Consider the following 57,671-nt stretch of genomic DNA (forward strand, 5'->3'; position numbering starts at 1 on the left):
AGTTCAAACATTCGTCCAGAAAGTTCAAACATTCGTCCAGAAAGTTCAAACATTCGTCCAGAAAGTTCAAACATTCGTCCAGAAAGTTCAAACATTCGTCCAGAAAGTTCAAACATTCATCCAAGAGCATAATTTACTAGATGCAAGAGTCTCATACCCGATTGGGCATAACCACAGTCAACAAAAAATATCTCTGTATTTAGTGCCCCATACCCCATGCCCAATTCCCAGTCTTTTGTATTTGCGATCGCAAACTGACTTAACTTAAATATATACCTTTAGTAGAGGTAAATTCAAAGGCTATATTCGATATTTAATTAAATAGTAAATATTAAGAACAACTAAACTCAGTTTTAACTCTACTTGCGATCGCCTTGTAAATTTGTCATTTGCTTATTCTTACAACAAATCTGGCTTTACAGGATTGATTGCAAATGTCCTAGAGTGAGTATCAAAAGTTCTCTGTTTTTACTTATATAAGCTCCTTTGCCTCATTTCAGCTATTAGAAATGAGGCATTTCCTATGTTGCTATACACCCACGCATAATTTTGTCAACGGGAATATAGGCCAATACGGTTCAGTTAAGCAAATTTATCTGTTAAGGCAGGGGGAGCAGGGGAGGCAGGGGAGGCAGGGGGAGAGAAAAAGCTTAACTGAACTGTATTGGAATATAGGCAAAGTGTTATAGGACTCATATTTGATTTTTGAAAAAAACTCAGTACACCTTTATTCCTTCTTCCCAGTCCCCAGTCCCTAGTCCCTACGATTAATTCAGAAATCAAATCGGATTGCTATAGTATTGCAAGGTATTTTGCTTAACCTAGTATATTGACTTATCTCTAAACTTGAATGTGGCATTGATACTACAAAAATCAAGGCTCTTAAGAAAGTGTTTAGTCTTTAATCTTATTCACTAATTACAGGACTCACGGACACGATTTTCTCAGCTTCATTTACTCTAATCTCCGCCAGCCCAAACTGTTCAATAACTGCTGCATTTGTTGTCAAATGCCTACTCACTTCAGCCACTCGATAGTGACTTTCTTGTGAAGCTAAAGCAGCCGGCAATAATAACTGATCTGCTAAATGTTCATCCACCGGTGCGCCGGTGTAATGAAACTCAAGCAGTTGCTGACAAGCAATCTCTGCAACTGTTTCCGCCGACAACCGCAAACGCCCAAATCCACCAAAGCCAGTTAAGCTATTCTGATACTCAGCAGTTAAAAAAATACCCGCCCCAGGTGCCACACCTCTTTCTCGTAAAGTCTGTACAGTAACCTTTAAATGAGCTTCCCGTAACAAATTTTCCGCACGATTCGCCATCCGTTGCGGAATATGGGAAGGCAATTCCGTCACCACTGCTAGTCCTCGCACCTGTTGTAAATCGCCCCGTTCCAGCAAGTCGATCCCACCGAGTTTACCACCGCCATCCACCTGTAACTCTACCTCTCCGCCACCTTGGGGATACCACCCCCAAGCGCCTAACTTGACTTGGGCCTCTACACCCATGCGTTGCAGTATGGGCAGATAAACTTGCTCAATATACGTCGCTGTCGGGCTAAAATTCACATGAGTTCCACCCTTTAGTGTCACCAAGGAATTGCCAGATGCTAGTGCCAAAGGTAAGAGAATTGTTTGAAGAACTAGAGCGATCGCACCCGCAGAACCACCTTGTTGTGCTTTACTAACATCAAAGGTATAAATTCCCGCTTGCACAGCACTACCTGGGATGAATTCTAGCAGCATTGAACCCAAAGCATCACCTCGTAGTTGGGCATTACAAATTCTCGCCGCCGCCCGAACTGCTGTTAAGTGTTGCGCTGCTAATCCTGGCTTTTTGCGTCCAGCGCGAATGCCTGTAATTCGTATGGGTTCGCCGGTAATGGCGGCTAGACTTAAGGAAGTGCGAAGAACTTGTCCGCCTCCCTCTCCGTAGGAACCGTCAATTTCAATCATGGGCGATTATTGGAATGTTGGATTTTGGGTTATCCCCACGGCTGTTAAAATCAAACCACAAATTATAAACGCCCAACAGCTAGCTTTTTAGAGAGAGGTTACACAAATATACAGAGAAATTTCTGATATGTGTTTCTGTAGTTTGCTAATTTTGAGTATGGAATTGAATAACCTTGCTTTTACCGGGGTTCATCAACCCATAAGGATCGACTATTTCTTTAAATTTTAACTGCTCAGGATCGATAAATTTTCTGCCGCCGTCTTCAATAATATACGTATGAGGATTGGCAATACTCACACCCTGTTCTTCGTGATAGCGGATAATTTCATTGAGGCGTTCTTCTGTGGTGTAACGCACAAGTTGCAATGCACCAGGAACTACGACACCATTCACCCGAAAAAATTCTAAATGCATCATTACCTCATCGCCGAAGTAATTATACATCTGCTCTACTAGTTGCAAATTGCCATCATTAGGAAAGAGACTTTGTAAGTATGTAATCCCAGTATCTACACTCCGGGCAAGTAAGGTAGTGTGGTTCCAGGAAAATTCCGCTAAATGTGTACCTTTAGCTGCTTCCTCAGCTGGTTTTTTATAGGTAATTTGTCCGCCGTATTGCTCCACCAAAGCCGGTAAGAATTCCAAACTCGGTTCAGAAATTATCAAGAATACTGAGTGACTTCCTTCAGGAATATACTCTTGTACTGCGTGAAAATATTGGGAAATTGAAGATGCAAAGACAGAAATTAACTTCTTAATCATGCCATCAGCATTACCAATTGCCTGACCAAACTTTGCTGCTGTCATAAAGTCATCAAAGGTGACAATGACTTCTGCCCAAGGATAAGCTGGCCCTAAAGGAATTTCGACTTCAGTGATGATGCCATTAATTCCCCAAGCATGATTTACCTTTTGGACATCATCGCCGCGTAATGCGATCGCACGGGGTTCATCTTCTACAGTTACCACTCGCAATGCTAAGATATTACCGCGATCGGCTAGTAACCCATATTGGATCGAGCCAATACCGCCACTTCCCCCAGCAATAAATCCGCCAATTGTCGCTGTGCGGTACGTAGAGGGTGCCATACGAATTTCCCAGCCGATTTCTCGTGTTTTTTTATCCAAAGCTGCCAACTTCACCCCAGCTTCTACCCGCGCCACCCCCGGTTTCACCCAAAGAATCTCTTGCAACCGCGTCATATCTAAAATTACGCCACCGTGCAAAGGTACACATTGCCCATAGTTCCCAGTTCCCGCACCTCGCACAGTTACAGGTATACGATGTTTTGCACACGCAGCTGCAACTTTTAAAACCTCTGCTTCATTCGCGGGACACACTACGAGATCCCCAACTTTTCCCTCTAGTTTCGACACTAACACAGGGCTAAAAGTGTGATAATCCTGGGATAATTTTGCGACTTGAGTAGAGTCAGTAATAGTTTCTATACCTTTTAGAGAATTAATCAGAGCATCTAATTTTGTCGTCATATATATCCTTTTTTAACGCAGAGGAACGCAAAGGTTTACGCAAAGGAACGCAAAGAATTCACTCCTCTGCGAACCTTTGCGCTTCCCTCAGCGCCCCTTTGCGTTTTAAAATCTTCTCATCTTTCACAAAACTTTCATGCCACTTACTCAAAAAGTCAGACGCACTCAAGCAGACAAAAATCAATACTTAGTTTCCTGTGTCTGTGCGTCAATAATTACACTCCAGTCATCGTTTTTCACAGCAGCTTCAAGTTGACGTTGACGTTCGGCTTCACTCGCATCTATTGTTTCTAACTCTTTAGAAAGGGTTGTATCAGCCATTGCTTTCCGCAGTTTTAGCTTTTTCTCCTCGTAGGCTTGAAGTTGGGCTTCTGACATTACCGCCTTAGTAGCTTCACCTACCGTACTAGCCCACATTCTGCAATCAGTTGCATTACCAGGTGGCGTACTTTCAAGTTCTGCTATCCACGCATCTCGCAAATCTTCCATTTCTTGACGTTTGGGAAACTTGAATGCTTGCACGCGTACAAAAGCACACTTTTGCTCGCCATTTTGGCGAAGATGGCTGTTTAGGGAAAGCAACACATTCCGAGAATAGCCAATGTACTGCGTGTGACGTTCTGCATCTAATACTGCGTAAACTCCGGCAATTTTAGCGTTTTGAGCAGCTACACTCCAAGCCTCAAAGCCAATGATTTCAGTACCATTGTTTGCCAGTTCAGGAGTTATACTCACCTCAATGGCGGCGTGTTCGTTGTCAGAACTATACAAAAAATCATGCAGTCCACGGTGGTTTATGGGGACATTTTGATGTTCAATTGGCGGATTGTGCTGAGTTTCCATTGCAGTCGATCTCCAAGTTATTAATTAGTGATGTCTACGACAAACTTCTCTACGAGAGGCTACGCCAATACTTACGCAAGCAAATATATGCCCTTAAAATATTGAAGCTTAAATCTACTCACATCTTCAAATTCTTGTTTTGACAAAGCAAAAACAACTATTAAACTTCTTATGAATCAATTGATACCTAAAAATTGGATGTTCATCAAACAACGGCTTACCCCTTATTTATTTTTATTACCCGCCTTAGTTCTTTTAGGCTTAACAGTCTTTTGGCCTGCACTGCAAGCGTTTTACCTCAGCTTTACCAGTTATGAAGACATTGCCCAGCCGCCACAATGGATAGGTTTAGCCAACTTTCTCAAGCTTTGGAAGGATGCAGTTTTTTGGAAAACTTTGGAAAACACTTTTTTATATCTTGTAGGTGTAGTACCAATTTTAGTAATCGCTCCCTTAGTACTGGCAATTTTGGTAAATCAGAAACTGCGGGGAATGAATTGGTTTAGAGCAGCGTACTACACTCCAGTAGTAATTTCAATGGTGGTTGCGGGAATAGCTTGGAAATGGCTATATGCAGAAAACGGATTACTGAATCAGTTATTTAAAGCTTTAGGTCTTTTTCCAGAAGGTATTCCTTGGCTAACTAGCCCAGCAAAAATTCTTGGCATTGTACCAATTTCTCTTGCCAGCGTCATGGCTGTCACCGTATGGAAAGGATTAGGCTATTACATGGTGATTTATTTAGCGGGGTTGCAATCAATTCCCGCTGATGTGTACGAAGCCGCAGCCATTGATGGCTCTGATGGTATTAGCAAACATTGGGATATTACCATACCTTTAATGAAGCCATATTTAGCCTTAGTGGCAGTAATTTCGGCTATTTCTGCGACCAAAGTGTTTGAAGAAGTCTACATTATGACTCAAGGAGGCCCACTCAGTAGCTCAAAAACGATTGTTTATTATTTATATGAGCAAGCCTTCAATAACTTGGAAATTAGCTATGCTTGCACAATTGGTTTAGTACTATTTTTGATAATTTTAGGATTATCAATTTTGCGATTAGCTATTAATCAGCAAGGTGATGATATCACAATTTAATAAATTTAGAAAAATCATCTTCTCTCAGCCCCGATAATCTGAAAATATTCAAATATCGAGAGTGCATGAAAACAGACACGATTTTTTACACCTTATTCCAAACTCTTCCAGGTGTATTATTTGAACTTTTGGAACAATCGCAAGCTTTAGCATTACACTACCAATTTACCTCAGTAGAAATCAAAGAACTAGCACGTCGTATCGATGGCTTATTCTTACCCAAACCTGACTACCCAGAAGACACAATCTATTTTGTTGAGGTACAGTTTCAGCGCGATGATGATATTTACTGGCGAATAATCACAGAAGCTTTCCTCTATATCAATCAATATAAACCTCAACGTCGCTGGCAAGCAGTATTACTTTTTGCTCAACGTAATCTCGATCCAGGTATACCATTCATTTATCAAACATCATTAGCTCCACAGCAAATTCGTATAATTTATTTAGACGAATTAGATAATGTACTATCATCTTCGATTGGGCTAGGCATAATTAAGTTAGTAGTTGCAGCCGAAGATCGAGCCGTACAGCAAGCGAAAAACTTGATAAAACAAGTACAACAAACGGATGAAGCTAACCGTAGCAATCTTTTAGAATTAGTAGAGAGAATGCTTATCTACAAATTTGTAAACAAAAGTCAACAGGAGTTAGAAGCAATGTTTGGATTAACCGATTGGAGACAAACTAAATTTTACCAGGAAGTAAAAGAAGAAACAAAGCAGGAAGTAAAAGAAGAGGTTCGCAAAGAAACAAAACTCAATACTATACCCCGTCTACTTAAGTTGGGTTTAAGTATAGAGCAAATTGCTGAAGCATTAGAATTGGATGTTAAACAGGTACGACAAGCTATTGAGAAGCAAGGAGAAGAGGGAACAGGAAGTAATTCGTAATTGAAGAGATTTATTTAAAACCGCTTTTGATATTCCACTACAGCACGACTGTCATCGGTTAAGTTAGTGGAGGCACGCACGCGAAATTCATTGTTTATCCGGTAATTAATACCCCATTGGAAGGGATCGTTTGTTGTCAAAATTTTAATACTGGAAACGGATATTTTGGAAGAAATGTCAACCCCAGCCTCCGCTGCTAATTCTAAAGTTGAATTGCTTCTTCCAGCTTCGGGATTCTCAGAAATAACGGTAGGAAATATCCGCAGTTCGCTTAAACCAAAGGTACTCCCAATCTGGTTAAAAGCTGACTGAAAATTGTTAAATACAGCCGAACCTGCGATGTTAATCAGACCTAAAGTACTGTCTGCACGCCCTTGGGTGTCTACAAATCCACCTCCTAAAAGAGCAACAATTTCAGTTTGACTACGTGACGGACTACTTGTTAATTCTAGATTTTCATTTAGTTTGCTAGCTAAACCGTTGATAGTAGCTTCAACTCGAACACTCTCTAACGCTGATAAACCTGTAGAATTTACTCGGCTGAAGTCATTACTTTGAGTTACATCTAGTACTTTGGCAAATAGCCGAATATCTAAGTTGGGGTCGCGGGGTTGAGAAGGACTAAAAGTTGCGGTGTGTTTATAGCCACGAGCAAGGTTAAATTGGGTAGTAAATAAATTTACCCCTCCTTTTTCTAACTGGATGGTACCATCGGGTATCGGCTGATTAATTAAGCCGTTAACTATGAGATTACCGCTGGCACGGAAGTTGAGAATAGGGTCACGGGTAATTTGGACGTTTTTACCTAGTTCCAAATCTAAATTATTAAATCTGGCGTTAGTATTTCCCGTGCTATTTCCAATTTCAGATTTGCTCTGCTTATTATCTTTTGTAGGTGATACGCCAATACTACCATTTTCAGATGTCGTAGCGTTGGTAGATTCTGCCAGCAATACTTTACCATCAAATAAATCTACTCTACCGCCAATTATGGGGTTAAGGGCAGAACCAGTAATCTGCAAATTGCCACTAGCGCCTCCTTGGTAAAGTCCCTTGAGATTCAACGCTAACTGATCGAGATTAACAGTCAGGGGATTTTTGATAGTTACGTTCTCATTGTTGAAAATGGGAATTTCACCAGCGGCTTTTACCGTCCCACGGCTAAATCTACCTTGAAGATTTTCTACTAAGATGCTGTCAAAATTAAACAGAACTCTACCTGTGACACCTCTCAGCTTACGTGGCAAAGCCTGGGCTGAAAAAGTAGCATCATTGACAGTAGCAATTCCCTGTACTTGGGGTTTTTGCAATGTTCCCCGCACTTTCAAGTCTACTTCTCCTTCACCTTTCTCAAATAACACTTGATTATTCAATGCGTTTAACAGCCCCAATCCCTCGTTTTCTAACTTCATATCCAAACTGATTTGATCGCTGTCTGGTGCGACGGAAGCAAAAGGCAATTTATAAGGAATGCTGCCAGTAATATCAACAGGTTTTGGGCCAGCAATTGCTACAGTACTACCAAAGTTTAAGCGTCCGTTGGCATAGCTGAAACTTGCTCTTGCTGATTCTATTTTGCTCTGATTTAATATTCCTTCGGTGATTTGCAATTCCCCTCTAGCTTGGGGATTAGCAATGCTACCTGCTAAAGCTGCTGTACCATTAAGATTACCTGTGATTCCAACTGGTAGTTTGACAACATTATTCAATAGTTGTACCGGAAAATTATTCACCCGCAACTGACCAGATTGTTCATCACCACCAACGTTACCCGTAAAGGCAATCAGTCTGTTTTTAGACTGGATTCGTAATGGTCGCAAACTCAAAACACCATTTTCAAAGTTACCTTCGGCAATCACTCGATCGGCAGTATAAAAACGATTTCGTTCTTCCTTTTTACCCCAGGCAAAGTCTTGTCCATTCAAATTAAAATCTACTGATAATCCATTAGCTGTAGCTGTATTTACAGCCACTTCCCCATTGAAAGTTCCTTTTAAGTCTGCCAAATCCGGTATTGGAGTGGAATTAAGTCGCTGTTCTTCCTGTTCTGCCAGCAAAGCTTCAATTTCAGAAAACCGTTGGATTTGGGTTAATAAGGGTTCATTTGGCGTTCCTTGGGGGTTGGTAGTCAGATCCGCTGCGGTGCCGTAAATTTCTGCCGAACCACCTGGCAAATTTTGTAAATCAAATACCTTGGCTACAGCTAGAACATCTTGGATCTCACCCTGCTTGACGTTCAATTTCCCTTGTAATTTAGGCCCTTTAGGGCTTTGAGCCACAGTCCCAACAAGGGCGTAGCTACTTTTTCCTTTGACAAATTCGCTACTAGTGAGTGTAGCTTTACCGTCACTGTAGCGGAATTGAGCAGCTATTCGATCGCCTTTAACCCGGCCAATTTGCGGATTAGCGATCGCTAAATTCCCCGTTGTTGCCAATGTCTGCTGATTAAACAGCAAATCCCCAGTTAACAACCCAGCTATCTTACCAGCACCCAATCGAGTAATCGGTGGCGGCGTCAAATTCAATATTTGTAAGGGGAAATTGGCAAGTTTCAGCGCCCAATCATTTCCTTGAACATTACCTGTGGCTGATGCTTGCTGCCACTTAACTAAGAAAGATTTCGGGCGATTATTGGCATCTAAATTGAAGTTCAAGCGATCGCTATTACCTGCCAAGTTTAAACTCAACCCACGTCCCTGCGCTGAATCGATGTTTCCAGTTAACAACGGCTCAAAAGCAATATCTTGAACAACCAAGTCTCGTAAGTTGATTTGCCCTACTACATTTGGTAAGGGCAGTTTACCTGTGATTTGACCATTAAAATCTACTCTCCCCCCCACAGCAACTTGATTGGGAAGATTGATTGGTAACTGTTTTAAGTTGTAATTCTGCGCTTGGACATTGAGATTTAGGGCAGTAATTTCCGGTATCCCTGCTGATTTTGCATTGGCTAATATATTACCAGTAACACTTAAACCGGGAGCAGTGGCTCGCTCAATAGTTAGCCTTTCACCACTCCAAGCGATCGCAGCCGTCAGAGGTCGCTCTAAACCAGGGATACCTTGAGATAATTGCACCTGTCCAGCTGCACGCACATCAGCTAATTTGGACGATCCAAGCGTACCAGCTAATTGCAATTGACCGCCAAACTGACCTCGTAATTGCTGATTGAGCCGATTTAATTCCACACCGGCAGCATCGACGACAGCTTGATAGCGACCATTAGCTACTTGGATATTAGAGGCTGCGATCGTTCCACCTGCAACATCCAGCCGTCCCTGACCGTTAGCTTGGATAGTTTGTGGTTGGAAAGAATCAACAGAACCCGCCACGTTTGCTTGACCAGTTAACGTCCCTCGAAACTGTGGTGGTACTGCTGCTAACTGCTGTAACGGTACATTAGTTGCCTCAACTTGCGCCTGGTATACACCATTACCCACTTGGATATTAGAGGCTGTAATAGTTCCATCTGCAACATTTATCCGCCCCTGACCGTTGGCTTGGATCGTTTGCGGTTGGAAGGATTCAACAGAACCCGCCACGTTTACTTGACCAGTTAACTTCCCTCCAAACTGCGGTGGTACTGCTGCCAACTGCCGCACAGGTACATTGGTTGCCTGAACTTGCGCCTGGTATACACCATTACCCACTTGGATATTAGAGGCTGTAATAGTTCCATCTGCAACATTTATCCGCGCCTGACCGTTGGCTTGGATCGTTTGCGGTTTAAAAGAATCAACAGAACCCGCTACATCGAACTTACCAGTTAACGCCCCTTGGAACTGCTTGGGTACTTTTGCCAACTTTTGCACAGGCACATTCTTAGCCTGAACTTGTGCCTGATATAAACCATTCGCTACTTGAATATTAGAGGCTGTAACCGTACCGCCACCAATAGCAAGGCGACCCTCACCACTGCCACGGAAGGTTTTCAGGCTGAAATCATCTCTGCTACCTGCGATTTGGAACGTTCCCACCAAAGGATTATCTAAAGCTGGGGGAGACTGTTTCAATATTTGTCCCAACCGCACGCCATTAGCTACCAGTTGAGCCGAGAAACTTTGGTTTTGCAGTTGGATATTAGAAACTGCAACTGTGCCGCCACCAATTTGAACTCCTGCACCATCACTGCGAATTGTGGCAATTTCAAATGGTGCTGTGCTGCCTGAGAGGATGAGACGACCATTGAATTGTGCCCCAGCCAAAGAGACATTTTGCAGTTGACTTTTGTCTACAAAGGGTTCTAATTTTACCCCAGAGGCAACAGCCAGAGCTTGCCAACGCTCATTGGCATAACTACCAGTTGCCCGAACTGTACCACCACTTATATTCAGAGCCACATTACGGAAAGAGACGGTGCGATTTGGAGCGATCGCAACTTCACCAGTTCCGGGGTAAGTTCCATTAGGAGCTTGGAACTGTACCACGGTTTGGACATTGGTAGGAGCGCCAGTTAGTTGAGCTGTAGCAGAGACATTGCCGATTTGAAAGGTAGGTGTTGTTTCGTAGACATTTGCGATCGCATCCCCTGGAACATTCTTGGCAGCGAAATTTAAATCCAGTCGCGGATTTTTACCAAGTCTAATTGTACCAGCGCCCGTGATTTCACCACCAACTTTGGCTTTACCTTGAATATCTTTTAAGGTAATTAAAGAGGAACTAGTAGCAAGCTCAAACTTACTACTGATGCTATTAAAATCAACTTTGTCAATTCTGGCAGTTCGGATTGTGGCAACTGAGCCGGAGAGTATTGGCTCTTTTGTCGATCCGGTAATTTGCAAAGAAGCTTGTACTTGTCCAGCGATCGCTACAGGTAATTTTACCTTGAGAGTCTCTTGGGCATTCGCCAAACTCACCGCATTTACACGCGCTGCCAACTTCAAGCCTGCTTTCGTGTCGACGATTCCCGTAGCCACTAAAGGAATTTTGCCGTAGTTGCTAGTCACATTATTTAACTGCAACTCTGTTCCTTGGAAGTGGAGGTTTCCTTGACTATTGCTCAACAGTTGCGGGACTTTGGGTATTTGCAGCGTTACCCCTTGCACAGTAGCGTTGCCAAACAATAGAGTTTGCTGTCCTGGTGTCAACCGAACTAACAAATCGCCATTGGCTCGACCCGCCTGTAAGTTAATTGGTAACTTAATCAACCGAGTAATATTCTCAGCCAAAAAATCTTGTGCTTGCACCTGGAAAGTCCCTGCTAGCACCTTAGAACGTGTCTCTCCCTGAATGGAAATATTACCACCACTGTCTGCTTGACCCCCGACTTCAAACCGGATCAACTGATTATTTGCTAAAAGTTGAGCAGAACCATTGAGTTGAGAAAATAGCACCGGCAATTGCTGAGTGTTGTTAGCGGTAGCAGGGCGTTTATCCAGTACTGAATTAGAATTTGGGTATTCTCCCTTGCCCCCCTGCCCCCCTGCTCGCTGGTCACTGAGCGTAGCCGAAGTGCTGCCCCCCTGCCCCCCTGCTCCCCGGTCACTGAGCGTAGCCGAAGTGCTGCCCCCCTGCTCCTCTACCCCCTCATCTCCCTCTACTCTCTCATCCGGCATCAAGGCCAGCTTGGCATTACGAAACCGCAGGTAGTCCAAATCGGTTTTAATTGCACTGCTTCCACCTGACGACGTAATGGTAGTGGAAACCCAACGCCCTTGGTCATCCTGGTCAATGTAAATATCTGGGTTGACTAAAGTTACATCTAGCTTTAGATGGCGATTAAAAATTAGTTGTAACAGATCGAAACCCACCTCTACAGATTCGACTGTGGCCCGATCTGCATCTGTGGGTGTGGCTGGGATAGCTGAAGCCCCAAACTGTACTCCTGTCAACGAAAATTGTGTGACTCTTCCCAGTTTTACCGGACGGTTGAGTGTAGTAGTCAAACTTTGTTGTGCCAACGGCGTTAACTCTGTTTGGACAAAAGTCCACAACCGCCAAATACCAACGAGAACTCCTAACAGCAAAAGTCCACTCAAGGCAATGCTACCCCGACTCAACACCAGCAACCACAAACGTTTGCGGATAGGGGAGGGGGAATGAATATCTTGATTGGTAGATTTAGTCATTTGCTTTCACTGTATTAATTGCCGGATCTCGCTGGCACACACAAGCATTAACTGGCACATTGGTTCAGTATGCCATTTCCAGGATACGCCAACTAAACCCAAGACCCCATTGGTTGAGTTACGGTATTTTCTCGATCCAATACTTATGCTTAATAATATTGGCGTTTTCAGGAAAATCTGAATAGAGTGAAAATTATTCCTGTGACTTTCCTTGAGGCACAATCTCGAACTTTAATATGAATAAACCTTAAAAAGGACAGATGATTACACCAAGGCGTCAAATGATACTCATAAGGTATTCTAGTATTTAAGCAGTTATTCAAAAACTGAAATAATAGAAATTACTATATAATTACTAGATGTACTCAAAACGTCCAAATACTAAGGGTTCTAGCCGATTAGCCGATGTAAACGTAGGAACTGACAAAGGTTCTCTCCGGCTTCAGTTCAGTACTAGGGTGAGTCAGGAGTTCTACGGCAAACGTCAAGCATATAAAGGATTAGGTAGAAGTGATACCCCAGAGAACAAGCAATGGGCTGATGGTATAGCTAGGCGGATACAAGCTGATATCGACCATCCAGACGGAGGATTATTCGATCCTACCCTAGCTAAGTATTTGGATATCAAGCCGATGTTAGCCACTGTTACTCAGTTACCGACTGCGAGAGCATTGCCTACATTGGGAGAGTTGTGGAGTAAATATATCGCTTGGAAACTGCAAACACAACAAATTGCTGAGTCAACACATAGGACACTATACCAAACTACTTACACTACATTGCTAACACCTTTTTTGGAACAAGAGTTTGGAGAAGAAACAGCAAGTTTAATTATTAATACATTGAATGCAAAAAAAACTGGTAAGCACTTAATAAAAACTTTGTACGGTGCTTTGTCTTCTCTTTCCTTATGGGCAATTAACAATAATTTAGGAATAAACCGAGATTATTTTAACGAGATTAAAGAATCTTATCGACTGCCTAAAAAATCACAACAGTTACAAGAGGAAGAAGATTATAAAGCTTATACACTGGAAGAGAGAGATATAATTATCAATGCATTTTATGAATCAAATAAAAAACACGAAATAGAAGTTGCGAATTTAATTGAATTTTTATTTCTTACTGGATGTAGACACGGAGAAGCATTCGCACTTAGATGGAAAGATATTAAATTTGATTCAGGATGGATAATTTTTGGTGAAAGTTATTCTTATTCATTGAAGAAAACTAAAACCACTAAAACAGAAGTAATTAGATGGTTTAAAATGAAAGGTATGAATAGATTAATTAATCTATTAAAAACTTTGAAAGAAAAAACAGAAAATGATGATGAATTAGTTTTTAGTAACAAAGGCAAATACTATGACTCACCTAAGATTAGAGTAGCTTGGAACCATAATAACCGTGTGAATGAGGACGGAAAGGCTTATAGTTATCCTGGGGTTGTTAGTAGACTCGCTACTCAAGGATTAATACACGGTTATCTTAAACCCTACTCTACTAGACATACTTTTATTAGTATTCAAGCTAATAACGGTGCTGACTTGGGTTTATTAGCTGACAGTTGCGGCAACAGTGTAGACACTCTTATTAAGCATTATCTACAACCGGATAAGGAAAGAGTACTGAAAGACATCTAAGTAAATAGAGAAGTGTAGTTGAAATTACTCCAAGTAGAGACTCCAAGTAAATTAAAAACCTCTAGGAATAAGCCTTATAGCTTTAACGTAAGGTAACGACGAAATCGGAATTAAAACGTACCAATCAAGCAACTTTCTGGCTTAGGCGTTTAACTAAAAAAAGCCAGAAAATCGCTGGCTTTTACCTCAAAAAACTACTCTGGATCTAAAAAAGATTATTTTGATTTATCGGTGATGGATATACAGAGGTTTTTAAAAGTCCTGTTTGAACAAGTTCATAAATTCCTTCATTTTATGCTATGTTATACTAGTTAACTTAATTTTGCATAAAAGGGTATGAAATATTTTAATTTTTGGTTGTTTTAATAAATTAGCAAATATTAAATCTGCTAATTGCATTTAGTTAAATAAATTAGCCATTTTTCAGAGTTAACCTAAATGAGGTAATGAGATGCAAACCTTTCAACTAATTGAAAGTTTTGAGTTTTTACAAAATTTGCTAGAAAAAGATGAGAATAAATTAGCATTTGAATTGCTGCTTTTTTTGGCAAATCCACGCGAAAATGACACTGCTGACGCTTTAGAATATCTTGGAGATATTCTTCAAAGAATAAACGCTATATCTTACGTCAGCATTGAAGCCTATCTATCAACTTTAATAAGTGAAATAAAATCACGTGTAAAACCTAAAGTTTTTTTTCTAAACCTTGAAAGACTACAAGAAGATTACATCTCATTTCTAAAAAAAACAAACCAAAATAGTGAAATAGAAAGTTATATTCGTTCTCAGTTTTCCCTATTGGAAGAGGCATATGAAGGGTTTCTTAATGGGTCTGATTATAGATCAACTATCCATTTAATTATTTGTGCAAAAACTTTTTTAAATACTTTATCTACTTTTACTCAAGTTAATAGTTTTATCATTAATAGTCTTCAACAAAATTATGATTTTGAACTTGATGAAACTTTAAGGTCTTTTTCTCTTTTTATAGATTCTGATTATACATTTAAAGAATTTATACAAAAACTAGAAGCGATTCAAGCGCTGTATTCAGAATTATGCTTTATTTCTGATATTCCTGAGGTTGATTTTCCTCTAAGAATAATTAAGATAGAATCTGGTAGTTTATGGCTTAAAATCTTTGGAGAAACTAAAGTTATAGAAACAATTATATCTTTAATAAAAGACGCTAAGGAATATGGCTATAGAAACTTAACTAAAGAGGGTAAGATTGAAGCAGAGCAGCAAAATTTTAAAGCTCTAGAATCAGCTTTAGAACTTAGAAAAAAGTTACAGGAAGCTAACATTGATGTTGAAGAATTTGATGAAAAAATAAAAAAAAGTTCTATTGTAATCATGAACAATCTTAATACTCTTTTGTCTGGTGAAAATAAAATAGAACTAAATGGTGAATTAATAGAATCAGATGACACAACTCAGAAACTTTTAAAAGGTAGTAATAAATATTTGCTTGAAGGTTCCAAAGATGCTACAGAGGATAATGAGTAGCTTAATTGAAAATAATCAGGTGTCCAAACGTCGTAGGCTGTGGATCACAGGGTCTACAATTAACAGTGAAAATCAATCAGCACAGATGGGCTAAGGTTCTCACGCAGTCATAGGTACAGCTATAAATTTAAGGCTAGAGTCAATTTCCTAACCCTAGCCTTAAATTTATTATTTATATGTATTGCTTTTCAACTATCTGTAGTTTAGACAGAATCTTAGAAATAAAGCTCTAATTACTGTTGCCTTCCTTTCTTTTCGTCCAGTGCTTTTTGAATGGCTTTTCTACAAAATTCAGGAGGATTGTCTTGCGCTTTGACCTCCTCTTCCATTGACTTAGTGACACGAATAGTAAGTTTCCCATCTAGAGGTTCTTCTCTGTCAGATTTAATTGGTTCAAAATTTTGAGGATTACCTTTAGGGTTAGGCATTGTTGAGAAATATAAATAACACTTGATTCGATGTCTACCGAAGAATAGAGTGTTTAATCGGTGGCAATACCAGTCTCGCAAACAGTTCACCACCGATACCACTTTTAGAAAATGGCTACTCTATGTTTACACGAACGGAACTCGAAATCAAAACTATCCAAGAGTTACGCGACTTGTGCCGTCGATACGGTCTTAAGCCTACTGGGAACGCTGGATATAAGACTAGCTACGTTACTTCACTTATAGCCTTCCCTGCGATCGCACTTAACCAGATGCAAGAAGGTAGAGGATTAAGACGGTTAAGTTTTGAAGCTTTCCAAAATATCGGCGCTGCACTCGATCAAATGAATTCTCCAACTGATGAACAAGCAGCGCTTATCAAAATCACGATGGAAAGACGTTCACTTCATCCGCCTCAATCATGGGAACAGCAAAAGCTTCTCAATCTCTACATAGCTAAACAAAAGCTAGAAGAGGTGATGTACTTATTGGGGGAATAGTTAACTCAAAAGCTTAGTTAATAGCAAGGACTCTAGATAGAGTCCTTTTTTTGTGCATATTTTGGAAATACTTAGAATACTACTTGGAGTTTTCAGGAGATAACAGACATATAGATATAAAAATAATATTTTTGTACTAGTTTCCTACTCATTCTCAATAGCAAGCGATAATGACTCTCACGATACTTTGATTAATGCCAGAAATGCCCTATAACCGGGTAGTGGTAAGGGAATGATGAAACCTATCAGCAAGCGAGAATAGAGGGCATAGCGTCAAAAATAGCTGTAATCCTTGTGTGGTAATGTGTGAGATAGACTCAGAGTACTAGTTAGAGAAATAAAGGAATAATAGGTATATGAATATTATTAAGAGAAAATTACTAGAGTAAAAATCATGTAAATAGTAGTTCAAATGTACTAAAAAGGTTAAATACTAGAAAATTAATAGAAGATAGTAAAATACAACCTGAAAGTATTGGTTTAACGTTATGATTACGCCTATGCGTGTTTTTGTGTTAATTTTTAATGCTCGAACGGAAAATGAGGGGATTCACACGATTCGGGAAGGCGATCGCAATAAAATTCTGATGTTCGAGTCAGAAGATGATGCCACGCGCTTTGCCCTGATGTTAGAAGCTCAGGATTTCCCCGCACCCACACCGGAGCCGATGGATGCTGAAGAAATCAAGGAATTTTGCGAAAGTGCTGGATATGAATGGGAAATCATCCCAGAAAACAGCAATTTAGTTGTAACTCCCCCAGAACTTAACGTCGAAAAAACTGACTGGCAAGAAGATGCCCAGAAGGAGGATACTGTTGAAGACACTTTCCCTCTCAATCAACAGCCGCTAGAAGAACCAGAATTGTCTGATTCTGAATTAGAGAAGATGCGTCGCAAATTGGAAGGGTTGTTGTAAGTAGTCATTAGTCATTAGTCATTAGTCATTAGTCATTGGTGATTAGCCATTGGTCGCTAACTGACTAATGACAACGGACATAGATAGATGCCCAAAGAAAGGGCGGCGTAGGCTAGAACAAAAGACAAATGACAAATGACAAAGGACAAATGACAAATGACAAATTTGCAAGAACGCGGGCATCTTTTAACTGAGCTGGTCAATCCTAATAGTCTGAACTTAGACCAGCTTAGTTCCCTAGAATTGGTGGAGTTGTTTAATGACGAAGACCAAAAGGCTGTCGCAGCAGTTGCAGCAGCGAGAATTCAGTTAGCAGAGGCAATTGAGCGCACCGCAGAGCGTTTGCGTCACGGAGGACGCCTATTTTATATTGGTGCAGGTACAAGTGGTAGGTTAGGGGTTTTAGATGCTGCTGAGTGTCCACCTACTTTTTGTACACCCCCAGAGTTGGTACAGGGGATTATTGCTGGTGGTGCTGGCGCACTAGTACGCAGTTCTGAAGATTTAGAAGACAGTATTGAAGATGGTGAAGCGGCGATCGCAGGGCGGCACGTTACCCAATTAGATGTCGTAGTTGGCATTACTGCTGGTGGGACAACGCCTTATGTCCACGGTGCGCTTCATGCTGCTCGTCAGCGAGGAGCTATAACTATTTTTATCGCCTGTGTTCCTGCTGAACAAGTTAGCTTTGATGCCGATATTGACATTCGTCTATTGACAGGCCCAGAAATAATCGCCGGCTCAACTCGCCTGAAAGCTGGTACAGCCACTAAACTAGCTTTAAATATTCTTTCTAGCGGTGTGATGGTTAAGCTAGGCAAAGTTTATGGCAATCGCATGGTGGATGTAGCAGTAACAAATCAAAAATTACGCGATCGCGCTTTGCGAATTTTGCAAGACCTCACAGGTTTAAGTCGGGAAGCTGCTGGTTTTTTACTAGAACGTAGTGGTAAATGGGTTAAGCTGGCGTTATTGATGCACTGGACTGGTTTGGAAAAAGACGAGGGCGATCGCCTTCTTTCAGAACACCAAAGTAATCTCCGGGCAGCTATTATCAGCTATCAAAACCACAAGCAACCTTGAATAAATTGTCTAAATAAATACTTTATAATCTGGCTGCTACTTGTTTTAGTAGCACGCCTTTTTTTAAGAATAATATTCCCTAGAAAAACTGAAATTAATTAGCATAATTAAGAATAGTAAATTTAAATAAATATTTAAACCTATGTTGTCAATGTGAATAACAAAAGTAAAACTCTTTAGAGACTGCTAGTATTTTTTAAACTAAAATTCAGAATTTATACGGATATGATTCAGTATGAAAATTCTTAAAATGATATATAAATACATCATAATCTCGACTATGGCAACCTACTTTAGTCATAAATATTAGCAGAAAAGTAAACTCTGCCAATAAAGACTCTATGCTAGATAAATTATTTACTAGCAATAGTTTTGTCATGTTAACATCTGTCTTGCTTTTAATAATCTTGATTTAGACTGCTATATACCAAATGCATTTGCACTTATTCACAGCTATATAGCTAGAAGACTGTGACGGAAGTGTTGCCTACCTTTGACAAGTGACTTAAGAAACTTGTCTGGTTAATTGACATGGTAGGTAGATTTACGCTGTGCTCTACTAGTATTGGTTTTTAATAGCTAGCTTTTTAATAAAAGGAACAAACTATGCCCCATCAAGAACTTATTTCAAATAACCTAGTAAATGAATTTAAAACTTGTACTCAGTTGCAATACAATGGCAAATTAAATATTAAGAGTTCCAAGGGCAGCCAATGGACTTTTTACTATCGACTGGGACGGATAGTTTGGGCAACAGGAGGAACTCATCCCTTCCGACGTTGGCGTAGACATATAGCCCAGAATTGTCCCCAGATTGATGTTGATAAGTTGCAGTTACCGATGCAAGACCTATCAATTGATTACTGGGACTATAAACTGATAGAAGTATTTTATAAAAAACAGAAAATTCAGAGAGAACAGATTCAATCTATTGCGGAAAATACAATAGCAGAACTATTGTTTGACCTAGCTTTGCAAGGAAACTTTGCTTCTCTAAGTTGCAATCGCAACCAAGAAGTTATCTTAGAAACCCCAATGAGCTTCACGAGTTCAGAAATGTCTGTAAAGCACATGCAAGACTCATGGAAAATTTGGTCAGAAGCAGGTTTAGCAAATTTTTCTCCTGACTTAGCACCAATTCTACGACGACCAGAACAACTTGAGCAGATGGTAAGTCCATCTGTCTACAAAAACTTTGTAAATTTAATCAATGGCAAATTCACTCTACGAGATTTAGCCATGAAAATGAAGCAAAGTGTATTGCCACTGACCCGTTCATTGCTTCCTTATATCCTTAAAGGAATCATCGAATTGATAGAAGTACCTGATTTGCCTTTAAGAATTACTGAAGTTAATAATAACTTTACTACCACCCAAGCAAAAAAGCGAATTGCTCCACTAGTAGCTTGCGTCGATGATAGCCCTCAAGTATGCAAAATGGTAGAGGATATTGTCACTTCCAATGGATTGAGATTTATCAAAATTCAAGATGCTGTACAAGCTCTACCAACCCTGATTCAGGATAAACCAGACCTGATTTTCTTGGATTTGATTATGCCAGTTGCTAGTGGTTACGAAATTTGTACTCAGCTACGACGAATATCTACCTTTTCTAACACACCAATAATTATATTAACAGGCAGTGATGGCCTTTTAGATAGAGTTCGTGCCAAAGTAGTTGGTTCTACAGATTTTCTCACTAAACCTGTAGTGGCTGATAAGGTAATGAGTATAATACGTAAATATTTACCTACACAAAGCGTATCCAGCGATAAGAGAAAGTCTAGTTTAGAGGTTTGTAATTAGAGAGACTTAGAAGTAATTTTTGGTTTTGAATTATTCCTCAAAATTTAGAGACTTTTATACCTCAGTAAGAATTAAATTATTGAGGTTAAAAAACTTTAGATGAAGTCTATTGTTCAAATTATTTATTTGTCGACTAGGTTGGAATTTTAGATATAAAATCACCTTTAATTTTTTCGTTATCAATCATGTTTCAAGTTTGAAAATTCAATCCAAGCTTGAAAGTTTAAATTAGTTTGTCAAACTATTTTATATTAAAAATTTTATCTAAAATAATATTTATTACGTACTTTTTCTGAGGTTGATAAATAAAGATTGAATCAAAATTAAACAAATACAATTTTTTGTATTTATAGCAGTCCTATTTGATTTGTGAAATATTGGTTAGGGCAAAGGGGTTAGGGCTAGTCTCTAGTCCCTTCCATGTCTTTTTGAGGAATCATTGAGGATTTGTATATTTTGTTTACACTTTGAGAAAAAGTTAACGAGTAATTGCCATGAATACTGTTTTAGTTGTTGAAGATGGCTTAACAGATATGGAAATAATCAGCCGTTACTTGCAACAGGCAGGTTATTCTGTGATTAGCGCCACTAGTAGTGAAGAGGCTCAAGACAAAATAGATAAAAATAAGCCAGATTTAATATTTCTCGATGTAATTTTACCAGGGAAAAGTGGCTTTGAAATTTGCCGAGAACTGAAAAATAATCCTGATACTAGCAAGATACCTGTGGTTTTTTGCTCTACAAAGAATAGTGATGTAGATAAAATTTGGGGTAATATGTTGGGCGCTGATGGTTATCTATCAAAACCGATCGATCGCGACGAACTAGTGGTAATTTTAAAGCGATTACTTAATTAGTAAAAATCTCATAAGTCAACAAATCATAGAAGTTACTATTTTTTAGATAGAATATCTCCAAAAATCAACAATAAATGCAAATAGTGGCTAGAGATAAATCATCAAGGACAAAGGATCGATAGCTTTGGAAACCCAGCAAAAGTTTTTAAGTTTTAATTTGGGAGTAAGTGATACAGCCGTCATTTCTCTACAACACATCACAGAAGTTTTACAAGTATCATTACCAGAAGTATGTGGTGTTCCTCAGATGCCAAGCAGCATTTTAGGTATTTATAACTGGCGTGGTGAGATGCTTTGGTTAGTTGATTTAGAGGCAATGTTAGGTTATCCTCCTATTTCGCAAGGGCCAAATTTACTTTCAAAAATGATGGCAATTGTTCTGGAAAATAAGGGTAAGTATTTGGGACTTTTGGTACGACAGCTAATAGATATTGAATGGCTAGATACTAAAGAAATGAAACCTGTAACTGCTGAATTATTTTATCCTAAACTATCACCTTTTTTACAGGGATACTTTATTAATGATTCAGAGAATATAATTTTTAATTTGGATGCAAAAACTATTCTTCAAGCTCCAGCATGGGGGATTCATAATTGAATATTTAGTAAGATGTAATTTTTGAAAACTCCTAATTCTTAATCAGCAAATACCAAATAAATATTGCTTGCCACATATCCATTTATTACCCATCACAATTTTGAGGTTTAATCAAATGACATTTTTGTATAACAACAGCCATGATAACGAGCATTTAATTTCTGAATTAGAAAATCAGAATGGTAGCGCTAATATAGCAAATATTGCTAGTAGTGAAATGTCTTTGTTAAGTGCGATCGCTCAAGAATTTAAAACTTGGCGGCGACAGATGAAAGATATCGCAACTCACATGCGCCAAGCCCCAAACATTGATACATTACTTAAAATTACTGTAGCACAAATTAGAGAAAAGATTGGCTGCGATCGCGCCTTAATTTATCAGTTTACTTCGCGAGAATCAGGTAATGTTTTAGCAGAATCAAGAACATTAGGCTGGACTCCAACTTTAGGCGAAAATATTCCCGGAATTATTTTTGGTCTATATACCAATCAAGACTATGTAGAAGCTGTAGTTATTGACGATATCAATCAGATTCAACTTACCCCTTATCAAAAGCAACTGCTAGATAAATTTCAAATTAAAGCTAGTTTGAGTTTACCGATTGTAGTAGAAGGTAAAGTGTGGGGCTTACTAGCAGTCAATAATTGCTACTCAAAGCGGCAGTGGCAAGAAGTAGAAATTAGCCTACTATCTCAACTGACAACAGAACTGATTTACAAATTACAAAGCTTTGAATTCCAAAAAGAACAGCAACAGCGGCTACTAGCAAAAAAATCGGTAGCTAAAGTCATCGACAAAATTCTGCGGGTATCAAATGTTGATAAGCTTTTTCAAACAACTACTCAAGAAGTACGCCAATTACTAAAATGCGATCGCGTCGGTGTCTATCGCTTCAAACCTGACTGGAGTGGTGAGTTTGTTGCTGAGTCAGTGGGTAACGGCTGGATAAAAATGGTCGGCCCTGATTTTTACATGGTCTGGGAAGATACCCACTTACAAGACACTCAAGGAGGACGTTATGCCAAGGGTGAAAGCTTTGTAGTTAATGACATTTATCAAATGGGCCATTCTCAATGTCACATTGATATTTTAGAGCAGTATGAAATGAAAGCTTACATCATTGCACCCATATTTGCTGGAGAAAAATTATGGGGTTTGTTGGCAGCTTATCAAAATTCTGGGCCTCGTGATTGGCAACCTTGGGAAGAAACCTTTGTAACTCAAATTGGGTTGCAATTTGGTGTAGCTATCTCACAAGCGGAATATCTCGAACAAGTGCAGAAAAAATCTAACCAACTAGCTCAAATAGTTGAACAAGAGAAAGTTTTCACTAAGATAGTCAACCGCATCAGACAATCTTTAGACGTAGAAAGCGTCTTCAAAACAACCACTCAAGAAGTGCGCCAATCACTACAATGCGATCGCGTTGCTGTCTATCGTTTTAACCCTGACTGGGGTGGTGAATTTGTGGCTGAGTCTGTGAGTACTGGTTGGACAAAACTGGTAGGCCCTGATATTAAAACCGTTTTGGATGATACCTACTTGCAAGAAACCAAGGGAGGTCGGTATGTCAGAGGTGAAAACTTTGTCGTTAATAATATCTATGAAGTAGGGCTAGCTCCCTGCCATATTGAGATTTTAGAGCAGTTTGAAGCCAAAGCTTATATCATTGTTCCGATATTCTTCGGGGATAAATTGTGGGGATTGCTGGCAGCTTATCAAAATTCTAGCTCCCGTGAATGGCAAAGCTGGGAAGTGAACTTTTTGGTTCAAACTAGCTTGCAATTTAGCCTAGCTAAATCACAGATAGACTATTTGGAATTAGTGCGAGTTAAATCTGAGAAACTAGCTCAAATAGCAGAACAAGAGAAAGCTGTTACCAAGATCAGTAACCGCATCCGGCAATCTTTAGATGTAGAAGAAATCTTCAAAACAACTACTCAAGAAGTCAGACAATTACTGCGATGCGATCGCGTCGCCGTGTATCGCTTCAATCCTAACTGGAGTGGTGAATTTGTCGCCGAGTCAGCAGGTCATCTTTGGGTAAAACTGGTAGGCCCCGATATCAAAACCGTCTGGGAAGATACCCACTTACAAGAAACTCAAGGAGGTCGATATGCCCAAGGGGAAAACTTTGTTGTAAATGATATCTATCAGGTAGGTCATTCTCCTTGCCACATTGAAGTTTTAGAGCAATTTGAAGCCAAAGCTTATGTAATTGTTCCTGTATTTGCTGGCGAACAATTGTGGGGATTGCTGGCAGCTTATCAGAATTCGGGAACTCGTGATTGGGAAGAATCAGAAGTTACTTTGTTAGCACGTATTGGCAGCCAGTTAGGATTGGCATTACAACATACCGAATATTTGCAACAAGTACAAGCGCAGTCAGCAAAATTAGCAGAAGCAGCAACACGAGAAAAGGCAGCCAAGGAGTTACTACAACAACGATCTATTCAACTCTTAAAAGCCCTTAGACCCGCTCTCAACGGCGACTTAACAGTACGCGCACCGATTACAGAAGACGAACTAGGCACGATCGCTGATGCTTACAATAATACTCTGCAAGCACTGCGGCAAATTGTTGTTCAAGTACAAGGGGCTGCTCAACAAGTTGCCCAAACTTCTAGCAATAGCGAGTCTTCATTAGCGGGACTAACCAATCTAGCACAACAACAGTCTGAGGACATTACCGCAGCTTTAGGTGACATTCAACAAATGGTGGACTCTACTCAAGCTGTAGTAGCGAATGCTGAGTTAGTACAACTAGCAGTGCAAAAAGCCAATCAAACTGTAGAGTCTGGCGATACTGCCATGAACCTGACTGTCAAAGCAATCCAAGGAATTCGTGAAACCGTTGCTCAAACCAGCAAAAAGATTAAACGCCTCAGCGAATCCTCACAAAAAATCTCCAAAGTGGTGAATTTGATTGGTAATTTTGCCACACAGACAAACGTACTCGCTTTGAATGCAGCCATTGAAGCTACTCGTGCTGGTGAATATGGCAAAGGCTTTGCAGTTGTGGCTGATGAAGTCCGTTCTTTATCTCGCCAATCAGCAGCAGCAACCATCGAAATTGAAAAATTAGTTCAGGAGATTCAAGCAGAAACCGGAGAAGTTGCAGTAGCAATGGAAACTGGTATTCAACAGGTAGTAGAAGGCACAAATCTTGTTAGTGACACTCGCCAAAACTTAAATGCGATCGTTTCTGCGACTGCCGAAATTAGTCAGCTAATCGAGCGAATTACCGCAGCGACTCAAAAACAAATGGCGCAATCTGTAACAGTAACTAAATCAATGCAAGATGTCGCAGAAATTGCCGATAAAACTTTTGCTGAATCTCAAGAAATTGCTACCGTGTTCCAAGAGCTATCAGGAATGGCGCAAGAGTTATTAACAACTGCTAGTAAGTTTAAAGTCAAATGAATTTTAGATTTTAGATTTTGGATTTTGGATTATGAATGAGGAGGATTTTAAGCGGAGAACAAAGCAGCTAGCATTGCGAGCAATCCGCTTAGTAGAAGCTCTCCCACAGAGCAGAACGGCAGATGTAATTGGCAAGCAGCTAATCCGTTCAGCAACATCTGTGGGAGCTAACTATCGGTCAGCTTGTCGTGGTAAGTCAACCGCCGATGTCATTGCTAAACTCAGTTTGGTAGAGGAAGAAGCCGATGAAAGTCTTTATTGGATGGAACTTGTTGTTGAGGTTGGTTTATTACCACTGGAAAAAGTGAAAAGCTTGATGTTAGTAAATACCGAAATTCTGGCAATGACAGTTGCATCAATTAAAACTTTACGCAACAAATCTAAAATCCAAAATTTAAAATCAAAAATCTAAAATATGATTACAGATAAGGAAATTCGCCAACAAGGTTACATCTACTTTTTAGCTGAAGCCCCAGAATTAGTCACAATTATTGAACAAGAACTATTTAGCTTGTCGGAAGATTATAGTATTGCTAAAATTCACAATCTAATGCGAGCTACTCATACACTGAAAGGTGGTGCAGCTAACGTTGGGCTAGAATTAATTAAGACGATCGCCCATTTTTTAGAAGATGTATTTAAGGCTTTGTACAACCCAAAAGTGGTAGTTGATGCAGAATTACAAACACTTTTATTACAAGCTTATGAGTGTTTGAGTATAGCATTAAATACTGAGCTAATAGGGAGTACTGTTAATGATGAAGAACTGCTTCATCGAGCAACTTCAGTATTCACGCAGTTGCAAGAAAAGCTGGGTGATGCATTTGGTGCTGAATCTCATATCCCTACTTCTGAAGAATTGGGATTTGATATTGTGCAATCTGTTTTTGAAGTAGGAGTAGAACAACGTCTAAACAGTATTGCTGACGTTATTAATAATCCACCAAATAATGACGAATTTATTGAGTTTTTACACTCTCAAGCTGAAGTATTTCTGGGCTTGGCAGAATCTCTAAATTTACCTGGATTGGGAGAAATTTCCCAAACTATTCTCTCAGCATTGCAAGCAAATCCCAGTCAGGTACAGCAAATTGCAGAAATTGCCCTTGTAGATTTACAACAAGCAAAAAAATTAGTCTTAGCAGGCGATCGCACATCTGGTGGAGAACCTTCATCAGGTTTACGAAAACTCGCAGTAGTGGAAAATAATGAGTTATCTGAAAAATTAGTAAATAATTCATTCACTGATAAATTTATCATTAATGAAGAACAATTTTATCACTTTCTCACTACATCTGATAACAATAAGAGCGAATCGGTAAAACCAAAAACTGCCAAATTTTATTTAAAAGTAATTCGCTACATTTATGGCTGGTTTAATCACCAGATGCAAATACCAGAAGCGGAACTCAGTTTGACTTTACTAGTTCCCAGGTTAGAAAGAAAAAATCTGCTTAGTTATATCGAAAACTGGCTAAAAGACTTTCTTGATTTTGTTCAGGATGAAGAAGATAGTCAAAGTCTTTGTATTTATCGACGTGGCATAATCTTAATTATCCTATTTGCAGTTGCAAAGTTTCAATATTCTCTGAAAGCATCTGATAGCCACCTTTCAGCAATTAAATTATTACAAAACCAAATTCACAAATTAGCAAAAGAATATAAAAATTATCCTCCTGTTACTAGCGAAGAGAAAAATTGGCTTGATAGTCCAAAGTTACAAAACCTGTTAGTGATTAAAGAGATTGTATTTTCTCAATCAACTGATAATTTGTTAGAAGCAATATGGGGAGAAGAAACTAGACAAAATCTTGCTTTTGAAATCGTAACAACCCAGACTGATAATTATTCAGTAAAGCTTGATTCATTAACTGTCAGCGAGCAGATAATTATAGACGTTTCGGAAACAGCTATTGAAGTCATGCCTGAGATAGCTACACAAATCAACAAAGAAATAGAAGAGAAATCACAGTACGATCAAACTAAAAACTTTCGCCAACCTTCATTTATTCGGGTAGATACAGAGAGACTGCAACACCTCAATTATCTAGCAGGAGAATTGCTGATTTCCCAAAAACGGCGTAGTTTACAAGATGAACAAGTCAAAGAAATAATTGAGCAATTAGTACAGCAACTTACTAGACACCAAACAACTTTAAATGAGTTACGCGATTTACCTTTACAAATACAAAATATTACATCAGGACAAACGCAAAGTTTTGCAGTGGATTTTGACTCTTTAGAAATGGATGTATATACAGAATTTCACATGACATTGCATGAAGCAATAGAAGAGACACTGCAACTACAAGAAACCACAGAATCTCTTGACTTGCTTCTGACACAAGCTACTCAAATTAGCGATCAAAAAGAGAATTTAACTCTTAATATTATAGATAGCTTAGTCGAAGCACGAATGTCGCCTTTGGGCAATATTCTGAATCGTTTCCCCCACATGGTAAATAAATTGGGGAATGTTCATGCCAAACTTGTTGAATTGAAACTTACCGGTAGCGAAGTATTGGTAGATAAAGCGATCGCCCAAAAGCTCTACGATCCTTTGTTACACTTAGTGCGTAATGCTTTTGACCACGGTATTGAAGCTCCGCAAGTTCGCCGAGAGCTTGGTAAACCAGAAGAAGGTTTAATCGAAATCTGCGCTTATCATCAGGGTAGCCAAACTATTATCGAAGTTCGAGATGATGGTCAGGGATTGAATTTAGATAGAATTCGCAGAAAAGCTGTCGAACTTTATCCCATACAAACTGAAGAAAAAACTAGAAACTATGCTTCTAGTCTGGCTGAACCTGAACTTTTAGATTTGATATTTTCGCCTGGATTTACTACTGCAAAGAAAGTAAGTGAAATTTCTGGGCGCGGTATGGGTTTAGATATTGTGCGTACTCAAATGCACGCGCTCAACGGCTCGATTTCAGTTCAATCCTTACCCAACCAAGGAACAATATTCATCCTAAAAATTCCTTTTTCTATGACTACAGAGAAGTTAATGCTAGTTCAAGCCAAAGGTGTTGTTTATGGTCTGATGTTGGACAGTATCGAAAAAATATTGATTCCCTCTGAACAACAGATTAAAGAAATTGAAGGGAAAAAAGTCTTATATTTGAATATAGATAATGATGAGACTATGGTCAGTCTTCGTCACCTTTCAAAGTTGATTAATTATAATAGTTCATTCACTAATAATGAGACTCCATACAATATTTCAAATAATCAAAACCAAAACATAGAAAAAAATCCGGTGCTTTTGCTACAGCGAAATCAGGGAAAGATTGCTTTAGAAGTTGACCAAATAATCGGCGAACAAGAACTGGTAATCAGACCTTTAGGAAATGCGATCGCACCGCCAAAATACATTTATGGTTGTAGTAGTTTAGCTAATGGTAATCTCATCTTAGTAATTGATGCTTTGTTGTTGATAAAATCTAGCGAAATCCAACAAACAACACTTGATATCAGGGCGCTACCAGTAGCTTCTCCGTCAAATATAAAAGCTTTGCCAATATCAGGGCATACTTTTTCATCTACACCATTACTTGCGGCATCGACTTCCACAACAACTATAGAAACCCAACCCAGTTATTCTCAAGAGCCAGATTATAAATCACCAAAAGTTGTTTTAGTAGTAGATGATGCAATTAGTCTCCGGCAAACTCTCTCTCTAACTCTTCAAAAATCTGGCTATCAAGTAATACAAGCTCAAAATGGTGTAGAAGCTTTAGAAAAATTGCAATTACATCCTGAAATTCAAGTTGTCGTTTCCGATTTAGAGATGCCACGAATGAACGGTTTTGAGTTATTGAGCAATTTCCGCCAATACACAAATTTAGCAAAAATTCCGGTTGTGATTCTTACTTCTCGCAGCGCTGAAAAACATCGCCAGCTTGCTAAAGAATTGGGTGCAAAAGCTTACTTAACCAAGCCTTTTTTAGAGCATGAGTTTATCTCTAAAATTAAGGAGTTAATTAACAATAATACAAATGATTTAGATCGTTTACTTATAGTGAAAAATAATTAACAATTTTTAATTACGAATTACGTAGCTTGCTTCTCGCATGAAGGCGAGTATTACGAATTACGAATTATCAGGTAAATTATTTGGATCTACACCTAGAGAACGTAAATACTCGGCTAATTGTTCAGCCCTTTGCCGTTCTTGTTCAGCCCGCGATCGCTCTTGTTGTGCCTGTTCTGCATCTGTCAAATAGCGCTTTCCTTGCTCGTCATACCAACATAAAAACTCCTGTTGTATGCCGCCAATTACAGTTTGGTGTCGCCCAATACCTAAACCCACCTCTGGCATCAAATAAGGTTCACCTATTTGTAATTGGTAGTTTCCATTGAGCAACTTATACACTTCCAAGGGTTGATGTTGGTCGCGTCGCCAAAACTCAGGGTTATAAATTACGTAGTACAATACACCGAGTTTTCTATATATGTCTAGCTTTTCGTCGTATTCACCTCCTGGAGTATGGGATACCATTTCTAATGTGAATATTGGAACTATCCCATTTTCTTCCCAAACTGCGTAACTTTTGCGTGATTTACCACCCTTTTTCCGTTCTACTCCCAGACTTAAAAAAGCATCTGGGACTACAGGTACTCTGGGATTTACTCCTGTGGTGTGATACACTCCCATATCTACTCCGAAGTACCAATCCATGCGATTTGCCCAAATGGAGTTAAGTAAGAAGAGTAAAATATTGGGCAAAAAGTTTTGATCTTCGTTATCCACCGGCGTATCGTCTGAACAGGGAAGTTCATCGGTAGTTGGTAACGCATTTTTGAGATCGGGTGAGAGCATAACCGTTGTCTCGCTGGCGTTTGATGCCTTTATTATAAATGAGTGACCAAAATTTTAACGTTTGGGTGTAGCTTCCCCAAACTTAATTAAAAGTGCGATCGCAATACTAACAAGCAAAATTAACGTCATACTCAAGGCTGAACCAAATCCCCAATTTTGGGTTGCTCCAAGAAACTGATTATAAACTAATCGCGCCGCCGTCATACTAGAAGCACCACCAAGTAATTCTGGATCGACAAAATCCCCCAATCCTGTGATAAATACAAGCATGGAAGCAGCCGCAATTCCCGAAAAAATTTGCGGTACGGTTACTTGGAAAAAAGTTTCCACCGGATTTGCACCTAAATCAGCCGCAGCTTCTAGCAACCGCTTGTCTAGCTTTTCGAGAGAAGCATATAAAATTAAAACCATATAAGGTAATAAGCTGTAACTCATACCAATAAATACAGCTTGACTCTGATTAAGTAATTGCAAAGTAGGCAAGCCTAAATTGCTAAGTAAACTGTTTAATAAACCAGAAGGACGAAGAATTGTAATCCAAGCATAAGAACGAAGTAAGGAAGAAGTCCACAAAGGTAGAACAAAGCCTAATAGCAGTAAATTTCGCCAACGCTGCGGTGCTATCTGAGCAATCCAATAGGCGACGGGGAAACCCAAAATTAAACAAATTATCGTAGTGCCAAACGCAAAAAATAGCGATCGCCAAATTACTTGCACGTAAAGGGAGTCAAATATTCGGATGTAGTTTTTGAATCCGTTGGGATTAACCAAATCTCCCGGTCGGATATCTGCAACTAAACTTAACTCGAAAATGATCAAAGCTGGCAGCACCAACAAAAGTAATAACCAAATCCCAGATGGTGCAAGCAATACCAAGGGTTGCAACCAATTTCTAACGGGATGCTGCAATTTTTCTATTTGAGAAATATCATTTTTTTCCAAATTAATCACTCCTAACTCCTGTACAGACGCGATTAATCGCGTCTCTACTCTTAACTCCTAACTCTTTTAACTGCTAGTTAATTGAGTCCAATAACGATCGTAAACCTCTTCAAATTCTCCTACAGGTGTAACACGTTCACAATTTTTTAACAGTGACTCTGGCGGAAACAAATTAGTGTTGTTTTGGATTGTTTTTGGTAATTGCTCAAATCCGGCGCTATTCGGCGTAGAAATATTCAGGCGTTGAGTGATTTGGGCTGCGATTTCTGGTTGCAAAATCATGTTAATCCAAGCATAGGCTCCAGCTTGGTTGGGGGCTGTTTTGGGAATTACAATAGTGTCTGTCCATAATGAAGAACCACTACGAGGAATCACATATTTGAGTTTAGGGTTTTCTTGAGAGATTTTCACTGCATCTGCCGAATAACACATTGCCAATAGCAAATCTCCGGCCAGAATTTGATTTTGCCAAGCGTCGGTGTCAAAACGGGCGATCGCAGGTTTTAGAACTTTCAATTTTTCATAAGCTTGTTTGATTTCTTGTTCATTTTTTGAGTTATAAGAATAACCGAGCATTCGTAACGTTGCACCCATCACTTCTCGAACATCATTGAGCAAAGTCATTCGCTGATTAAGTTGCTCTTGATTTTGCCAAAGGTAATCCCAGTCTTGTGGTGCATCTTTTATTTTTTCGGAATTGTAAAGTAAACCTGTTGTCCCCCAGTTAAAAGGGATACTGTAGCGGTTATTGGGATCGTAACTAGGATTTTGAAAGCGAGGAAATAAATTCTCTAGACCGATTAAGCGATCGTGATTTATTTCTGTTAGCAAACCTTTGTCTACCATCTTCTGCACCATATAATCAGATGGATTGATGATGCTGTAAGTGCCACCGCCTCCAGCTTGCAATTTAGCCAGCATGACATCATTGGAATCATAGACATCTGCCAGCACTTTTATGCCAGTTTGGGCGCTAAAAGTTTTTAGTAATTGATTGTCAGTATATTGCGTCCAGGTAAAGATATAAAGTTGGTCGCGCTGACTATTGGTATTAGAATTAGCACGTACTTCAGCCAGCCTCCAGCCACAACCACCTAAAGATAAGCTAGAAAGTGCTGCCACCCCTTTCAAAAATTGACGTCTGTTAGTCATTAAGTTAATAGTTAATCATCTTTTGTATTGTTGTCGATTGATTCTAAATATGGCTTTAATTGGAGTGCCCATAGGTAGTTTAAAGATTAACTTAAGTGTATCTACCTGTGCAACTGTTAATAAGTTACTGCTATTAGCTAGTTTTAGGTATGGTTTTTAATCAAGCTTGAGTTATAAAAATTAACAAAGCGAGCGATACCTTCTTTACGAGACGCTACGCGAACGGTGAGCTTCGCTAACGCCAAATTATCAAGGAAACTCGGTGTGGCAAGCTGAACTACACTTCTGTACTAGCAAAAATCACAGGGTTTGTCCTTACCTTACCAGTTAAAACTGTGACAGGAGTTTTGGATTCATAACTGTAAGGAGGAATCATCCAAATGTCTACGATCTAGAAGATTTAACTAATCGTGTTCAGTCTGACTCAGCCTTGCAATGGCAGGATATTGCTCCTATTTTTCGAGATGTGAGTGCAAGGTATAAACAGCGGATTTACGCGATACCGTTGGATGGTGATTTTCACATGGTTTACTATCGCAGCGATCTCCTTAAAACCGCTGGATTAGAGCCTCCGACAACTTGGGACGATTATCTGGCGATCGCCAAACAGTTTCATGGCAAAGACTTAAATAATGATGGTACACCAGACTACGGCTCTTGTATGGCAAAAGGCCCTCGCTTTGCCGGTTACTTGCTGTTTACCTCAATTACTAGTTCCTGGCTGCAATCTCAGGGAACAACCCAAGGAGGATTTTTTGACCTGGAAACCATGAAACCTTTGGTTCGCAATCCAGCGTTTGCTAAGGCGCTGGATATCTATAAAAAAACGATGGACTTTGGCTTGCCTAATGAAGCAAACTTGGATGGATACGAGCAAGATGCCTTTACGCGATGCCAAGGGAAATATCTTCGGCATTTTATCAGTGACAGAAGACATTACCGAACGTCACCAAGCACAAGAAGAACTCAAACAACAAAAACAAAATCTAGAAGAAGCACTAGCAGAACTTCAAGGCGCCCAAGTGCAATTGGTGCAAAGTGAAAAAATGTCGGCGCTGGGAAACCTTGTAGCGGGGGTGGCACATGAAATCAATAACCCTGTTGGCTTCTTGGGCGGCAATATTCAACCTGCCTTAGATTATATTAAAGACATATTTAGCTTAATTAATTTGTATTAACAGGAATATTCTAATCCCAGTGGAATAATTCAAGACGAAATCGAAGCAATTGACCTCGATTACATCCGCGAAGACTTACCTAAGTTAGTAGGTTCTATGCGAGAAGGTGTGAAGCGAATTCGGGATATTAGTACCTCTTTACGAACCTTCTCTCGTGCTGATAGCGATCGCCCGACAAATCGTTGAATCAACCCACGGTGGCAAATTGAGTTGCAACTCTGTTCTCGGTGAAGGAACAGAATTTGTCATTGAAATTCCGGTGTAAATTTTTATTCTGGTTCTTAAATAACTTGAGATATCTGGGAACACTGTATCTGTAAATCGTCACTCCTTGAGCAGTTATGGTCAGCACTTTTGTAAAGATTCCTGGATACCGCTTAACAGAAGAACTCTACAATGGTTCCAGAACCCTAGTTTATCGAGGGTATCGAGAAACTGACTCCTTAGCGATAGTCATTAAACTACTGAAAAATCCCTATCCGAGTTTTGGCGAACTCTTGTCGTTTCGCACTCAGTACACCATTGCTAAAAATCTGAATTCACCTCTAATAGTTCAAACTTATAGCCTAGAACCGTACCAAAATGGCTATGCATTGGTGATGGAAGATTTTGGCGGGATTTCTCTCAAAGAATGGAAATTCACAGGGAATCTACAATCTCTACAGGAGTTTTTAGAAATTGCGATCGCTCTGTGCGACACCTTAAATTTACTTTACAAAGAGCGCATCATCCATAAAGATATTAAACCCAGCAATATATTAATTAATCCCGAAACCAAACAAGTTAAATTAATCGACTTTAGTATTGCATCACTTTTACCAAGAGAAACCCAAACTCTAGTTAATCCCAATGTATTAGAAGGGACACTTGCTTATATTTCCCCCGAACAAACAGGTAGAATGAATCGAGGGATTGACTATCGCACAGATTTTTATTCACTTGGCGTAACTTTCTACGAATTACTGACTGGGGAGTTACCTTTTGCCTCCAACGAGCCGATGGAGTTGGTACATTCTCATATTGCAAAAATCGCACCATTAGTACACGAAGTTAATTCCGAAATTTCATCTGTACTATCAAAAATTGTCAGTAAATTGATGGCGAAGAATGCCGAAGATAGATATCAGAATGTATTGGGACTGAAATTTGATTTAGAAAATTGTTTAACTCAGTTACAAGTTTTGGGTAAAATTGAAAGTTTTGAAATAGCACAGCATGATGTGTGCGATCGCTTCATTATCCCCGATAAACTCTACGGACGAGAAACCGAAGTAGAAAACCTACTGCAAGCATTTGAGCGAGTCAGCCTTGGTGCAACAGAAATGATGCTAGTTGCTGGATTTTCCGGCATTGGCAAAACCGCAGTTGTCAACGAAGTGCATAAACCAATTGTGCGCCAACGCGGCTACTTTATCAAAGGCAAATACGACCAGTTCAACCGCAATATACCCTTCAGTGCCTTTGTGCAAGCATTCCGCGATTTAATAGAGCAATTATTAACCGAAAGTGATGTCCAACTAGGGCAATGGAAAAATAAGATTTTAGAGGCGGTTGGCGAAAATGGGCAAGTCATTATTGAAGTAATTCCCGAACTATCAAGAATTATTGGCGAACAACCACCAGCAGCAGAACTATCAGGAACAGCAGCCCAAAATCGTTTTAACTTACTCTTTCAAAAATTTACTCAAGTCTTTACCAGTGCATCACATCCCTTAGTAATATTTTTAGATGATTTGCAATGGGCAGATTCAGCATCGCTGAATTTAATGCAGTTATTAATGGCTGATACAGGTCATCTTTTCATTATTGGTGCGTACCGCGATAACGAAGTCAATCCAGCACATCCATTAGTATTGACTTTGAATGAAATTGCTAAATTACAAGCAACAATTAATACAATTATTTTAACACCATTAAATCAAGCCACAGTCAATCAGTTAGTTGCTGATACACTCAAATGTTCAGAAAATCTAGCATGGCATCTTTCTGTATTAATTTATCAAAAAACTAAAGGAAATCCATTTTTTGCCACACAGTTTCTCAAAGCATTGTATCAAGATGGATTAATCCAATTTGACTTTGAGTTAAGCTGTTGGCAATGCAATATATCAGAAGTGACGGCTCAAGCCGTTACAGATGACGTTGTAACTTTTATGAGTTTGCAACTGCAAAAATTCCCACACTCGACTCAAGATGTCTTGCAGTTAGCAGCTTGTATTGGTAACTCTTTTGATTTAGCAACTTTGGCAATTGTTTCGCAGCAATCGGAAATTGACACGGCTGCGGCTTTGTGGAAAGCTTTGCAAGAAGGGTTGATTTTACCAATTGGTGATGTTTATAAATTTTATGTCGGGCAAAAAACCCTTGCTGATACATCAGAAAATCAACTGATTGTTACATACAAATTCTTACATGACCGAGTACAGCAAGCAGCCTATTCCCTGATTCCTGATGACCAAAAACAGACGACTCATTACCAAATCGGACAACTGCTGCTGCAACAGATTTCCGCACAAGCTAGAGTTGACCGCATTTTTGAAATCGTCAATCAATTAAATTACGGCACGGCTTTAATTAGCGAACAAACTCAACGCTCGGAACTAGCACAACTTAATTTGATTGCATCTCGCAAAGCCAAAAATTCAACCGCCTATCAAGCAGCGCGTGAATATGTCACAGTGGGATTGTCTTTGTTGGGAGGAAATACTTTGCAGCAACAGTATGAAATGACCCTTGCCTTGCATGAATTAGCGGCGGAAGTGGCAATGCTAAATGGTAACTTTGAGGCGATGGAACAGTTCATTGATACTGTCATTCAACAGGCAGATTCCTTACTAGAAAAGGTTAATGTCTACTGCATTAGAATTCAATCTCATATTTCCCAAAGTAAATTGACTTGTGCGATCGCGATCGCCCAACCAGTCTTACAACAGCTTGGTGTAACCTTTCCTGAAACACCGACACCATCAAATCTTCAACAGGAAATCCAAGAGATTGAGGAACTGATTGGAGATAGGCAAATTGCCGATTTGGTTAACTTGCCACAGATGAGGGATGCAGAAAAACTCGCTACTCTGAAGATTGTCAATATCATAATCCCAGCAGCTTACCTCTCTGGCTCTGCACTGTACCCATTGCTGAATAGTTTGTCCGTTAAACTCTCAATTCAGTACGGTAACACATCGACTTCTGCTTTAGGCTATGCGACCTATGGCAGTATTCTCTGCAATTTCTTACAAGCCGTAGATACAGGATCGCAATTTGGTTCCCTAGGACTCCAGATTATTTCAAAACTCGATGCCAAAGCAAGTAAAACAGATGTTTTGATGATCTTGGGGATATTTGTTGTACACCGCAAATCTCACATTAAAGAAACACTACCCCTTTTGCAAGAGGGTTATACCAGTGCCTTAGAATTTGGAAACCTGGTACTTGCTGGATATAATGGGCACACTTTTTGTCTCAATTCTTTTTGGTGCAGTCAACCTCTGGCTACTTTAGAGCAGGATATTTGCGCCTACTGCCATAGTTTGATGCAAATAAATCAATTGACAACCGCAAATTATTGTCGGATTTATTGGCAACCGGTTTTAAATCTGCTAGGAGTTGCAGAACATACCACCTTTTTGTCTGGAAAAGCCCTTGAAGAAACAGAATTTCTCCAGCAGCTACAGTCTACCAATGATGGATATGGATTGTATATTTTCCATTTGTATAAACTAATGCTTTGTTTCTTGTTTGGAGAAATTGAGCCAGCGAAAAATCATGCTATTGAAGTCAGGCGCTATTTTATGGCTGGTGCGGGATTAGTCAGCGAACCAGTATTTTATCTTTACGATTCGCTGCTGACTTTGGCACAATTGAATCCACAGTTAGATGCAACATCAGCAGCATTGCAGAGTGTAACAGAAAACCAAACCCACTTACAGCAATGGGCGCATCATGCACCCATGAATTACCAGCATAAGGTGGATTTGGTAGAGGCAGAAAAATACCGAGTATTAGGCAAGAATTATGAAGCAGGGGATTATTACGATCGCGCTATTTCTTTTGCTAAAGCCAACGGCTACCTCCAAGAAGAAGCCTTAGCTAACGAACTGACAGCTAAATTCTATCTTTATTGGGGTAAAGCAAAAGTTGCCGCAGGCTATATGCAAGAAGCTTACTATTGTTACGCCAAATGGGGTGCAAAAGCCAAAGTTGCCGATTTAGAAAAACGCTATCCGCAACTACTTGCCCCCATATTACAGCAAACTCGTTCGGCCTTTTCAATTAACGAAACCATCTTCGCTTTGGGAACTGTCACCTCCACTTCTACGAGTTCTAGCAGTAGTGTCTCAGATATCCTAGATTTAAAAGCGATTCTCAAAGCCTCTCACACTATCTCTAGTGAAATCGAACTGGAGAAACTGCTTGCATCGTTACTGAGAATCGTCATCGAAAATGCCGGGGCTGATAAATGCGTGTTAATGCTGTTGCGAGACAGTCACCTGTTGATTAAAGGGTCAATGACTTTGGGAACAGAACCAGTGGTGTTGCAGAAAATTCCTGTGGAAGAGAGTCAGGATATTCCCCAAAAGCTCATTTACAAAGTCTTGCACAACAGTCAGACTATTGTCCTGCTGGATGCAACAGCAGATTCCACCTTAGCCAACGACCCCTATATCATACGCCAGCAGCCCAAGAGTATTTTGTGTAGCCCGATTTTGCATCAAGGCAAGTTGAGAGGCATTTTATATCTAGAAAATAACTTAGCAACGGGGGCATTCACCAGCGAACGCATCGAACTACTCAATTTACTATGCGCTCAAGCTGCAATTTCCTTGGAAAATGCCCGACTTTACGAACGTTCCTTAGAATATGCCCAACAGCTAAAACAGTCATTCGCCGAATTGAGTGCCGCCCAGTCTCGCTTCCACAACTTAGTAGACAACGTGCCTGGGGTGGTTTTTCAATACCAGATGAGTGCTGATGGAATCCTATCGTTAAACTACATCAGTGCTGACTGTTACAATTTGTACGAAATTACGCCAGAGCAAGCTGCTGCCGATGCGAAGTTTTTTGACAAAATGGTACATCCAGATGATGTGGCTTCTTATCAGGAATCAAGTACTGACACCGTTCAAACTGTATCTCACTGGCGCTGGGAGGGGCGAATCGTCACTCCATCAGGAATCGTCAAGTGGATTCACGGCGAATCTAGAATTGAACGGCGTGTGGATGGAACGCTAGTTTGGGATGGATTGTTTTTGGATATTAGCGATCGCAAGCAAGCAGAACTGGCATTGCAACAAGCTCAATTACAAATTGTTCAAAGTGAGAAAATGTCTGCTTTGGGTAACTTAGTTGCTGGTGTCGCCCATGAAATGAATAATCCTCTCGGTTTTATTGCTGCCAGTCTCAAACAAGCTAAACCAACGTTTACTGATATTATCGAACACTTAAAACTCTATCAAGAAACTTTACCAAACAAGAGCGAAGAAATTCTCGACCATGAGTCAGAAATTGATTTGGAATATAGCTTATCAGACTTGCCCAAAATGCTTGATTCCATGACTATGGCATGTGATAGGCTCAAAAACATCAGCACTTCACTCCGCACTTTCTCTCGTGCTGACAAAGACTACAAAGTACCGTTTAATATTCACGAAGGTATTGATAGTACCATTCTCATTCTCAAACATCGTCTGAAAGCCAACCCTGAACGTCCGACGATTGAAGTTGTCACTAACTACGGTAATTTACCTCAAGTTGAATGCTTTCCTGGGCAATTGAATCAGGTATTTATGAATATCTTAGCGAATGCTATTGATGCATTAGAAGAATCGAATCACGAACGTAATTTTGAGGAAATCAAAGCCAATTCCAACCGAATTACAATTACCACTTCAATAGTAGAGAAGCTCGTGAAAATTGCCATTGCAGATAACGGTAAGGGGATGAGTGAAGAAATCAAACAAAAGATTTTTGACCATTTATTTACTACGAAATCTGTGGGGAAAGGTACGGGGTTAGGGTTGGCGATCGCCCGACAAATCGTCGAATCAACCCACGGTGGCAAATTGAGTTGCAATTCTGTTCTGGGTCATGGTACAGAATTTCTCATTGAAATTGCAATGTAAATCTTTGCTGTTGTTTATCAAACACTTAATCTATCTGGGAACACTATATCTGTAAATCTCACTCTTTGAGCAGTTATGGTCAGCACTCTTGTTAGGATTCCCGGATATCACATAACTGAAGAACTCTACAATGGTTCGAGAACGCTGGTTTATCGAGGGTATCGAGAGAGTGACTCTTTACCAGTAACGATCAAACTGCTGAAAAATCCCTATCCGAGTTTTGGCGAACTCTTGTCGTTTCGCAATCAATACACCATTGCTAAAAATCTCAACTCACCGCTAATCGTCCAAAGCTACAGCCTTCAAGCCTATGAGAATGGCTATGCGCTGGTAATGGAAGATTTTGGCGGGATTTCTCTCAAAGAATGGGAACTCACAGGGAATCTACAATCTCTACAGGAGTTTCTAGAAATTGCGATCGCTCTGTGCGACACCTTAGATTTACTCTACCGCGAGCGCATCATCCACAAAGACATTAAACCCAGCAATATATTAATTAATCCCGCAACCAAACAAGTTAAATTAATTGACTTTAGTATTGCATCTTTACTACCACAAGAAACGCAGACAGTAATCAATCCTAATGTATTAGAAGGGACACTTGCTTATATTTCCCCCGAACAAACAGGCAGAATGAATCGGGGGATTGACTATCGCACAGACTTCTATTCACTCGGCGTAACTTTCTACGAATTACTTACGGGAGAATTACCTTTTGCATCAAACGATCCGATGGAGTTGGTGCATTGTCATATTGCAAAACTTCCACTGCTAGTATATGACATTAACCGACAAATCCCATTTGTACTCTCGGAGATTGTCAATAAATTAATGGCGAAAAACGCCGAAAATCGATATCAGAGTGCGTTGGGATTAAAGTTTGATTTAGAAAATTGTTTAACTCAGTTACAAGTTTCGGGTAAGATTGAGAGCTTTGAAATAGCGAGTAGGGATGTGTGCGATCGCTTTATCATTCCTGATAAACTCTACGGCAGAGACATGGAGGTTCAAACTCTCCTGCAAGCATTTGAGCAAGTCAGCCTTGGCGCAACAGAAATGATGCTGGTTGCTGGGTTTTCGGGGATTGGCAAAACTGCTGTTGTCAACGAAGTGCATAAACCAATTGTCAGACAACGCGGCTACTTTATCAAAGGCAAATTTGACCAGTTTAACCGCAATATCCCGTTGAGTGCCTTTGTACAGGCATTCCGAGATTTAATGGAACAATTGTTAAGCGAAACTGATGAGCAACTAGCGCAGTGGAAAGACAAAATCCTCTGTGCTTTAGGTGAAAATGGGCAAGTCCTAATTGAAGTCATTCCCGAACTAGAGCAGATTATCGGCAAACAACCAGCAGCCCCAGAACTCAATGGTAGTGCCGCCCAGAACCGCTTCAACTTGGTATTTGTAAAATTCATTGCCGCGTTCGCTACACTAGAACATCCGTTAGTGATGTTCCTCGATGATTTGCAATGGGCAGATTCAGCTTCACTGAGTTTGATGCAAGTTTTGATGAGTCAAAGCGAAGTGGATTCTCTGCTAACAATCGGGGCATACCGAGATAACGAAGTCTTTCCCAGCCATCCCCTAATGCTGACACTGGAGGAGATGAAGAAAGCTGAGGCAACTATCAGTACCCTTACCCTCACCCCGTTAAATCAATCTCAGATCGATTGTTTGGTTGCCGACACCCTCAGTTGTTCCACAGTTCTAGCACAACCCCTGGCAGAGTTAGTTTATCAAAAAACCAAAGGCAATCCCTTCTTTGCTACCCAATTTCTCAGAGCTTTGCATCAGGAGAACTACATTACATATAACCTGCAAGTTGGACACTGGCAGTGCGATATGGTGTCGGTGAAATTGCTCTCGCTTACTGATGATGTGGTTGAATTCATGGCGCAGCAATTACAAAAGTTGCCACAAACCACTCAAGAGATACTGAAGTTGGCTGCTTGTGTGGGGGCACAGTTCGATCTGGAAACATTGGCGATCGTTTCAGAACGATCGCCAACCGATGCAGCCACAGCATTGTGGAAAGCTTTGCAGGAAGGCTTGATTTTACCCACGAGTCAGATTTACAAGTTTTTTCAGGATGCCCAAAAGTCCCAAGGGGAGACAGTTAATCCGACCTATCGGTTCCTGCACGATCGCGTCCAACAAGCTGCTTATTCTCTGATTCCTGACGACCAAAAGCAAGCGACTCATCTCAAAATTGGGCAATTGCTGTTGCAAAATACCGCACCTGAAGTTATAGAACTGAATGTTTTTGATATTGTTAATCAGTTGAACAATGGAATTGCTTTGATAAATCGGATCGAGGAGCGATATGAGTTAGCGCAGTTGAATCTGATTGCTGGCAAAAAAGCAAAAGTTTCCACAGCTTATAAAGCAGCCATTAAATACTGTGCGATCGGTATGGAAATGCTTCCCGAAGATAGTTGGCAAACTGCCTACGACCTCACGTTTAAGCTTTATCGGGAATGTGCAGAATGCGAATACATCACAGGACGCTTTGACGAGGCAGAACGACTCTTCCATCAGGCATTACAGTACGTCGAGAATAAATTCGAGCTAGCAGACATTTATGGGCTGCAACTAGCTCTGAGATCCAATCAGGGAGAGAATTTACTCGCCGCTTATGAGGCTGCATTGAGTGGCTTGAGTGTTATGGGTATGAGCATTCCGACAACTGATGCAGGTCAGCAAGCGCTGATTGAAAGCATACTCAAGGAGATCCGCGTCAAACTGGAAACTGTACAACCCGCAGATTTATTCGATCTGCCTGCGATGACCGATCCGGCAAAGAAGGTATGTATGTCAATCCTCCCCGATCTCTGGGGAGCTGCTTATGTCGGTGGCAATCAAGCGCTAACAATTCTCAGTATCCTGTTAATGGTTCAGACTTCATTCACCTATGGCAATGCCGAAAGTTCGGGTTGCGCTTATTGTTTGTATGGGATGATGCTCACAATTCAGGGAGACTATCGAAGTGCTTATGAGTTCGCTACTTTAGGGCGAAAGCTCGATCGCCAATTCAATAGCGCCAAGTTCATTCCCAAAACCAATAACGTTTTTGGTCATACAATCAATCCCTACAACAGACCACTAGTTGAAAACATCGCAGTTTACCAACAATCTGTTCAGATTAGTTATGAAACAGGTGACATTGGGTTTGGCATCTGGGCAGTAATATGTCTGATTTGGACGATGCTGTTGAAGGGCGATTGCTTATCAGAGGTGTATGCCGAAACCGAGAAATACCTGAGCTATGTGCAACAAGTAAATAATGCGAACATGACGCTGACATTTAATCTCCAGCAGCAATTTCTTTTGCACCTGCAAGGTTTATTAGAAGAACCCGATCTGCTAGTCGATCGCGGCGATCGCCAGATTCTCTGTCTTGATGCTTGGCAAAAGAATAATTTTGAAGCTGGGATCAATTGGTATTGCTTCTTGAAACTCCAGCTATTGTACTTGTACGGTCGCTATGCCGATGCCCTGGAAGTTGCTGCAATTGCTGAAAAAACCCTGGCTTCTAATCTTGGTCTGTTTCCGATCGTTTTATTCCACTTCTATTACCCACTTAGTTTAGCTGCACTTTATCTCCAAGCAACACCAGAGAATCAACAGCACTACTGGAATGTGATGCAGCAGCACCGCCAGCTTCTAGAAACCTGGACACAGACTTGTCCAGAGAACTTTTTGCATCAATCGCTGTTGCTTGGGGCTGAAATGGCAAGAGTTTCTGGTAATTACGCAGATGCGATCGCCTGTTACGATCGCGCCATTCTCGCAGCCAAAGAAAATCACTTTAGCCAAATTGAAGCACTCGCCAACGAACTAGCAGCAAAGTTTTACCTGGAATGGGATAAGGAGCGGATTGCTCAGGAGTATATGATTCAAGCCTACTATGGCTATGTTCGTTGGGGAGCCAAAGCCAAGGTTGCTGATTTAGAAAAACGCTATCCTCAACTACTTGCTGCGATATTACAGCAAACCCGTTCTCCCCTTTCCATTAACGAAACCATCTTCGCTTTGGGGAGCGTTACATACACCAGTTCGGCCACTTCTAGCAGCAGTTCTGATTCCCTAGATTTAGCAGCTGTTCTCAAAGCTTCCCAAACTCTCTCAGAGCAAATCGAACTTGAAAAACTGCTTTCATCGTTGCTTAGAATCGTCATCGAAGATGCAGGGGCGGATAAATGCGTGTTGATGTTGTTGCGAGACGATCGCTTGTTGGTCAAAGGGTTAATTGTTGAGGGGGCACAACCAATTGTATTGCAGCGCATTCCCATTGAAGAGAGCCAAGATATTCCCCTGAAGCTGATTTACAAAGTCAAGCACAACAGGCAGACTGTTGTCCTGGTGGATGCGACAGCAGATCCCACCTTAGCCAACGATCCGTATATTGTTCGTCAACAGCCCAAGAGTATCTTGTGCAGTCCGATTTTGCGTCAAGGCAAGTTGATGGGCATTTTATATCTAGAAAATAATTTAGCAATGGGAGCGTTCACCAGCGATCGCGTCGAACTGCTGAATTTAATCTGCGCTCAAGCTGCCATTTCCCTAGAAAATGCCCGACTCTACGAACGTTCCTTAGAATATGCCCAACAGTTAGAGCGATCGCTTGCCGAATTGAGTGCGAGTAACTCTCGCTTTGAGAAACTTGTAGATAATGTTCCTGGGGTTGTTTATCAGTATCAGATATTTACTGATGGTGCAATGTCTCTCACCTATATGAGTAGAGAATGTTATGAACTATACGAAATTACAGCCGAACAAGCGATCGCTAATGTGCAGTTGCTCTTGGAGAGAATGCATCCAGATGATGTCGCAAGTTACCAGCAGTCTGTTATTGACTCAATGCAAACCTTAACTGCTTTTGAGTGGTCAGGGCGAATTATTACACTATCTGGGATGATTAAATGGATTCACTCCCAAGCCCGAATAGAACAAAAAGCCGATGGTACTATAGTTTGGGATGGATTCTTGTTGGATATTAGCGAACGCCGAAAAGCAGAATTTGCTTTAGAGGAAAAATCGCTCTTATTACAACAGGCGCTAACCGATTTGCAAAACGCCCAATTACAAACGATCCAAAGTGAGAAAATGTCTGCTTTGGGTAATTTAGTTGCTGGTGTTGCTCACGAAATGAATAATCCTTTGGGCTTTATTGCTGCTAGTCTGCAACAAACTCAACCCATCATTGCCGATCTTACCGAACACCTGAAACTCTATCAAACAACTTTCCCAAATAGCAGTGAGGAAATTATTGACCATGCCGAGCAAATTGATTTGGAATATAGCTTAGAAGACGTATCTAAGGTAATTGAATCTATGACGATGGCGTGCAACAGGCTGAAAAAAATCAGCACTTCACTCTGCACTTTTTCTCGTGCCGATCAAGATTATAAAGTGCTATTTAATATTCACGAAGGTATTGATAGCACCGTTCTGATTCTCAAACATCGCCTCAAAGCTAACCAACAACGTCCAGCTATTGAAGTGATAACTAACTATGGTAATTTACCGCCAATTGAATGTTTTCCGGGACAATTAAATCAGGTGTTTATGAATATTCTCGCTAATGCTATTGATGCAATAGATGAGTCGAATATTGGACGCAGTTTTCAGGAAATTCAAACAAATCCTAATTGCATTACAATTAATACTTTACTGGCAAATAGTGTTGTAAAAATTACCATTGCTGATAATGGCAAAGGAATAAGCGAATCAGTTAAACAAAAGATTTTTGAGCATTTATTTACTACAAAAGCTGTGGGAAAAGGAACGGGGTTGGGGTTGGCGATCGCTCGACAAATCGTTGAATCAACCCACGGCGGTAAATTGAGTTGTAACTCTGTTCTTGGGGAAGGTACAGAATTTGTGATTGAATTTCCAGTGTAATTTTTGGCTCGTTTAGTAAACAACTTCAGACATCTGGGAATACTAAATCTGGAAGTCTTGAAGATTTAGCAGTATGGTTAGCACTCTTGTCAATATTCCTGGATACAAGGTTAGCGAAGAACTCTACAATGGTTCTAGAACCATTGTTTATCGAGGGTATCGAGAGACTGACTCATTACCTATAGTTATTAAACTGCTGAAAAATCTTCATCCGAGTTTTGGCGAACTCTTGTCGTTTCGGAATCAGTACACCATAGCGAAAAATCTCAACTCACCGCTAATAGTCCAAACTTATAGCCTAGAACCCTATCAAAATGGCTATGCGTTGGTAATGGAAGACTTTGGGGGGATTTCCCTCAAGGAATGGGGAATCAAGGGAAGGGGAAAATCTCTACAGGAGTTTTTAGAAATTGCGATCGCACTATGCAATACCTTAGATATACTCTACCACGAACGGATTATTCACAAAGACATTAAACCTAGCAATATTCTCATTAATCCTGAAACCAAACAAGTTAAATTAATCGACTTTAGTATTGCATCTTTACTACCACGAGAAACCCAAACGCTAGTCAATCCCAATATCTTAGAAGGAACACTCGCTTATATTTCCCCAGAACAAACAGGAAGAATGAATCGGGGGATTGACTACCGAACTGATTTTTATTCTTTGGGTGTGACATTTTACGAGTTACTTACAGGAAATTTACCTTTTGCATCAAACGAGCCAATGGAATTGGTGCATTGTCATATTGCTAAACTTCCACAAATTTTAAAAAATAGAGAAGATATTCCCCAAGTTATTTGCGATATTGTGATGAAATTGATGGCAAAAAATGCCGAAGATCGATATCAAAGTGCCTTGGGACTGAAGTTTGATTTAGAAAAATCTTTGTCTCAGCTACAAGTTTATGGTAAGATTGAAGCTTTTGAAATTGCACAGCGTGATGTGTGCGATCGCTTCATTATTCCTGATAAACTTTATGGACGAGAAAGCGAAATATCAACCTTATTACAAGCCTTTGAGAGAGTCAGCCTTGGTGCAACAGAAATGATGCTGGTAGCAGGTTTTTCGGGAATTGGAAAAACCGCAGTTGTCAACGAAGTTCATAAACCGATTGTTCGCCAACGCGGTTATTTTATCAAAGGCAAATATGACCAATTTCAACGGAATATTCCCTTCAGTGCATTTGTACAAGCATTCCGGGATTTAATGGGGCAATTATTAACCGAAAGTGATGCACAGATTCAGGAATGGAAAAGCAAGATTTTAGATGCTGTTGGGGAAAATGGACAGGTAATTATTGAAGTCATCCCCGAATTATCAAGAATTATTGGCGAACAATCACCCGCCATAGAATTATCAGGAACGGCGGCACAAAATAGATTTAATTTATTATTTCAACAATTTACCCAAGTTTTTACCAGTGTCGAACATCCATTAGTGATATTTTTAGATGACTTGCAATGGGCAGATTCGGCATCATTGAAGTTAATGCAGCTATTAATGGCTGATACAAAACATCTTTTGTTAATTGGTGCATACCGCGATAATGAAGTCAATCTAGGACATTCATTAATGTTAGCTTTGAGTGAAATCAAAAAAAACAAAGCGACGATTAATACAATTATGTTAGCACCACTGAGTCAAATAAAAGTGAATCAGTTAGTTGGTGACACACTTAAATGTACAGAAACTTCGGCATCGACTCTTTCTCAATTAATCTATCAGAAAACTCAAGGAAATCCGTTTTTCACAATCCAGTTTCTCAAAGCATTGCATCAAGAAAATCTGATTCAATTTGATATTGAGTTAGGCTGTTGGCAATGTGACATTAGCCAAGTGATGACTCAAGCCGTTACAGATGATGTTGTTGCCTTTATGGGTTTTCAATTGCGAAAACTACCGCTATCAACTCAAAAGGTGTTACAGCTAGCTGCTTGTATTGGGAATCAGTTTGATTTAGCAAGTTTGGCAATTGTTTCTAAACAATCTCAAATCGAAACGGCTGCGGATTTGTGGAAAGCATTACAAGAAGGGTTGATTTTACCTAATGGTGATGTTTATAAATTTTATCAACAAGAGTCATTAGTCATTAGTCATTTGTCATTAGACAAAAGCGAACAAATGACCAATGACCAAGGACAAATGACAGTTTCTTACAAATTTTTACATGATCGCGTCCAACAAGCCGCTTATTCTCTGATTCCCGATGACCAAAAACAACTGACGCACTTAAAAATTGGACAATTGCTTTTAAGTGTAATGAGCGAGACGGAAAAAGAGGAAAAAATCTTTGAAATTGTCAATCAATTAAATAAAGGAGCCGATTTAATTGTTGTAGAAACTGAACGTGAGGAATTAGCAAAGCTAAATCTAGTTGCTGCTCAAAGAGCTAAATCTGCAACCGCTTACGTCGCAGCAATTGAATACGCTACTAAAGGTATACAACTTCTTCCAACAAGTTGTTGGCAGCAATACTATGAACTAACGTTAGCTCTGCATGATTTAGCCGCAGAAGTAGCCTGTCTGAGCGGTGATTTTAGGCAAATGGAGCAGATAGTTGACGAAGTAGTGCAAAATGCTCGTCAATTACTAGACAAAGTGAAGGTCTATGAAGTGAGAATTTTGGCCGAGGTGGCCCAGAGTCAACAGCCCAAAGCTATTAAAACTGCTCTTTCGACTTTGGAATTATTTGGAGTATTGTTTCCACAGCCGACTGACGCAGATATTACTGAAAGTTTGCAACAGACTCAAGATGTATTAAAAAGAAAACATTTAGAAGATTTCTTGGAACTGCCGGAAATGACAGACTTCCAAGCCCTGGCAACAATCCGAATTTTAGCGGCGGTGACAGCAGCAGTCTATCAAGCGGTTCCAGAATTACTGCCATTAATCGTGTGTAAGCAGATTAGGTTATCAGTAGAATACGGTAATGCTACGGTATCAGCACAGGCTTATGCTTGGTATGGAGTAATTTTGTGTGTTATTGGAGAAATAGATTTAGGCGATCGCATTGGCGAACTGGCAATGGGACTACTATCACGCTTCCAAAGCAAAGAATTTAAAGCCAGCACGATTAACATGGTTTATCCCTTCGTGAAGCCTTGGAAACATCATATTCAAAATTCACTTGCTCCTTTGCTCGACGGATACCATAGCGGTCTGGAGATGGGTACTTTAGAATATGCTGCCTACTGTGCCTACAATTACTGTTCGCTTTCCTTTTTTCTCGGAAAAGATTTGTCAATCTTAGAACCAGAGATGAAAGTTTACAATCAGGCATTGGCTCAACTCAAACAGGAAGTTGCTCATAATTATCTGAGAGTCTTTTACCAATCCGTCTTAAATTTACTCGCCGAGAGCAAGTGTCCTTGGGAAATTCAAGGTGTAATCTATGACGAACAAATCATGTTGCCCTTGCATCAGCAGGCAAACGATCTTTACGCAATGGGAACACTGTATATCAATAAATTAATTCTTTGTTACTTGTTTAATGAGTGGGAACAAGCTATCAAAGTGGCGGCTGATGCCAAACAATATTTAAGTGGAGTATCCGGCTGTTTTATGGTTCCGGTGTTTCACTTTTACGATTCATTGACTCACCTGGCGATGTTACCCAACGCTCAAGGTAAAGAATGCCTCCCCCAGCAAGTTGTTGACAACCAGAAGAAGCTCAAACAATGGGCAAACCATGCACCCACAAACCATTTACACAAATTTTATTTGGTTGAAGCAGAGCAGTATCGGGTATTGGGGCGGATGTATGAAGCAATGGATTACTACGATCGCGCGATCGCCTCTGCCAAAGAAAACACATATATCCAAGAAGAAGCACTAGCGAATGAACTTGCTGGCAAATTTTACTTCAACTGGGGGAAAGAAAAACTCGCCCAAGCATATATGCAAGAAGCATATTACTCTTACGCACGTTGGGGGGCAAAAGCCAAGGTTGCCGATCTGGAAAGACGCTATCCGCAACTGCTAGCCCCTATCTTCCAGCAAACCCATACTCCTTTCTCTACTAGCGAAACAATCTTCTCGTTAGCAAATGTTACACCCACGAATTCCGGCACTTCCCACAGTAGTAGTGTTTCTGTTGCTTTAGATTTAGCTGCTATTCTCAAAGCCTCTCAAACTCTTTCCGGCGAAATCGAATTTGAAAAACTGCTTTCATCGTTGCTTGAAATCGTCATTGAAAATGCTGGGGCTGATAAATGCGTGTTTATGCTGTTGCGAAACGATTCGCTAGGCGATACCAAAGGTGAACGTCTGCTAATTAAAGGGTCAATTACCGTGGGGATGCAGCCAGTAGTGTTGCAACGCCTTCTGGTTGAGGACAGTCAAGATATTCCCCTGAAGCTGATTTACAAAGTGAAGCACGATAGACAGAGTGCTGTGATACTTGATGCAAGTGCCGATCCGACTTTAGCCAACGACCCCTATATCATCCGTCAGCAGCCGAAAAGTATCTTGTGTAGCCCGATTTTGCATCAAGGTAAATTGATGGGCATTTTATATCTAGAAAATAATTTAGCAACAGGGGCGTTCACAAAAGATCGCGTCGAACTGCTCAACTTGCTGTGTACTCAGGCGGCAATTTCTTTGGAAAATGCCCGACTTTATGAACGTTCCTTGGAAAATGCCCAACAGCTAGAGCGATCGCTTGAGGAGTTAAGCGCCGCCCAGTCTGTCTTCCAAGCATCCCAGCAAAAACTCCAGCTATTGGTTCAGCAAACTCCATTAGCAGTCATCGAGTGGGATACCAATTATCACGTTACTGACTGGAACCCAGGCGCAGAAAGAATCTTTGGCTACAGCAAACAAGAGGCTTTGGGTTGTGGATTCAAATTCATCATTCCTGAAATAATTCAAGCAGAAATGGAGCGAGTCAGCGTCGAAATTATATCGCAGGAGGGCGGCAATTACAGTATCAATGAAAATGTGACAAAGGATGGTAAAATTATCATTTGCGCTTGGTATAATAATCCGCTTGTAAATGCAGATGGCGAGTCAATCGGAGTTGCTTCCCTAGCAGATGATATTACAGAACAGCAAACTGCGCTACGCGATCGCAAAGTTGCCGAAGTCCAACTTCAACAAAAAGCACAAGAGCTAGAAACTGCTTTACAAAACCTGCAACAAGCACAATTACAAATGGTGCAAACTGAGAAAATGTCTGCACTCGGAAACTTAGTTGCTGGTGTAGCTCATGAAATGAATAATCCCCTTGGTTTTATTGCTGCTAGTCTCAAACAAGCGAAACCTACTATCGCTGATATTGTTGAACATCTCAGACTATATCAAGAAAGTTTACCCAACAAAAGCGATGAAATCGAAGACCACGCCGAAGAAATCGACTTGGATTATAGCTTAGAAGACTTACCCAAGATGATTGATTCTATGTCTATGGCGTGTGACAGGCTAAAGAACATCAGCACCAGTTTGAGAACTTTCTCTCGTGCCGATCAAGACTACAAAGTACCTTTCAATATCCACGAAGGCATTGATAGCACAATTTTAATTCTCAAACATCGTCTCAAGGCCAATGAACAACGTCCGGCGATTCAAGTTGTTGCAAACTACGGTAATTTACCTCAAGTAGAATGTTTCCCCGGTCAATTAAATCAGGTATTTATGAATATTTTCGCTAATGCTATTGATGCATTAGATGAATCTAATCATGGGCTCAGCTTTGAAGAAATTAAAGCCAATCCTAACTGCATTACAATTACAACCTCAGTCGAAAATAATCTAATTAAAGTTTCCATTACTGATAATGGCAAAGGAATGAACGAATCAGTTAAACAAAAAATATTTGACCATTTATTTACGACAAAAGCTGTTGGTAAAGGTACAGGATTGGGACTTGCGATCGCTCGTCAAATCGTTGAAGAAACCCACGGTGGCAAATTAAGTTTTAATTCGGTTCTGAGTCAGGGTACAGAATTTACGATTGAAATTCCGGTATGAATCTCGGATACTCCTTGTTCGCGCCGCGTTTCGTAAAGAATGGATGGGATTAGCGCCGATTTTCTTTGAGTCTAAATCCTGAAAATTTCAAGTCGGGGAGCGACGGGTTCGCTTTATATCTGGGAACACTATATCTGGAGTCTTAAAGATTTAGCAGTATGGTTAGTACGAGAGTCAATATTCCCGGATATCAGGTTAGCGAAGAACTCTACAATGGTTCTAGAACCATCGTTTATCGAGGGTATCGAGAGACTGACTCATTACCCGTAACGATCAAACTGCTGAAAAATCCTTATCCGAGTTTTGGCGAACTTTTGTCGTTTCGCAATCAGTACACCATAGCGAAAAATCTCAACTCACCTCTAATTGTCCAAACTTATAGCCTAGAACCGTATCAAAATGGTTATGCGTTGGTAATGGAAGATTTTGGGGGGATTTCTCTCAAGGATTGGGGACTTGTACTGAGCGAAGCCGAAGTAGTGGGGAGAAACTTAGAATCTTTGATGGAGTTTTTAGAAATAGCGATCGCACTGTGCAACACCTTAGATATATTGTATCGCGATCGGATTATTCATAAAGATATCAAACCCGCCAATGTTTTAATTAATCCAGACACAAAACAAGTTAAATTAATTGACTTTAGTATTGCATCCCTACTACCACGGGAAACTCAAACACTGATGAATCCCAATGTCTTGGAAGGGACACTTGGTTATATTTCTCCTGAACAAACAGGAAGAATGAATCGGGGGATTGACTATCGGACTGATTTCTATTCTTTAGGTGTCACTTTTTATGAACTACTTACGGGTGAGTTACCGTTCCATTCAAACGATCCGATGGAGTTGGTACATTGTCATCTAGCAAAACTTCCACCATCTCTTCAGGAAGTTAAAAATGAAGAGATTCCGCAAGTGTTGTCAGATATTGTCATGAAATTAATGGCAAAGAATGCTGAAGACCGCTATCAAAGTGCATTGGGATTGAAATTTGATTTAGAAACTTGTTTATCTCAACTCCAAGAAACTGGTGAAATTAAAAGTTTTCCAATTGCTCAACGGGATCTGTGCGATCGCTTTATTATCCCTGATAAACTTTATGGACGAGAAACAGAAGTAAAAACTCTCCTGCAAGCATTTGAGCGCGTTAGTACAGGTGTGACAGAAATGATGCTGGTGGCTGGTTTTTCGGGTATTGGGAAAACCGTTGTAGTTAACGAAGTTCATAAACCTATCGTCAAAAAACGCGGTTATTTTATCAAAGGGAAATATGACCAATTTCAACGAAATATTCCCTTTAGTGCTTTTGTGCAAGCCTTCCGCGATTTAATCGGGCAATTATTAACCGAAAGCGATGCTCAAATCCAGCAATTTAAAACCAATATTCTAGCGGCTGTGGGTGATAATGGACAGGTAATTATTGAAGTCATCCCGGAATTAGAAAGAATTATTGGTCAACAACCACCTGTTACAGAATTATCAGGAACTGCCGCACAAAATAGATTTAATTTATTATTTCAGAAATTTACCCAAGTCTTTACCAGTGAAAAACATCCATTGGTGATGTTTTTAGATGATTTACAATGGGCAGATTCAGCATCGTTGATGTTAATACAGTTATTAATGGCTGATACCAAACATCTTTTCTTAATTGGTGCTTATCGTGATAACGAAATCAATTCAGCACATCCATTAATTTTGACTTTGAATGATATCCAAAAAACAGCAGCTACAATTAATACGATTACTTTAGCGCCTCTGAGTCAATCGCAAGTAAATCAATTAGTTGCTGATACACTGAAATGTACAAAAGATTCGGCATTACCTGTTTCTCAATTGGTATTTCAGAAAACTCAAGGTAATCCGTTTTTTGCCATCCAGTTTCTCAAGGCACTACACCAAGATGGGTTAATTGAATTTAACTTTGAATCAGGATATTGGCAATGTGATATCACCCAAATCAATCAGCAAGCGGTGACAGATGATGTTGTGAATTTCATGATATTTCAATTACAAAGACTGCCTCAATCAACTCAAAAAGTGTTGCAGTTAGCTGCTTGTATTGGCAATCAATTTGATTTAGCAACTTTGGCAATTGTTTCGCAAGAATCAGAAATTGAAACGGCTGCTAGTTTATGGAAAGCTTTACAAGAAGGGTTGATTTTACCGATTAGTGATGTTTATAAGTTTTATCAAGATTTGTCATTGGTCGTCCCTTCTCTACGAGACGCTACGCGAACGGCTCCGCTCAGGGCGAGTGGTCAGGGGTCATTAGAAAAGAGCGAACGAATGACAAAGGATAAAGGACAAAGGACAGCTTATTATAGATTTTTACATGACAGAGTACAACAAGCTGCCTATTCTCTAATTCCCGATCGTCAAAAACAAGCAACTCATCTCAAAATTGGTCAATTACTTCTCCAAAATTCCTCTCAAATAGAACAAGAAGAAAAACTGTTTGATATTGTTGGACATTTGAATTTAGGGCAAGAGTTAATCACTCAATTAAGCGAACGAGAAGCCTTGGCTCGGCTTAACTTAGCAGCAGGAGATAAAGCCAAAAATTCTACCGCTTACGCTGCTGCTAGAGCCTATTTACAAACTGGAATTGAGCTACTTACAGCGAATTGCTGGCAAGAACAATATGAATTGACCCTGAGTCTCTACGTTGCCGCCACCGAAGCCGCCTACTTGAATGCTGACTTTGATGGCATGGAACAGATCGCAGTACAGGTGTTGAAATCAGCCCAGACGATTTTAGACAAAGTTAAAATTTACGAAATTCAAATTGCTGCCCAGACAGCCCAGACCAGAATATTAGAAGCGATCGCAGTTGGCAGAGATGCACTCTTTCAATTGGGGATTGAACTCCCCACTGCACCTGACGAAGCCAAAATTGGCAAAGTGCTACAGACTGTAGCCAGCCTTCAAAGCGGCAGAGGGATTGAAGAATTAGTCGATCTACCTGTGATGAGCGACCGCCAAACTCAGGCAGCTATGCAACTCTTAGGAATATTATTTTCACCGATTCTACAGGCAATGCCCGGATTACTGCCCATACTGAGCGCAACGATGGTGAGTTTATCACTCCAGTTTGGGAATGCACCTGCATCAACGGTGGGGTATATGATTCACGGTATGGTGTTGTGTGCCTTTTTGTCAGAAGTGAAAACAGGCTATAGCTTTGGGCGATTAGCAATGAATTTGCTTGACCGATTTAATGTCGGGGAATTCAAGTGTAAGATTCTACTTCTGTTTGCGGCCTGGATTCAACATCATCAGGAATCTCTCAGGGCAACGATGCTGACGATGAAAGATGGCTATGCGACTGGTATGGAAACTGGTGATTTTCTCAACGCTGGCTACAACTCGCTCAATTACTTCATTGCCAAATTTTTTGCTGGGGTAGAACTGGACATTTGGGAACCCGAAATAGCAGGTTACAGGGCTGTCTTAGTGCAGGTAAAACAACATTCTGCCCTGACTTATTTGGATATGATGCAGCAGACTGTGGAGAACTTGAGGGAAGCCCGTATTCTGTCGGATTGCTTAATTGGCACTGCCTACAATGAAACAGCAATGCTTCCTAAGCACCATCAAGACAAGGATCTCTCGGCGATCGCTATTGCTTATATTTACAAACTGATACTTGCCTACATTTTTGGTAACTACACGGCTGCCCTAGACCATAACGCCCAAGCCAAACAGTATTTGATGGCAGTATCAGGCATGATTTTTATTCCCATTTTTCATTTCTATGCAGCCCTGACGCATTTAGCGCTCTTGTTGGCACAGCCAGAGCCAAAGCAAGCCGAATTTCTCGCCTTGGTAGAAACCCATCAAACCACTTTGCAGCAATGGGCGCAAAATGCTCCCATGAATCATCTACATAAATGGCATTTAGTTGAGGCTGAAAAACAACGAGTGTTGGGCAATAAAGCAGAAGCACTTGAACATTACGATCGCGCCATCTCCCTTGCCAAAGAAAACGAATACATTAACGAAGAAGCACTTGGCAACGAACTAGCAGCAAAATTTTACCTTGATTGGGGTAAAGAAAGAGTTGCCCAAGCATATATGCAAGAAGCATACTACTGCTACGCTCGTTGGGGTGCAAAAGCCAAAATAGAAGACTTAGAAAAACGCTATCCCCAACTACTCCAATCGATTCTGCAACAGCAACGAATCAACTTCAATACCTTAGAAACTATTAGCTTTCGCGGCACTTCCTCATCTACTCGCACTTCTACCACTGGCAGTACTGGTATTTCCCAGACATTAGATTTTACCTCTGTTCTTAAAGCCGCTCAAGCTATCTCCGGTTCTCTGGAATTAGATCGACTCATTGCCAGCTTGACCCAGATTATCCTAGAAAACTCTGGCGCGAAGAAAGTTGTACTAATTCTTCCCCAAGATGAGGACACTGCCGTGCGGGGAGAACCCTTATTGAAGAAAGTATCTGGTGATAATTGGCAAGTTAGGGCAATTACCTTTATCAATCATGACCAAATACAAACCATTCTGGAGCCACAATCACTCGCTAATTGTCAAGAGATTCCTGCAAAAATTATCAATTACGTCAAAAATACCCAACAAACAGTTGTTATAGACAATTGCAAAACAGATACCATTGGGTTGATTGGGGAATATATGCAGCGAACACAACCCCAGAGTGTATTATGTACCCCGATTCTTAATCAAGGGCGTTTAGTAGGGATTCTTTACCTAGAAAATCAACTGACTCAAGGCGTATTTACTAGCGATCGCCTTTCTATTGTAAATTTCCTCTGCACTCAAGCTGCAATTTCTTTGGAGAATGCCCAGTTATATAATCATCTCCAAGAGCGAGAAAAGTTCCTCAATAGTATTTATGAAGGTGTTGGCTGTCTTATTTTTGTGACTGATATCCGTGATAATGGTAGGTTTGAGTATACAGGATGGAGTAAATCATGCGAAATAGTGATTGGTATACCTGCTTCTCAAGTACTGGGTAAAAGTCCGCAAGAATTAATGGCTCCTAATGAAGTTGCAGCAATCGAGCAAAAATATCTGCATTGTTTCCAAATTGGAACACCGATCACCTATGAAGAATGTTTAACATTTAATGACCAGAAAATTTGGTTTTTAACCACACTCAGCCCTTTAAAAGATGAGACGGGCAAAGTTTATCGCGTAGTTGGGACAACGATTAATATTAGCGATCGCAAACAAGCTGAATCAGCAGTGACAGAAAAATCTCAAGCACTCGGAACAGCCTTAGAAGATTTACAGCAAGCCCAATTACAAATTGTTCAAAGTGAGAAAATGTCTGCACTGGGTAATTTAGTTGCTGGTGTAGCCCATGAAATGAATAATCCTTTGGGCTTTATTGCTGCAAGTCTCAAACAAACTAAACCCACTATTGCCGATGTTGTGCAACACTTGAAACTTTATCAAGAAAGTTTACCTAATCCGGGTGCTGAAATTATTGACCATGCAGAAGAAATTGACTTAGATTATAGTTTAGAAGATTTACCCAAGGCAATTGATTCAATGGTGATGGCGTGCGATCGCCTGAAAAATATCAGTACTAGTTTAAGAACTTTCTCCCGCGCTGATAAAGATTACAAAGTGCCATTTAAAATTCATGAAGGGATTGAAAGTACAATTTTAATTCTCAAACATCGCCTCAAAGCCAACGATCAACGTCCAGCAATTGCAGTAATAACCGATTATGGCAATTTGCCTGAAGTTGAATGTTTTCCTGGACAATTAAACCAGGTGTTTATGAATATCCTAGCTAATGCCATTGATGCCTTAGATGAGTCGAATACTGGGCGGAATTTTGCAGAAATCCAAAAAAAACCTAACAAGATTACAATTAAAACCTCATCGCAAGACGATCGGGTTACAATAACGATTGCTGATAATGCTAATGGCATGAGTGAAACAGTCAAACAAAAGATATTTGACCATTTGTTTACAACGAAATCTGTGGGAAAAGGAACGGGTTTAGGATTAGCGATCGCCCGTCAAATTGTTGAATCAACCCACGGCGGCAAATTGTATTGCAACTCTATTATCGGTGAAGGTACAGAATTTCTCATTGAAATTCCGGTGTAAATTTTTATTCTGGTTCCTAAATAGCTTGAGATATCTGGGAATACTATCTCTGTAAATCATCACTTTTTCAGCAGTTATGGTCAGCACTTTTGTGAGAATTCCTGGATACCGCTTAATTGAAGAACTCTACAATGGTTCGAGAACACTCGTTTATCGAGGATATCGAGAAACTGATTCCTTAGCGATAGTCATTAAACTACTGAAAAATCCCTATCCCAATTTCAGCGAACTCTTATCGTTTCGCAATCAGTATACCATTGCCAAAAATCTTAATTCACCTTTAATAGTTCAAACTTATAGCCTAGAACCTTATCAAAATGGCTATGCACTGGTGATGGAAGATTTTGGCGGGATTT

The 57,671-nt window shown here is 40.1% G+C and carries 27 protein-coding genes and 1 pseudogene (1 of these 28 running past the window's edge); 20 read left to right on the plus strand and 8 right to left on the minus strand.

What is annotated here, in order from left to right:
• Positions 1–907: 907 nt before the first annotated feature.
• The 3 genes from rtcA to RMX89_RS23255 form a co-directional block, all read right to left on the minus strand.
• Positions 908–1,957, minus strand: coding sequence for an RNA 3'-terminal phosphate cyclase (gene rtcA, locus RMX89_RS23245; protein ID WP_322690600.1), 1,050 nt, complete (start codon positions 1,955–1,957; stop codon positions 908–910).
• Positions 1,958–2,102: 145 nt separating this feature from the next.
• Positions 2,103–3,449, minus strand: coding sequence for an FAD-binding oxidoreductase (locus RMX89_RS23250; RefSeq protein ID WP_322690601.1), 1,347 nt, complete (start codon positions 3,447–3,449; stop codon positions 2,103–2,105).
• A gap of 180 nt (positions 3,450–3,629) precedes the next feature.
• On the minus strand, positions 3,630–4,292 hold the full coding sequence (locus tag RMX89_RS23255) for a GIY-YIG nuclease family protein (protein WP_322690602.1): 663 nt from the start codon (positions 4,290–4,292) through the stop codon (positions 3,630–3,632).
• A gap of 171 nt (positions 4,293–4,463) precedes the next feature.
• Here RMX89_RS23255 and RMX89_RS23260 point away from each other — a divergent pair, with 171 nt between their 5' ends.
• Both RMX89_RS23260 and RMX89_RS23265 read left to right on the plus strand, forming a co-directional pair.
• A complete protein-coding gene (locus RMX89_RS23260; protein ID WP_322690603.1) occupies positions 4,464–5,390 on the plus strand; it encodes a sugar ABC transporter permease in 927 nt (308 codons plus the stop codon).
• Between the two features lie 65 nt (positions 5,391–5,455).
• Positions 5,456–6,283, plus strand: a complete 828-nt coding sequence (locus RMX89_RS23265) for an Rpn family recombination-promoting nuclease/putative transposase (protein ID WP_322690604.1) — start codon at positions 5,456–5,458, stop codon at positions 6,281–6,283.
• A gap of 14 nt (positions 6,284–6,297) precedes the next feature.
• On the opposite strand, the gene RMX89_RS23270 is transcribed toward RMX89_RS23265, so the two are convergent.
• Positions 6,298–12,351 (minus strand): translocation/assembly module TamB domain-containing protein, encoded by a 6,054-nt coding sequence (locus RMX89_RS23270; RefSeq protein WP_322690605.1) that lies wholly within the window; start codon positions 12,349–12,351, stop codon positions 6,298–6,300.
• A gap of 458 nt (positions 12,352–12,809) precedes the next feature.
• Here RMX89_RS23270 and RMX89_RS23275 point away from each other — a divergent pair, with 458 nt between their 5' ends.
• Both RMX89_RS23275 and RMX89_RS23280 read left to right on the plus strand, forming a co-directional pair.
• The gene (locus RMX89_RS23275; protein ID WP_322690606.1) at positions 12,810–13,994 is read left to right on the plus strand and encodes a tyrosine-type recombinase/integrase; all 1,185 of its coding nucleotides are present in this window, start codon (positions 12,810–12,812) and stop codon (positions 13,992–13,994) included.
• Positions 13,995–14,445: 451 nt separating this feature from the next.
• Positions 14,446–15,504 (plus strand): hypothetical protein, encoded by a 1,059-nt coding sequence (locus tag RMX89_RS23280; RefSeq protein WP_322690607.1) that lies wholly within the window; start codon positions 14,446–14,448, stop codon positions 15,502–15,504.
• A 233-nt stretch (positions 15,505–15,737) separates the two neighbouring features.
• Here the strand turns inward: RMX89_RS23280 and RMX89_RS23285 are convergent, their stop codons facing one another.
• Positions 15,738–15,932, minus strand: coding sequence for a hypothetical protein (locus RMX89_RS23285; protein ID WP_322690608.1), 195 nt, complete (start codon positions 15,930–15,932; stop codon positions 15,738–15,740).
• Between the two features lie 122 nt (positions 15,933–16,054).
• Here RMX89_RS23285 and RMX89_RS23290 point away from each other — a divergent pair, with 122 nt between their 5' ends.
• From RMX89_RS23290 to RMX89_RS23330, 9 genes are all read left to right on the plus strand, one after another.
• On the plus strand, positions 16,055–16,432 hold the full coding sequence (locus tag RMX89_RS23290) for a hypothetical protein (protein ID WP_322690609.1): 378 nt from the start codon (positions 16,055–16,057) through the stop codon (positions 16,430–16,432).
• A 488-nt stretch (positions 16,433–16,920) separates the two neighbouring features.
• Positions 16,921–17,349: a DUF3110 domain-containing protein gene (locus tag RMX89_RS23295; RefSeq protein ID WP_322690610.1), complete on the plus strand. Its 429-nt coding sequence runs from the start codon at positions 16,921–16,923 to the stop codon at positions 17,347–17,349.
• 156 nt (positions 17,350–17,505) lie between these two features.
• The gene (gene murQ, locus RMX89_RS23300; protein ID WP_322690611.1) at positions 17,506–18,432 is read left to right on the plus strand and encodes an N-acetylmuramic acid 6-phosphate etherase; all 927 of its coding nucleotides are present in this window, start codon (positions 17,506–17,508) and stop codon (positions 18,430–18,432) included.
• Between the two features lie 606 nt (positions 18,433–19,038).
• Positions 19,039–20,238 (plus strand): response regulator, encoded by a 1,200-nt coding sequence (locus RMX89_RS23305; RefSeq protein WP_322690612.1) that lies wholly within the window; start codon positions 19,039–19,041, stop codon positions 20,236–20,238.
• 494 nt (positions 20,239–20,732) lie between these two features.
• Positions 20,733–21,095, plus strand: coding sequence for a response regulator transcription factor (locus RMX89_RS23310; RefSeq protein WP_322664528.1), 363 nt, complete (start codon positions 20,733–20,735; stop codon positions 21,093–21,095).
• A 124-nt stretch (positions 21,096–21,219) separates the two neighbouring features.
• The gene (locus tag RMX89_RS23315) at positions 21,220–21,693 is read left to right on the plus strand and encodes a chemotaxis protein CheW (protein ID WP_322685189.1); all 474 of its coding nucleotides are present in this window, start codon (positions 21,220–21,222) and stop codon (positions 21,691–21,693) included.
• Between the two features lie 115 nt (positions 21,694–21,808).
• Positions 21,809–25,117 (plus strand): GAF domain-containing protein, encoded by a 3,309-nt coding sequence (locus RMX89_RS23320; RefSeq protein WP_322690613.1) that lies wholly within the window; start codon positions 21,809–21,811, stop codon positions 25,115–25,117.
• Between the two features lie 31 nt (positions 25,118–25,148).
• Positions 25,149–25,529: a four helix bundle protein gene (locus RMX89_RS23325; protein WP_322690614.1), complete on the plus strand. Its 381-nt coding sequence runs from the start codon at positions 25,149–25,151 to the stop codon at positions 25,527–25,529.
• Positions 25,530–25,532: 3 nt separating this feature from the next.
• On the plus strand, positions 25,533–29,153 hold the full coding sequence (locus RMX89_RS23330) for a response regulator (protein WP_322690615.1): 3,621 nt from the start codon (positions 25,533–25,535) through the stop codon (positions 29,151–29,153).
• Positions 29,154–29,210: 57 nt separating this feature from the next.
• Here the strand turns inward: RMX89_RS23330 and RMX89_RS23335 are convergent, their stop codons facing one another.
• From RMX89_RS23335 to RMX89_RS23345, 3 genes are read right to left on the minus strand one after another with little or no spacing between them, the layout of a single operon-like run.
• Positions 29,211–29,939 (minus strand): Uma2 family endonuclease, encoded by a 729-nt coding sequence (locus RMX89_RS23335; RefSeq protein WP_322690616.1) that lies wholly within the window; start codon positions 29,937–29,939, stop codon positions 29,211–29,213.
• A gap of 54 nt (positions 29,940–29,993) precedes the next feature.
• Positions 29,994–30,887 (minus strand): ABC transporter permease, encoded by an 894-nt coding sequence (locus RMX89_RS23340; RefSeq protein ID WP_322672672.1) that lies wholly within the window; start codon positions 30,885–30,887, stop codon positions 29,994–29,996.
• A gap of 60 nt (positions 30,888–30,947) precedes the next feature.
• Positions 30,948–32,033, minus strand: coding sequence for a spermidine/putrescine ABC transporter substrate-binding protein (locus RMX89_RS23345; protein WP_322672611.1), 1,086 nt, complete (start codon positions 32,031–32,033; stop codon positions 30,948–30,950).
• 355 nt (positions 32,034–32,388) lie between these two features.
• Between RMX89_RS23345 and RMX89_RS34580 the strand changes: the two are divergent.
• The 7 genes and pseudogenes from RMX89_RS34580 to RMX89_RS23380 all read left to right on the plus strand — a co-directional run.
• Positions 32,389–32,682: pseudogene (locus RMX89_RS34580) on the plus strand (extracellular solute-binding protein); the annotation flags it as partial.
• A 214-nt stretch (positions 32,683–32,896) separates the two neighbouring features.
• Positions 32,897–33,211 (plus strand): hypothetical protein, encoded by a 315-nt coding sequence (locus tag RMX89_RS23355; protein ID WP_322690617.1) that lies wholly within the window; start codon positions 32,897–32,899, stop codon positions 33,209–33,211.
• A 341-nt stretch (positions 33,212–33,552) separates the two neighbouring features.
• The gene (locus tag RMX89_RS23360) at positions 33,553–39,333 is read left to right on the plus strand and encodes an AAA family ATPase (RefSeq protein ID WP_322690618.1); all 5,781 of its coding nucleotides are present in this window, start codon (positions 33,553–33,555) and stop codon (positions 39,331–39,333) included.
• A 75-nt stretch (positions 39,334–39,408) separates the two neighbouring features.
• Positions 39,409–45,240: an AAA family ATPase gene (locus tag RMX89_RS23365; RefSeq protein WP_322690619.1), complete on the plus strand. Its 5,832-nt coding sequence runs from the start codon at positions 39,409–39,411 to the stop codon at positions 45,238–45,240.
• 73 nt (positions 45,241–45,313) lie between these two features.
• Positions 45,314–51,214, plus strand: a complete 5,901-nt coding sequence (locus tag RMX89_RS23370) for an AAA family ATPase (protein ID WP_322690620.1) — start codon at positions 45,314–45,316, stop codon at positions 51,212–51,214.
• A gap of 158 nt (positions 51,215–51,372) precedes the next feature.
• Positions 51,373–57,315 (plus strand): AAA family ATPase, encoded by a 5,943-nt coding sequence (locus RMX89_RS23375; protein WP_322690621.1) that lies wholly within the window; start codon positions 51,373–51,375, stop codon positions 57,313–57,315.
• A 76-nt stretch (positions 57,316–57,391) separates the two neighbouring features.
• Positions 57,392–57,671, plus strand: partial view of an AAA family ATPase gene (locus tag RMX89_RS23380; RefSeq protein WP_322690622.1) — the beginning only. It continues 5,534 nt past the right edge of the window; the window shows 280 of its 5,814 coding nt (coding positions 1–280); its start codon is at positions 57,392–57,394; its stop codon lies beyond the right edge, outside the window.

The organism is Nostoc sp. DedSLP04 (assembly GCF_034530775.1).
In the GTDB taxonomy this organism is placed as follows: domain Bacteria; phylum Cyanobacteriota; class Cyanobacteriia; order Cyanobacteriales; family Nostocaceae; genus Nostoc.

Bases quoted from the DNA above. Each gene is read 5' to 3' on its own strand.
- rtcA (WP_322690600.1), bottom strand. From the start codon at position 1,957: ATGATTGAAATTGACGGTTCCTACGGAGAGGGAGGCGGACAAGTTCTT.
- RMX89_RS23250 (WP_322690601.1), bottom strand. From the start codon at position 3,449: ATGACGACAAAATTAGATGCTCTGATTAATTCTCTAAAAGGTATAGAA.
- RMX89_RS23255 (WP_322690602.1), bottom strand. From the start codon at position 4,292: ATGGAAACTCAGCACAATCCGCCAATTGAACATCAAAATGTCCCCATA.
- RMX89_RS23260 (WP_322690603.1), top strand. From the start codon at position 4,464: ATGAATCAATTGATACCTAAAAATTGGATGTTCATCAAACAACGGCTT.
- RMX89_RS23265 (WP_322690604.1), top strand. From the start codon at position 5,456: ATGAAAACAGACACGATTTTTTACACCTTATTCCAAACTCTTCCAGGT.
- RMX89_RS23270 (WP_322690605.1), bottom strand. From the start codon at position 12,351: ATGACTAAATCTACCAATCAAGATATTCATTCCCCCTCCCCTATCCGC.
- RMX89_RS23280 (WP_322690607.1), top strand. From the start codon at position 14,446: ATGCAAACCTTTCAACTAATTGAAAGTTTTGAGTTTTTACAAAATTTG.
- RMX89_RS23285 (WP_322690608.1), bottom strand. From the start codon at position 15,932: ATGCCTAACCCTAAAGGTAATCCTCAAAATTTTGAACCAATTAAATCT.
- RMX89_RS23290 (WP_322690609.1), top strand. From the start codon at position 16,055: ATGTTTACACGAACGGAACTCGAAATCAAAACTATCCAAGAGTTACGC.
- RMX89_RS23295 (WP_322690610.1), top strand. From the start codon at position 16,921: ATGATTACGCCTATGCGTGTTTTTGTGTTAATTTTTAATGCTCGAACG.
- murQ (WP_322690611.1), top strand. From the start codon at position 17,506: ATGACAAATTTGCAAGAACGCGGGCATCTTTTAACTGAGCTGGTCAAT.
- RMX89_RS23305 (WP_322690612.1), top strand. From the start codon at position 19,039: ATGCCCCATCAAGAACTTATTTCAAATAACCTAGTAAATGAATTTAAA.
- RMX89_RS23310 (WP_322664528.1), top strand. From the start codon at position 20,733: ATGAATACTGTTTTAGTTGTTGAAGATGGCTTAACAGATATGGAAATA.
- RMX89_RS23320 (WP_322690613.1), top strand. From the start codon at position 21,809: ATGACATTTTTGTATAACAACAGCCATGATAACGAGCATTTAATTTCT.
- RMX89_RS23325 (WP_322690614.1), top strand. From the start codon at position 25,149: ATGAATGAGGAGGATTTTAAGCGGAGAACAAAGCAGCTAGCATTGCGA.
- RMX89_RS23330 (WP_322690615.1), top strand. From the start codon at position 25,533: ATGATTACAGATAAGGAAATTCGCCAACAAGGTTACATCTACTTTTTA.
- RMX89_RS23335 (WP_322690616.1), bottom strand. From the start codon at position 29,939: ATGCTCTCACCCGATCTCAAAAATGCGTTACCAACTACCGATGAACTT.
- RMX89_RS23345 (WP_322672611.1), bottom strand. From the start codon at position 32,033: ATGACTAACAGACGTCAATTTTTGAAAGGGGTGGCAGCACTTTCTAGC.
- RMX89_RS23355 (WP_322690617.1), top strand. From the start codon at position 32,897: ATGGATACGAGCAAGATGCCTTTACGCGATGCCAAGGGAAATATCTTC.
- RMX89_RS23360 (WP_322690618.1), top strand. From the start codon at position 33,553: ATGGTCAGCACTTTTGTAAAGATTCCTGGATACCGCTTAACAGAAGAA.
- RMX89_RS23365 (WP_322690619.1), top strand. From the start codon at position 39,409: ATGGTCAGCACTCTTGTTAGGATTCCCGGATATCACATAACTGAAGAA.
- RMX89_RS23370 (WP_322690620.1), top strand. From the start codon at position 45,314: ATGGTTAGCACTCTTGTCAATATTCCTGGATACAAGGTTAGCGAAGAA.
- RMX89_RS23375 (WP_322690621.1), top strand. From the start codon at position 51,373: ATGGTTAGTACGAGAGTCAATATTCCCGGATATCAGGTTAGCGAAGAA.